Consider the following 57671-nt stretch of genomic DNA (forward strand, 5'->3'; position numbering starts at 1 on the left):
CTTATTCATCATTTTGGCGAACAAATTATTGATTTCGTCGCGGGTGATGCCACGACAGAAGTTAAAGCACTGGCGTTGACTTATCTGGAGCTGACGGTACTCAGTTATCCAGCAGCTGCCATCACTCTTATTGGTAGCGGGGCACTTCGTGGTGCAGGGAATACGAAAATACCGCTATTGATTAACGGTAGCCTGAATATTCTTAATATTATTATTAGCGGCATATTGATTTACGGCCTTTTCTCCTGGCCGGGACTGGGATTTGTCGGGGCAGGGCTGGGTTTAACCATTTCTCGTTATATTGGCGCAGTTGCAATTTTGTGGGTGCTGGCGATTGGTTTTAATCCTGCGCTAAGGATTTCGTTAAAGAGCTATTTTAAACCGCTGAATTTTAGCATTATCTGGGAAGTCATGGGGATTGGTATTCCCGCGAGTGTCGAATCAGTGTTATTTACCAGTGGTCGGTTATTAACCCAAATGTTCGTTGCCGGGATGGGGACCAGTGTTATTGCCGGAAATTTTATCGCGTTTTCAATTGCGGCTCTTATCAACTTACCCGGAAGTGCGCTCGGCTCTGCTTCTACGATCATTACAGGCCGAAGGTTGGGGGTAGGGCAGATAGCGCAAGCAGAGATTCAGTTGCGGCATGTGTTCTGGCTTTCCACTCTTGGATTAACGGCCATCGCCTGGCTAACGGCTCCCTTTGCCGGGGTTATGGCATCGTTTTACACCCAGGATCCACAGGTTAAACATGTCGTTGTGATTCTGATTTGGCTAAATGCTTTATTTATGCCTATTTGGTCCGCCTCATGGGTGCTACCCGCTGGATTTAAAGGTGCTCGTGATGCCCGTTACGCCATGTGGGTTTCGATGTTGAGCATGTGGGGTTGTCGGGTTGTAGTCGGTTATGTGCTGTGAATCATGCTTGGCTGGGGTGTGGTTGGTGTCTGGATGGGAATGTTTGCCGACTGGGCTGTGCGGGCCGTGCTGTTTTACTGGCGAATGGTTACTGGACGTTGGCTATGGAAATACCCTCGACCCGAGCCGCAAAAGTGTGAAAAAAAGCCAGTTGTGTCGGAATAAACGACAAAATGCAGATTATTTCAGCAAACGATTTCAAATTTAAAAAACAGGCTTTGACATTGTGGGTGGGCATCGCTAATATTCGCCTCGTTCTCACGATTCCTCTGTAGTTCAGTCGGTAGAACGGCGGACTGTTAATCCGTATGTCACTGGTTCGAGTCCAGTCAGAGGAGCCAATTTAAGGGAAGCAGACGTTCACTGACGTCTGCTTTCTGCATTTCTATCAATTGGTTATCCCCTCTCAGTCGTTCACCCTCGTTCATTAAAAACCACTCGAAGCCATATCATTTTGATGGTAAAAATGCTGGTAATGCTGGTTCGATTTCCCTTTTACCAACAAACGAGGGGGCGTTTTCATGTCACTGACTGATATTAAAGCAAAAAATGCAAAACCCCTTGAGAAGGAATATAAGCTGACTGATGGCTTTGGTATGTTCCTTCGTGTTACCCCTAAAGGTTCGAAATACTGGCAAATGGCCTACCGTTTCGAAGGAAAGCAAAAACTTTTCTCTATCGGTGTTTACCCTGCTGTTTCTCTTTCTGACGCAAGACAACGCCGTGACGAGGCCAGAAGGCTTCTGGCTCAGGGTATTGACCCTAATGCAAAGAAACAGGCAGAGGCTAAAGAGCTTAAAGCCAAACGTGATAATACACGCTCCTTCAGAACAGTAGCCAAAGCGTGGTTCGCCACGAAAACAAAATGGTCTGATGATTATGGTGATGCCGTATGGAAGCGCCTTGAAACTTATGTCTTCCCGGTAATCGGTGACAAAGATGTTGCCGAACTGGATACGGGTGATCTGCTGGTTCCGGTGAAAAAAGTTGAGGCTCTTGGTTATCTTGAAGTTGCCATGCGCATTCAACAATACATTACGGCAATCCTGCGTCATGCCGTCCAGCAAAAGCTGATACGCCATAACCCAGCCTATGATATGGAAGATGCAGTTCAGAAACCACAAACTGAACACCGCCCTGCACTTGAGCTGGAAGAAATACCCCAGCTACTGAACAAAATTGCCGAATACAAAGGCCGCAGGTTAACCATACTGGCAATACAGCTCAATCTGATGATTTTCATTCGTTCCAGTGAGCTTCGTTTCGCTCGCTGGTCTGAAATTGATTTCAAAAGTAAGTTATGGGTGATACCCGAACAGCGTGAAGCAATTGAAAACGTCAAACATTCGACTCGTGGTGCCAAAATGAAGCGTAAGCACTTCGTTCCCCTTTGTAAGCAAGCTATGAGGATACTAAAAGAGATCCGACAACTGACTTATGAAGAAGGCCATGATGATGGATTAATCTTCACTGGCTGTTATGACTCGTTTAAGCCCATGAGTGAAAACACCATCAACAAAGCTCTTCGCAATATGGGATATAACACGAAGCAGGACATCTGTGGACACGGTTTCCGCACTCTGGCCTGTAGTGCCTTAATTGAGTCCGGGCTATGGTCAGAAGACGCTGTAGAGCTTCAGATGAGCCATAAGGAAAGCAATAGTGTCCGGGCAGCTTATACCCACAAGGCTAAACACCTTGATCAACGCCGTCTGATGCTTCAGTGGTGGGCCGATTTCCTTGATGCTAACAGCAATCATATGGTCAGGCCGTTTGAGTTTGCTTCAAATAAATAAAGGGAAAGGCCGTTCACGGCCTTTCAACTTCATGCTTAATTACACTCTATGCTGAATATGATACTGAATCTTTCTCTATCACTAAACCAGCGATTTTGTCCAGCATTATTTCCCAGAGTGCGTATTTTCTTTTGTGCTCAATAAACAGGGATTTTAAATACTCTTCTGTAGAAGGGATTTTTTCAGTCCATGTAATATCTTTACTGTAATCAATGCTTTTTTTCATATCAGATGCTGCATAGGTGTAGTATTTACTCTGAGAACGACTGATACTGTCCTCTGCCAGCACTCTACGGAGCAGAGTTGCAGAACATGCATAACCATGCCTGTAAAGTTCACTCGATAAGGTACGAACAAAAGAACCGCGTAATAAAGACATCATCTCTGCGATTTCATTTTCACTCGCATTAATGACTTCAGAATCAAGTTTTCCATAACTATCTGTCCCGGACAAGAAAAGAATAACAAACGGAAAGCCTTTTTTCTTTGCTATGCCAGAGAACAAATCCAGTGAGTCATTATTTTTCTCCACCCGATTATAGATATTATAAAAAATAACATCACACCTGTTCTTAAATCCGTCTATACAAATTGTTTTTGCCTGCTGAATCTCATCTTCTTCAATCAACGCCAGAGCCAACACCTCAGTCCATTTATCACGAAGCCCTGCCTGATCAACTGATTTATCTTCTTTGATTTTATTGAGAACCTGAATGGCTTCCTCAGTACACAGTTCATCAACCAGCAACTCAGCAAACTTAATGATGTATTCTGGCTGGTTCAGTTTTCTTTTCTCAAAGCATTGCCTGATGAAATCAACATCCCTGATATACAGACTTAACTCAACAGCATAATTAACATCACCTGTCTTAAGAAGACTTTCCCTTAAAGCACGAATAACATTGTATCCCAGCTCTTTTTTATACTTATCAAAAATATCAAAGTTAAAATATACATCACCTTTAAGCACGGAAAGTATTTTATCCGCTATAACATCAATGCTTTTGTCTTTTTGTAGGGACAGGGATTTTAACCATGTTTCGACAGCACCATTATAATAGTCCATCCATGATCCATCTGATGTATCAGCAATTTCGCTGATTTTATCAAATGAGAGCAGTAAATCATGGCAAAACGCCTCGGTTTTTTCAGGCAGCGTTGATACCGTCTTTTCAAGTGGAAATATGACATTCCTGTATAGCCCCTCAAAAAAAACCGCTGCTTCATAATAATCATAAAAGCGTTTTGTTTTAATTACCCTTTTGTATTCAGCCTCAGCCTTTTTCAGTGATTCTTCTGGAGTTAACAGATATTTATTAATAATAAAGGATTTTGCCTGACCATTACTCTCTGCAATATCACAAATTATTTGCATGAGTTGATCGGCAGGCATTTCCTTGAGTAAAGCAAGTTGTTTCTTGTTCAGTTTAGCCATCATCACATCCTGATAATGTTTGGTAGACGCATAAAAGCTAATTGTACTAACACAAGGACAGGACATTCAATAAATGCATTAACATAATGATTTAAAAAGAAATCTGTAGCACACTGTTCATTGATGAAATGCACTATTTACCGTAAAATATCCCCCATCACACAGTAACCTGATACAGATACGTGGAATGGTCAATGAACAAACTTTCGCCTGAAATGCCCGAACTGCAATCAATGAATATCACTGCCGATAACATCACCAAGCTTAAATCATTGTTTCCTGAAGCCTTTAATGAAAACGGCATTGATTTTGACGTTTTAAAACAGCTTTTGGGTGAAAATGTAGACGAAAAAGAAGAACGCTATGGCCTGAACTGGCATGGTAAGCGTCAGGCTCGTCAGCTTGCTCTTACCCCTTCCCGTGGCACCTTACGCCCATGTAAAGATGAAAGCGTTGATTGGGATAACACCAAGAACCTCATGATCGAGGGTGATAACCTTGAAGTGTTAAAGCTTCTTCAAAAAAGTTATGCCGGAAAAGTGAAGCTTATTTACATCGATCCGCCTTACAATACCGGTAAAGATTTTGTCTATCCTGACAACTTCCAAGATAATATGAAAAATTATCTTGAAATTACTGGACAGACAGAAGACGGAGCACGTTTAAGCACAAATACAGAAACCAGTGGGCGGGTAATGACTCTAACTTATTGATAGTGTTTTATGTTCAGATAATGCCCGATGACTTTGTCATGCAGCTCCACCGATTTTGAGAACGACAGCGACTTCCGTCCCAGCCGTGCCAGGTGCTGCCTCAGATTCAGGTTATGCCGCTCAATTCGCTGCGTATATCGCTTGCTGATTACGTGCAGCTTTCCCTTCAGGCGGGATTCATACAGCGGCCAGCCATCCGTCATCCATATCACCACGTCAAAGGGTGACAGCAGGCTCATAAGACGCCCCAGCGTCGCCATAGTGCGTTCACCGAATACGTGCGCAACAACCGTCTTCCGGAGCCTGTCATACGCGTAAAACAGCCAGCGCTGGCGCGATTTAGCCCCGACATAGCCCCACTGTTCGTCCATTTCCGCGCAGACGATGACGTCACTGCCCGGCTGTATGCGCGAGGTTACCGACTGCGGCCTGAGTTTTTTAAGTGACGTAAAATCGTGTTGAGGCCAACGCCCATAATGCGGGCTGTTGCCCGGCATCCAACGCCATTCATGGCCATATCAATGATTTTCTGGTGCGTACCGGGTTGAGAAGCGGTGTAAGTGAACTGCAGTTGCCATGTTTTACGGCAGTGAGAGCAGAGATAGCGCTGATGTCCGGCGGTGCTTTTGCCGTTACGCACCACCCCGTCAGTAGCTGAACAGGAGGGACAGCTGATAGAAACAGAAGCCACTGGAGCACCTCAAAAACACCATCATACACTAAATCAGTAAGTTGGCAGCATCACCGACTGGTTAAATATGATTTACCCACGATTAAAGCTTGCTAGAAACTTGTTGAAAGAAGATGGGGTTATTTTCATATCAATAGATGATAGTGAACAAGCAAATTTGAAAAAAATATGCGATGAGATATTTGGCGAGGAAAACTTCCTTGCATGTATCGCATGGGAAAAAAGATATACTCGTAGTAATAATGCCAAAAGATTTTATTCATTAAAAGATTCAATCTTATGCTATAGGAAATCTGATGCATTAGAGTATGTTAAAGAAGCAAGAAATGAAAAATCAGACTCTAATTATAGCAATCCAGACAATGACATCAGAGGGGACTGGACAACATCTTCATACATAAACCCCGCAACCAAGGAACAGCGTCCAAATTTAGCCTATGAAATAACCAGACCATTAAATGGCGAACAAGTCACGCATCCAACTCATGCTTGGAAGTATAGTATAAATGAACATTTGAAACATGTTGATGAGAAAAGGTTGTGGTGGGGTAAAGATGGTACTGCACAGTACCCAAGATTGAAATTATTTTTATCTGAACAGACAGATGGTTTAGTGCCGATTGATTTATGGAGTTATAAAGATGCCGGAACTACTGATGAGGGAGGCAGTGAAATAAAAGCACTTTTTGATAAGGTTGTTTTTGACACACCAAAACCTAAAAAATTAATTAATAAAATGCTATCAATAGCAACCAACAATGAATCCAATGATATAGTTCTAGATTTTTTTTCAGGTTCAGGAACTACTGGACACGCGGTAATTGAGAAAAACACGGAAGATAATGGAAATCGTAAATTTATTTTAGTACAACTTCCTGAGATTTTATCTGAAGAAAATAGAGATCAGAAAGTAGCTGCTGATTTTTGCGATTCGATACTAAAACCTAAAACAATAGCCGAACTGACCAAAGAGCGCCTGCGTCGTGCAGGTAAAAAAGTTCGTGAAGACAATCCTGACTGGAATGGTGATGTCGGTTTTCGTGTGTTTAAACTCGATACATCTAATATCCGTCCGTGGGAAGCCACAGCAGAAACCCTTTCAGAACAGATTGATGCCTATGTAAGCCCAATCCTTGAAGGCCGTAGTGAAGAAGATTTGCTCACAGAGTTAATGCTAAAGCGTGGCATTGACTTGAGTGTTAACATTGAAACCCGTCAGTTTGATGGATTAACCGTTTCTTGTGTTGACGGTGGAAAATTGTTTACCTGCTTTACCCGTCAAATCCCTGCCTCTTCTGTTGAGGAACTGACCAAGGGGATCATCGACTGGCATAAGAGTTTGAAGGCTGGCAAAGATACTGTCTGCTATTTTCTTGATGACGCATTTGAAAATAACGTTGCTAAAACAAATCTTTGCGCCATTCTGGAACAACATGGCCTGACTAACCTGCACAGCCTGTAAGGGAATGAGATGAAACTACATTTTGAATCTGACCTTACCTATCAGCAAAACGCCATAACTTCGGTCTGTGATTTGTTTGAAGGGCAAGAGAAATGGGAAAGCGAAATGACTGTGCTGGCCCCAGCTCAGGGTGCACTCTCATTTGAAGGCGCAACAGGTTCAATGCCTGTTAACCCACAAATACCCGAAGATGATGTACTGCTTAAAAATCTGAACAATGTTCAGTTAAAAAACCAGCTTCCACCTTCACCTGTGCTCGACAGCCATGATTTTACTGTCGAAATGGAAACAGGGACAGGTAAAACGTATGTTTATCTTCGCACCATGCTGGAGCTGAATAAACGCTATGGCATGAGTAAATTTATTATTGTGGTTCCTTCAGTTGCTATCAAGGAAGGCGTTTATAAAACACTACAAATAACTGAAGAACATTTTAAAAGCCTGTATGCGGGTATCCCATACGAATACTATCTTTACGATTCGGCAAAACCTGCTGATGTTCGAAATTTTGCAACCAGTTCTGTTATGCAGATCATGGTAATGACTGTGGGCGCGATTAACAAAAAAGATGTTAACAAGCTCTATCAGTCCAGTGAAAAAACAACTGTGGACGATCTGGATAAGCCCATTGATTTAATCCGTGCTACACGTCCAATTATTATTGTCGATGAACCGCAAAGTGTTGATGGTGGCTTGAACGGTGCGGGTAAAACCGCACTTGATGCTATGCACCCTATGTTCACCTTACGCTATTCAGCAACGCATGTGCATAAACATCATATGGTGTACCGCCTTGATGCCATTGATGCTTACAACCAAAAACTGGTCAAACAGATCGAGGTTGCCGGGCTTGAAGTCCAGAATGCAAGCAACAGCCCTTATGTGAAACTGGTCAGTATTAATAGTAAGAAAAATGTTATCAGCGGTACTGTTCTTGTTGATATAGCCGATAAAAAAGGGAACGTAAATCGTTCAGAGATTACCGTATATGACGGTATGACACTTGATGACGGAACAGGACGTGATATTTATCAGGGTTACCGGATAAGCGAGATCCGCACGGGCAAAGAAGGCTATCTTACACTGGAAACGCCTTCTAATACATATTATATGAAAGTAGGTGATGTCGTAGGTGATATTGACCCTATGCTCATCCAGCGTCATATGATCAGACGTACAATCCGTGAACATCTGGATAAAGAACTTCGCCTGAATTCCCAGCAAATCAAGGTTCTTACCCTATTTTTCATTGATAAGGTTGATTTCTATCGCCAGTTCAATGAAGAAGGACTTCGTGAACCGGGTGAATATGCTCGTATCTTTGAAGAAGAATATCTAAAAGCGATCAAAAGCCCCGCATATAAAGATTTGCTCCCTTCTCATCCAGAACATGCTAAAGACGTTCATGATGGTTATTTCTCCATTGATAAAAAAGGTGGATGGGCTGAAACAACCGAAAGCAATAATGCAGGCCGCGAAAATGCGGAACGCGGTTATAACCTCATCATGAAAAATAAAGAGAAGCTTTTGAGTTTCTCGAATCCAGTGAGGTTTATTTTTTCACACTCTGCTTTGAAAGAAGGCTGGGATAACCCCAATGTATTCCAGATCTGTAGCCTTCGAGAGATGGGAAGTGAACGAGAACGTCGTCAAACATTAGGGCGTGGTCTTCGCCTGTGTGTTAACCAAGAGGGTGAACGTGTTCGTGATGACAGCATTAACATTCTGACTGTAATTGCCAGTGAAAATTATGAAGCCTATGCTGAACGACTACAGAGTGAAATTGAGAACGAAACAGGCATCCGTTTTGGTATCATCGAAAAAGATGCGTTTGCACATCTGATCGCCTCTGATTACCCGCAAGGTGTAGGTATCGCAGGTTCACATGAGATTTGGGCTGAACTCCAGACTGAAGGTTATCTGGAAAAATCGGGAAAAATAACTAAAGCACTGAAAGAAGCCCTTTTCAAAAACACTTTTGCTGTTGGCGAGAAGTACGCCTTACTACAGGAACAAATTGAAACTATCCTACGTAAATCAGCAGGGCGACTCAATATAAACAATGCTGATGAGCGTAAAACAATCAAATACCGGAAAGAAGTCTTAAACAGCCCGGAATTCGAAGCGTTATGGCAGCGCATTTGTCAAAAAACGCTGTACCGTCTGGCATTTGATGAAGATGAATTGATTAAATCCTGTACGAAATCACTTTCTGAAATGCAGCCTGTAGCGAAAGCAATGGTCAGTTTCAGCAAAGCAACAATCAAACAAAGTCAGTCAGGTCTTGATGTTAAGGCGAAGACTAATGGTACGACAAGCTCTGTTATTGATGTTGCAGAGCAGCCACTACCAGATATTCTTGGTGTTCTACAGGAAAAAACCGGACTGACAAGACGCAGTTTATGCACCATCCTTAAAGAGAGTGAAAAACTTGCTGATTTTGCTAAAAATCCACAGCAGTTCATCAGTGAAGCTATAGGCCGAATCAACTACTGTAAACGCCTGTCAATTGTTGATGGTATTAAATATTATCCACTAAAAGGAGAGGTGTATGCGCAAAGTCTCTTTATGGATAAGGAGCTAACAGGATATGCCCGCAATCTTTTCGAAACCTCGTCTAAGTCAGTTTACGAATATGTTCCTAAAGATTCTGAAGTCGAAAGTCGTTTCGCTCAAGAACTCGAAGAACAGGATGAAGTTAAGCTTTATGTGAAGCTTCCCGGCTGGTTTAAAATCCCGACACCATTAGGGACTTACAATCCTGACTGGGCCTTAGTTATTGAGGATAATGGTGAAGAACATATCTATTTTGTTGTCGAGACTAAAAGTAAACACATTGGTCTTGGTCATGAAGAAGATGCGAAGATAGCCTGTGGAACTGCGCATTTTAGTGCTTTAAAAGCAGAAAAAATCAATGCAGCAAAATATGTTCGAGCCACAGCCCTTACAGAAATAATGAGCAGCCTTTAAATTATATAACTGGCCTTTTAGGAGGCCAGTTTATAACTCACAAAATTAAAATATAAAAAAACACATTTCAGTTTTATTTTGCCTTGTGTGGTTAGGGGGGGTTATGACAATCCTGTTTAGATGATAATTTTGATTTTTCTTACTGAGTATTAATACCCTATAGCTAAGTAAGTCCCTGTCATAGTCGTTTTAATTGCTGAACTAAAAGCATAAGAAAAACTACCAGAATATGGTGTTCCCCACATTCTTTCCATTGCAGCACCACCAACGTCTACTGGAGAGAATTGAACGCTGAATATATTGGAAAACTTATATGTTTTACCATTCGCAATAAATGTTGGCTCATACGTTTTAAATTTGGACTCAAAATAACTTAATCCATCAAGCGAGCCATAATCAGTTAAGTTCTCACTTAATGTCCCCCACATCATTTTCATACCACCGGGCAAAAACATTCCACCATTTTTAGTTTTACTTGATACAATATTTGTCCAATACCCATCAATACAATACATTGGTGTTCCATTACCTGTTCTTCCCATAAGTCCATTAGTTGAGCAAGAATCCCCCTCGCTTACTGTTCCATTAACCTGAACAAATTCACCCACCGTAGCGCGTCCTGTGGATTCTAATGTAGCGCCTTTGACATTTTTGGCGGCCTCTATGTTTCCAGAGGCATAAATATTACCAGAACTATTCATATAAGCATTTACAGTTCCTCCAGAACCTGTTCCTACTGTTCCAGCGGCATATACATCAAGTGTTCTTAAACCACCACCCCAGCCAGATGGCAACTCATTTGGATCATACCCCATTAAACCAAGCCTTTGATCTATTTTGGCATTTCTATCAACTTTTAATACTGTAGTATAATCAGCAGCATTAGGAGAATATATACTTAAATACCTAGTTCCATTATCTAACCTTATTTCATAGTCTCCACCACCAGCATCACCACCAAAACCTATAGCGTCCCCATATCCATTCTTAGCCCACACCCAATTACCGGCTGAAATATTACCGTCCGCATCAATTTTTCCAGTAGCTTTAATGTTTCTTGCTTGTAGGTCGCCTGTCGTCGTAATGTTGCCAGTGGCATTGAGCGCGGCGACATTGTTAATATTATGCCCATCTAAGTTTAAATCGCCAGTCATTGGCAATGTTCCATCACGTCTTAAATATACAGAATATAACGCACTATTAAAACCAACTCTAAATGCTAACTGTCCAGTGGATGTGATATTATTAAAATTAGCAGACGTTTCTGTCCATTGACCACTATGCCCAGAAGCAATAGATGTTGTTTTAGTCATACCGCTATCTATACCAGCGGTTTGCATGGCATTCCCTAATAAATCATAACGTGTTTTACCGCCTTCAATCCATGCCGTCGATGTCGTTATAAGACCATTAATAACATAGTTAGGTGTAGTTCCATCACGTTTTAATATGATTTTATACGAGGATTTATTAGCATTAGTGCCTGTATAGGTTGAAGGTAGTAAACCTTCATTAATCAATGTCTGGTAAGTAATTTCACATACTGAACCTGAACAGGTTCTTGGACCCGGATCGGTTCCTGTTCCGGCAGCATTGGATAAGGTTGATAATTTATCATAACGGATATTTATATAGCCATTAACTGCTTCACCGATCTGTTTCATTTGTTGCCCGACAGCAGAAGCCAATATACTCTCCTGTTCATTTTTCATATCCTGAAACTTCATAAAAGCCACTATCGTCCCAACACCTAAAACAAGAGTTAATTCTAGTAAAGAGAATCCTTTTTTAATTTTCATTTTCATCGTCCTATTTTATATTCACGTATTAATTAATTATCAAATAACAAACAAAAATCAAGATACAGATAAAAACAAATCCCCAGCCATATTAAAATTAAGCTAGAGATTTGTCAGGACGTGAAATATAAACCTAAAAATTATATTTTATTATTTTATAGATGAAAAAATCTGATTATATAAGATTATGAATCATTATACTGATAGATATATCATCATAAATAGAATGTCAAATCTTTTAATGAAAGTTAACGATAATTATCTATTGGAATTTTTTCTCAAATAAGTGTCAAATAGTTTATATGCATTATCAAGTTTTTCTTCCTTTCATGCTCGCCAGAAATAACATTCCGCTTCTTTTAAATCTTTCTTTATCATCTGGATGTAGGTGGGGTATCTCTAGTAGCATACCTAAAACAAGATCCTTATCCACCGTAAAAACATCACAATCAAGAGCCTTGGCAACTTCAGCCCCTAAAATTATTTTCTGACGTGTCTCTATCTGTTTAGCTTCTTTCTTAGACTTATATTGCAAACGATTTAAACGCATCTGAGCAGATGCTAATTGCTGCTCCAGTGTCTTTTTTATTCGTGGTTTCTTTCTGGTTTGCTCTTTATCTGAAATATCACTCATTTTCTATCCTCTTATAGTTCCATGATACATATATATTTCTTATATATATGTTAGTCAATGAGGATATTTGAAAAATTGGATTATTATTTCTTTTTATACGATGGGAGCTTTTCTTTTAACATATTAAAGCAGTTGATAACATTCTCATGCTCTACTGAAAAATGATCTATACTCCTTTTCAGAAGATCATTGGCAACATCAACGATAAATTGACTTCTTTCACTATGATTATAGACAGTAAATACATCAGCTATCCAATGATAGCAGCAAAGCGTCAACAAAATACAATAGTCTTGATATTCTTTAATGCCTGATAAAAAAGTACATCCGTTATAATCCACTTGCCTTGTTCTTCTATAATATTGTTTGAGCGTGGGCTTTATTATTATTAAATTATTTTTAACTATATCATAGTGAATGTCATCCTGAACGTAGTCGTTTTTAAGAAAAAAACTATTGCTGTGAACATATAAAGCATAGGCAATTGTTTCAGTAGATATTCCATATTTTTCGCATAAAGCCGTTGAGACAACAGGATTGTTTTCTATATATTTTATAAACTCACTTTCTTTCAAGTTTTTTGTTTTAGTTTTATTCATATATCCCTCACTATTATTATATCCGATTAACGACGGAAGGTTTCTGGTCTTTTCCACTCAAACACTACTGCATGACGTTCTTTGTCTCTTTCTTTTTTTATTTCTTCTGCTCTACGCTGAGAACGGATCTGTTCACGCGCTATACATAATACTTTCCTACGTTCCTCTGATGTTAATTTTTTTCCTTTAACTTTAGTAGCGGCATGAACAGCATCATCAAGAAATCTCTTTTCCGTTAATGACACTCTCTGTAATCTTCCAGCACGGTGTTTTCTTTCGTTTTTTAATTTACATGAAGTATTATCGATAAAATCTTCTGCTACTTGTTTTTTATTGTCCACTATATCCTCCTTGTTTTTTATAATATATTATATCAATACAATTAAAACAAAAAAAACTCAAATTATTTCATGCACTTTATCTAATTTATAGTTTTACTTACCTTTCGTTAGTGCCTTGATGAAATGGCACCTACCTACTAATATTTTTTCACTACTTTTTTAAATTATTTTTTTGTACTAGTAGTACTAGAATTTTATTAGATTAGGTTCTGGGGTTTTAGATGGCGACTTTCAGTCGTAGTAGTTTTCCGAAGGAAAACTTAGTTTTTCTAGAGCTTCGCCTCTCCTAATCCGGGCATGAAAATTTCAAAATAGTTTTAATATTTTTTATTTTTATACCCGTAATAGAACAAGGCGCTTCTCATGCTATGGCTTAGAGTTGCAATACGTTTCCATATTGCGACACCCTTCTGCACTCCCATAGTCAACATCATAACTTTAAAAACATTTCTCGTTTTACTAAAGAAATTACACTGCTGTTTTTATAAGCTTTAGATGTGCGCTTCGAGTTGATGTTACGCAGACTCCCCGCTTTGGCATCGACAATAACCTTGAGAATGAATCAAACACTTTCGCTCCTACCTTCTCAGACCTGTACAATCAGGTTTAACGTTATTGCTTTCGAGAACTAAAATGTTTTTGGAAATGGTATTTGAAAAGCTTGTAAAAAGTTGAGATTTAGATTTGACAAATATGAAAAGATTATTTAATACTTTATTATATTTGTAATCACGTTCCGTTTAACTGATTACAAGGCTTCAAAAGTCGGCAAAACTTTTTTAGTCCTTAAAAAGTCAACTTTGGAAGTTGGCTTTTTTTGTATCTTTATTTTATTTACAACACCGCATTTAGATTGTCAAATAAAACTCAAAAAAAATATTTTAATAGCACATGATCTATTATCACCTATAAGCAGCATTTGGTGATTGCCACAAACAATAACATCGCCGGAATAGGGCTTCGCACTGTTAATGATGGATTTATAAAAAATTTGTTTACAAGAGTCTACACAAAAATGCAACACCACCTGCACGTAAATACACAACACATATATATTCAAACACTAACCTTAAACGTCTAATCCTCATCGCGTTACTTATTTCCTCTCATTCATGATTTTAAAATCACTTCTTAATTTCTGACAAGAATTTCACACATTAATCTATTCTAAGTTATCTTTTATCATATTTTTATAAATTTCATCTTTCCCGCCTACGGCGGGAGACTAATTTAACTACTTTTGCCCTTACGGGCGCTCTCTAAAACCATAGTCATTAAGATTCGTGTAATACCTCAGCCGTTCATCCGATTCTAGCCCTGTAAATTTCACAGCCTATAAAACTAGAGTTATTATTTAAGTATAGAAAAACTTTAAACATTGTCGTTATTTTTAGCTCCGTTAGGAGATATAAAAATAAAGCAATGCCCACCTATACACTGCTACGCAGTGTGTGGGGTCTACCGACGGTTGCCTGCCGCAGGCTAACACCGTTTCCTTCGGAAACAAGGTCAACGTCAACACCAGAGTTTTTCTTGCGAAAAACTAAAACCAGCATAGTCGCATTGGAGAGTTATATTTTGGTTTGATATTTAAATTAATATTGAGGTTGTTTTTATTGTATGGCTATTTTTCATCTTGATTTTAAAATTGTGAAACGTTCAGAAGGCAGGTCTTCCGTTGCGAAGGCTGCCTATCATGCTCGTACACTTATAACAGATGAAAGAACAGGTGATACGTATGATTACAGTCGCCGTACTGATTTATATGGGCATTTCATATTAGCTCCAGCTAACGCACCAGAACACATCGTAAAAGACTCTACAGCATTGTGGAATGAAGTGGAAAGAGTTGAGCGCCAGAACAATGGTCAAACATCCCGTTATTTCGATGTTGCTATTCCTGCCGAGTTAAACAATGACAACAAGAAAAGACTTGTCCTTGAGTATTGTCAGAAAAATTTCGTTGATAAAGGCATGATTGCTGACATCGCTTTTCATGATCTCGATAGTGATAATCCTCATGCTCACGTTATGTTGACGTTAAAAACCATAGGCCCGGATGGTTTTGGCAAAAAGGAAAGAAGCTGGAACGACAGAAAAATGTCTATTTTTTGGCGTGAATCATGGGCATCTATGGCTAACAGCTACCTTGCTGCCGCTGGTTCATCAGAACGTATTGATCATCGTTCTCTTCAGGCCCGGCATGAGGAAGCGTTAGAAAATGCAGCAGTAGCTTTAGATAATGAAGAAAAAGCGTTATGGCTTGCCAAGGCCGCTGAAACAAATCGCCCTGCGATGAAACGTATCCACAGTGCCAAATGGCGTAGTAAGACTGCTCAGGAGCAAAGAGCCGCAGAACAGGCTGTTCGTGATGCTGCTAAACAAGAAGCTGTTGAAGTCTACAAAACATTCTGTGAACTTGACCTTGAAATTGTTGTTGATGTCAGAAGCTTCACCGTGTCTGTTCTTGCTGAACCAGAAGAAATTGTTTTACCAGAAACGCGATCCAGCTCTTCCACCAATGAAGAACAAAAACCTTTACTGGTAGCACCAACTCCTCATACTCGTATGCGTGGAGTCAAATCTTACCGTGATAAAACAAAAGTCAGTAAGGTTGTGGCTGGTATTCCGCCATCAATCAGTATTTCTGATTCTGGTACAAATACTATTCTGAAAACATCCACCTCTCAAAACCCAAACAGGGCATCCAGAAGCGCCCCTGACCGTGCAAGAAAGCATAAGACTACACCACGTCAGGATAATATTTTTAAACGTTTCACAACTCTTGTCATAGATTTTTTCAAGCAGAAGCTCGTATGGGCTAAAGTAAACAAAACCAAAGTTGATATTATCAATGAGGAACATGATAAACGTATTGCTGAAAACTATGTCTTTGATGAAGTATTAGGTCATTATGTTTCTCGTACTGAATATGAGAAAGTAGCTAAATTTAACCAAGATGATTATAAGCCTACACCTTCAGAGATAAAACGCTTCCCTAGTCGTCCTAAGCACGAACGAGTCAATGCAGATAATAACATGAGTTTTAAGCCGACTGTTTCAACAATAAATGATAAAAATCATACTCCTCGTTTAAGGCCACCTACACGCCGTGGCCTAGATAAACTATAGAATAACTTATATTGCTGTTATGCAATTAGTAACACAATTTTGTTTACTCATATTAATAAGATCGCATCTGCATAATCATTTAATAGCCTCTATATATTTTATAAAATCATTTTCCCATCCTTTTATTCTGATTGTTTTAGGGTGAGGCGCTCTAATCGTATGTTCTGGGAGGTCTGGATGGTATAATCTTACGAAATGTTTTTCTGGCAATCCATTTATGTTTTCAAACATTAAATCTTCATATAAAGACGTTAGTCGATGATCATATTTATGATTTGTGAAGAAAACACATATATCAGGAGTAAGAATATTAATTTCCTCCTTTAATATATAATCAAACGATGATATATCTCTAGCTAGCTCGGTATAATCTGGTGATCCGCAATCAACATCAAACCGATTCAGATTTGACCATGCAATTGCATATGGTTCAATACTAAGCGCTCGCTCTACTTTCCTTATGATATTCCAGAATGGACTGCTATAATATGATACGCCAAAATCGAACTCCTCATATGTTTCAAGCTGTTCATTAATATCGGGAGAGTTGCACCATCCATAGGTTTCCTGTCCTATAACCATCAATTTATTATGCTGATGAAAATAATTTTTTAGCTTTAAAAGGAGGGGGCCATGTAAGTTATTATCTGAATGTTTCTCACGGTAATTATTTAATGCGTTAATGTTGTTGACATATAGCATATTAAGTTTTTTATTCATATCCTTTCCATTTTTAACTAATATCATAATAACATAAATAGTTATCATGGTATTATTCGATTTGTAGAAAGTCAATCTCTGTTTATAATAGGGTTATTATTTTTTTATTTCATCATGGTTACAATAATCACATTTATTTATACTGCTAAAATAATATGAGCATGTATTTTTAAAACATTCTTCCTGAAAATTCCATCTACTACTTACACACGGCTATGCCCTAATACTGAATCAATTATTCCGTTTTAGCGTATAACTTAAATGGTAAATTTAAATTATCTAGTTTCGTTATAGATCATTTCCTTATGATAATTGATAATGATCACATCTTGAAATATAGCATGTTATTTACAACCTATGATATTTGATCTTAAACGTATAATAAAACTATATTTCCAGCAGCAGCGCTTAGTGATTATTCCAAACAATCACTAAGCTTAGATATAAATGCAAGAGAGGAAACTAATGCCATAAAAAGTAAAACTGCCTCCTAAAGCATCTATGATTAGTTGTTCTCATCTTCACTAACTGAATAATGAAGAAAAAAATGCTCTCAGGCCAGTTATAGCTAAAAAAAGTACCGACTTCCGGGAGTTAAAGTCCCGAATCCCGGTACTTAAGTTGATAGCTATTTTTCAAATAAACATGTAAAAACATTCTTATATAATTCAGCATTGAAAGCTTCAAAATACCATTGAACGTTATTTTGAAAGAACATTTAAATTTGACACTTTGAACCAATCCCTTAAAATAAAATATATACACAATTCACTCAAAAATAAGAGGAGTCAACATGACAGACCATATAAAAAAAGAACCAGAAGATGAAACAATTATTGATAGTGCTAAAATTTACGATGCGCTTAGAAAAAATTATTTTGATAGATGCTTCCTTTCTTCTTACTTAGATGAAAAAATAGATGATAACTTACATCCTTTCAGTGACGAAGCATATAATAAAATGAAGTTCTTGCATGATGAAAAAGATAATCTTAATTTTAAAAACAAAATGAAAGAGATTAAAAGGAATTTATCTACATCACAAAAAAAAGAAGTCGAAAAAATAATGAAAAACAAAATAAAATAATTTTTTAAATATCCAGCCATGAAAAACACTTTCTCCGATGAGATAAAGATCATGACTACTTTCTTTATCTGAATATATAGAAGCCTACATTGACTTCTATATCCCATTAAACCTATTAAATATTTTTAACTTCCAATATTCAGAACCTTCCTCTTTCTCTCGAAGATTGGCCTCAAGATTCTTCATGATTAGCGCTTTTACTCCTTGGTTATGTGCTGCCATTACTTTGTTAAAGAGTTCTTTTTCATCTATATCTTCCCGTTTTTCTTTTCCTGTTCCATTCACTTTTTTGTAGTAATCGAAATCATCGAATAGATTATTTATTTGTATTTTAAGTGCCTGTCCCGCACACTTTTCATTTTCAATGATCATTACCGCTTCATTATGAAATCCATATGCTATTTCGTATATGAAATCGCAATATAATAATAAGACCGTGCAAATGGCAAAAAACATTGATTCATTTTTTTCGTATAATACCACATCATTCATATCATATTCCTCTTGTAATCGATGTACAGCCCCATTACGGGGCCACATAATCTAAATCAGTGAGTAGATAACAACTCTGCCCATGATTTCTTAATCTATTTTTATTTTGATATTATTTACAAAACTCCCATGAATGGTGGACCAGACGTTCCGCTACCTCTTCAAAGTTTACTTCTTCAAGCTTTCCTTCCAGACATTCACATTGGATAATGATGTAAAAATTTTTACTGATATGCTCAATAACATTGCCGATGAAAACACACATAAAATCCGCATCATATACCAAGTATGAGACATTATCAGAGGCCATATCCTGCATAACCTTCCAACTAGCCTCAAACGAACGCTCTGCAATATTATAAAACGTTTCTGTAGATACACTTTTAATTTCAAAAATTTTACTCATGGTTACGCCTCACTATTAAATGATATTTGTTTGCTTTTTTATTTTTTCGCCCCATGAATGAGGCTAAAAATGATTTATTAAATAACCTTTTTATCTTCGTTTGTGATTAACACGTAATGTTATCAACACCACCTCCTTATCAACCATTTTTACTGAATGCCCTTGTTCAAAGCACTCCCATCTGACTACCTTTTTAAAAGATGCGCTTGCATTTTTGATACAATCCTTATAAATACTATCCATGAATGCATCATCCTCCATTAACATCTCTGCTTCATCGGGTCGGACTTCCTTAAGCGTATTTATTTTCATTTCATAAAACAAACCTGCCATATGCATAAATACTTTTTGAGATTCTTTTATCAGTTTTTCACTCATGTCTCTACCTCTTGATTTATATTACAGACTGTTTATTTGCGCTGATTTCTATTCTTTTGTAATAAAGAACATAATCATCACCATTAAAGCATTTAATCAAAAACTCATGATAACTACTTAGTATAGTTTTAACCTCCGGGACTGATATGTGTTTAATCTTTATCTCTTCAGGACTTTCAAACCATTCCTGTAACGTGAGATTAATAATATCCATTATGAATATCTCCCTGTAAAATCCATCCTTCATTTTTTTCAGAAAAGCATCATCACTTAGATTAAAGTATAAGTAATGTATTAACTCGTTATAGGTATTTACAACATCAGTAGCAAAGTTTGCTGTCTCAGCATTACTTGCGGATATTTTAACGGGTATTTCATTCCAGCCTACACATTTTTCGTTCATATTGCCCTCTCTCATTAATAGTTAGTACGATACGCAGAGTAAATAACTCTCAGATTCTTTCTCACCTCATCCAAGAACAGATGATATTCTTTCCCTTTATTATCTTTCATTGATTCAGCAAACTCTCGTTTTGTTCGCTCGATCACTTTTCCAATCACTTCTTCAATATAAAGTCGGTCTTTAAAATGACGCTCATAATCATTTCCCATACAATCAACCATGACCTGAAGATGTTTTCTAAAGTTATTTATTGCCATTTCCATAAATACTTCTGTCTCATCATTCGTAACAGTCACCACACAAGGCAGTACGTTTTTATTTTTCATCTTAACCCCTCATTATTTAATAAACTTTTTTAGATATGATTGCGAGAATCAGAAATGATTTTGTAAATCCATTCATCAATCTCACTTTCAATAAATGCGATAGAGCGCAATCCGGTTTTTACTTGCTTAGGAAATTTACCCGCTCTTATTAAGGTATATATCCACGTTTTACCAAACCCTGTTCTTCTTTTTACTTCCGGTAAACGAATCAGTTTCGGATGTTTATCTGTTTTGTTTTGAACCATATTTATCTCCTGTTTTTTTACGTAATATCTTGGATATTTCGTTTTTTAGTATGTTGTTCGATGGAGATAATTCTAGGATTTTGGCTGGTTCTAAACTAGGGATGTTCACCAACCGTGAGTTTCGCGGAAATTTTTGGAGGGATACGCTTTTTAGGGATGTTCGCAGGTTGTGAACATCCCTTGTGTTTACTTTTTGTTTTTATCCGAGGATTTATCGTTAAGTGTTATCACATCAACGATATACCAATCCTTCAACATATTGTTTTTAATATAGAAATCATTTAAAACCTTGAAGTACTCATCGTTATCAAGATAACTTTTCGCGTAATCATAATCAGTATCTTTGATGTTCTCACTACTTCTGACCCCATTATTACCATGCAGGATGTCAGCTAAAATGGTGAAAGGTATGTTCTTACCTTCGTTGTAGAGCTGTTCCCATGAGATCAAATCCATCAAAGGGATGACTTTGTAATCAAGTATTCTTTCAAAGGTCTTATGACCAAACCTAAATTTTCGTTTCGGGGGTTTAGGCGTTTTCAGGTGCTTTTGCCATAGAGCAATCAGTACTTTCAGATGTTCTGCGAGATCGTCACTGCTGGCTTCTTCCAAGTCAATTTCAATCAGCATCTTGTTAGCAGGGTTCATGCCTCCTTGTTTCAGATACTCAGAGATGTAGTCGGAACTCACTGCAACAGGGTCTGTTTGCTCTGAAGTCTCCAGCCGATACATAGCCCGCCCATAGTTGAACAATTGAACTCTGGTCATTGGTCTTACAGCATAGCTATGCGACAGTCTGTGATTGTCTGAAATCCAGTCTGATTTAAGTATCACATCACCACATCGGATTGTGGCATCATGGTATATCGCTTGCATTTGATTATCTTTGCCTGCTGTTTCCCATTGTTGTCTTGTTTTGTAAGCCAACATCCGTCTTTCAAGCTCTGCATAGATTTGTTCTAAGGTGAGGTCTTTCAGGCCATCATATCGGCGTACATCAAACCAAGATAACGCTGCCCTGATTTCTTCCATTTCCTTTTGTGTAGTCATTGTTCTACCGATTGCTTTTGTGTTTCCTAAACGTTAGCCCATTCAACATGATAGAGAAAGTGGAAAAGAGGAGCGGCTTTTCAAAATGGTGTGAGCACAGCAAGTGACCTTGGAGGTCAGTGCTTTCACATTGACTAAACATGATTTATTTAATAAAAAATAACCAATTGTTTTTCATCATTTATTTTAACAAAAATAACGACAACATCATGTTGATAATGAAAGCAAATTTAGATACGTATAGTCAGATGATTATGACAACAACCAATTGTTTTTAATTGACATTTTTACAACAAGAAAACAATAATGATGGTAAATATGTTGGTAAAAATATGGCTATATTTAACAAAGTCAGTAATAACAGGAGATGTAGATGAAGTTCGAGTCCAGTCAGAGGAGCCAAATTTTAGTTTTGAGACATCTCTATGAGTCTCAAAACAGTTAAAAAATAAAAATTATTTTTACCCGGTTACCTTGTAAAAAAGTGACCGGGTTTTTTGATTTCTGTGTTTCGTGCGCTTAATCGAGTCTCACGCTTCAGTGAGCAAATTGTCCCTCCCCAACAGACATCACGATTCGCAAGGTCAAAAACTCTGTTCCATGAAGTACCGTACAAAGATAAAGAGAAAAATGCCTTATGCGGGATGTCGCTATCGCGTCTTTATCGGGAAACTATGCGTAATTGCCACTTTGCCTTCTGTAATCAGAAAAAGAAGAACTGGAATTTTAATAAATATTATTTCTCTGGGAACGGGGGGGTATAATCAATATGACGAGTTGAATATTATATTTTTTATAAGAATTATATGAGATTAAAGAAATCTGCCGTAAAGACAGATTTCTTTAAAAGATAATTAGAGATTTGCGACGTTATGATAAACTTTTTGTACATCGTCGTCATCTTCAAGGGCATCAACAAGCCCTTCAAAGATTTCTAAATCTTCTGGGGAAAGCTCAACTTCAGATTGAGCAATCATTTCTAATTCTGTTGTTGAGAACTCAGTGATTCCAGCTGCTTTTAGAGCCGCGATTCCTTTATGAAGGTCAGTAGGTTCAGTATAAATAACAATGTTACCTTCTTCTTCAGTCACATCACGAACATCAACTTCAGCTTCAAGTAAAATTTCAAAAATATGGTCAGGGTCTGATCCTTTAAATACAATCACACCCGTATTGTCAAACATATAGCTGACAGAACCTGCCGCTCCGATATTGCCGCCTTTTTTATTGAAAATTGTGCGAACGTTAGCAATCGTACGGTTAACATTTGAAGTCAATGTCTCGGCGATAATCATTGAGCCATTAGGACCAAAGCCTTCATAACGGCCCTGCACGAACGTTTCATCTCCGCCGCCTTTGGCTTTATCAATTGCTTTATCAATAACGTGCTTTGGAACTTGTGCCTGCTTTGCACGTTCAATAACGAATTTTAAAGATGTGTTTAATTCTGGATCGGGTTCACCTTGTTTAGCAGCAGCATAGATTTCTACACCGAATTTTGCATAAATTTTAGACGTTGCACCGTCTTTAGCCGTTTTTTTAGCAACAATATTGGCCCATTTACGTCCCACTGGAATGATCTCCTCGAAAATTTATTTACATTACTGGTAAATCGTTAACATGTGTTAAATCAGCATATTATATCATAACCGGAAAAATCTCGTCTATTAGAAATAAAAATATTCTAAAGCCATAATCTTATATTTTGTTTTATAAAAACTAATGTTGTTGGCGGGATTTTTTATAATTATATTTTGAAAGCATACATGCTTTTAATATGCGGAAATCATTAAGACGATAATGAAACTCGCATCTGCCCAAGGAAGCAAACAGCCCGCGTTGATTGCAGGCTATTTGCCAGATGTCTTACTTAATCCTTCACATCTATTTCTGATGAGAAGGTTCAGAACTTATTATCGGAACGGCGGCTCATTAAAGGTTCGTAATTTACGCGAATGCAGTCGGTCGCCTTCTGCGCGCAGCAAATCGATCGCCCGAATGCCAATTTGCAGATGTTCGGAAATAGCGCCTTCATAAAAACGGTTAGCCTGGCCGGGAAGTTTAATCTCGCCATGCAACGGTTTATCTGAAACACACAGTAGTGTCCCGTATGGCACGCGGAAACGATATCCTTGCGCGGCAATGGTTGCACTTTCCATATCAATTGCTACGGCCCGGCTTAAGTTAAAACGAAGTGCAGAAGCTGAGTAACGTAATTCCCAGTTCCTGTCATCTGTGGTTACCACAGTACCTGTACGTAGCCGCTGTTTGACTTCCTCACCGGGCCTGCCACTCACCAGCTTGGTGGCGTCATAAAGCGCACGTTGCACTTCAGCAATGCTCGGAATAGGAATATCGGGCGGCAGAACCGCATCAAGAACGTGGTCATCGCGTAAATAAGCGTGTGCAAGTACATAATCGCCAATGGCCTGACTTTCACGTAATCCGCCACAGTGACCAATCATCAACCAGACATCCGGGCGTAGCACTGCCAGATGATCGCAGATGGTTTTAGCATTGGACGGTCCCACGCCAATATTCACCAGAGTAATACCCTGACCATCGGCGGTAATTAAATGCCATGCTGGCATCTGGTGTTTTTTCCATGCAAGGTCGGAAATGGCTTCTTCTGGCGCTTCGGTTTCGGCGGTGATCCAGTTCCCGCCAGCACAAGAAAGGGCAATGTAGGGACTATCAGGATCGAGGATCTGGCTGCATCCCCAACGAACGAATTCATCCACATAACGTGTGTAGTTGGTAAACAAGACGAACGGCTGAAAATGTTCAACTGGCGTACCGGTATAATGGCGCAACCGTGCGAGGGAAAAATCGACGCGGCGCGCATCAAAATGCGATAGCGGGGAGAATTCAGTTGGATGATAAATGCCGTCTGCAGTTTCATCGCCAATTTGCGCCAGTTCTGTTGTCGGGAAGTAGCGAGTTAACCCAGCGCTCATTGAGCGATCAAGTGTCAATTCAGAGCCATCGATGACATAAGGATAGGGGATTTCATGCTGCGAGGGTTGCACAGAGATATGCGCACCATAATCCTGATACAGCAACGTAAGTTGTTCATTAAGATACGAACGAAAGAGAGTAGGGCGAGTAATCGTGGTGGTGTAGCTGCCTGCGTGGGTAAAGCGACCAAATGCGCGCGTTTTGGGGGGATTGGTTGTGCTACCGTCCCAGGTTACGGTCAGTGATGGATAGACAAAAAGACCTTGTTTGCGGGCGTTTTCATCAGGTAATTCGCCACTTGTAATATAGTTGCCAATGGCGTTGCGTAATGCGACTACAGATTGCTCATACAGCGCGTCGAGTTTATCCAGTGCCTGAGCTGGGGTCAGACCGGAGCCCTTATTATTCATGTGTGTCTCCTGTTCCATACAATTACCGCACATCCGATAGTATGTCACAGAAATGTGAAACAAAAGTGTAAGGCGAAGATCGGATGATCTTCGCCAGGCTATCAAGCGCGTTGACTGTCTTTCATCAACAAAGCGGTCATTGCGGAAATCAGGCATCCAGCCAGCAAATAAATGGCGACGCTATGCCAGTTCCCGGCAAAGTAAGTGATGAGTGCAGCGGCAATAAAAGGTGTAAATCCACCGCCAACCACACTGGCAACCTGATAACCGACTCCAGCGCCACTATAGCGATAACTGGCACCAAACATTTCGGTAAACATCGGTTGTTGCACACACACCACCATGTCATGCGCAATGTTTGCCAGCATTATGGAGAAGAAAACTATCCAGAAAATAGATTGTGCTTCAAGCGCCATAAAGAAAGGAAATGCGCTCAACGTTCCGATTAACGCGCCTGTGATATAAACCCTGCGGCGACCAAAACGATCGGCAAGCCAGGCAAAACAGGGAATTGTCAGGCAGCTTAATCCACCTACCAGCAAACCAATATTGAGGAAAAGTTCGCGCGGTAACCCCATATTCTGGGTTGAATAATTAAGTGCGAAGGCAGTAACGATGTACATCGTCAGCAATTCGCACAGTCGTAGCGCAATAATCTTCAGGAAAGCACCGGGATGTCGTAACAGCGCTTCGATAACCGGGATGCGTTTTTTCGCGGCAGCTTGATAATGTTGCTGTTGTTCAAATTCCGCGGACTCCTCCATGCCATTGCGCACCCACAATGCTCCCAGTACCAGTACGATGCTAAACAGGAAAGGAATGCGCCAGCCCCAGCTTAAAAACTGTTCGTCAGTCGTCATCATACTGATCAATGAAACCAGTCCGGTTGAAAGCAGTAAACCTACACCGTAGCCAACTTGTACACCGCTACTGTAAAAGGCTTTTTTATTTTTCGGTGCACTTTCAACGGAAAGCAACGCCGCGCCTCCCCATTCGCCGCCGACGGCAAATCCCTGAATGGCACGCAGCGTCACCAGTAAAATAGGTGCCCACCACCCAATGGTCGAGAAGGAAGGAAGAATACCAATCAAGGCTGTCGCGATGCCCATCATCCAGACGGTCAGCATTAACATGCGCTTACGTCCCAGTCGGTCGCCAAAGTGACCGAAAATGACACCGCCGAGCGGACGGAAAAGGAATCCGACGCCAAAGGTGGCAAATGCGGCGAGCGTTCCCATCGCCGGGCTTACTTGCGGGAAAAACTCGCGATTAAACACCAGTGCGGCGGTAATGCCATAGAGTAAAAAATCATACCAGTCGACGACGGCACCAGCGAAACTGCCTAACGCAGCTCGTCGGGCGCGACTTAACGAAAGCGTCCCTTCATCGGGACGAGTGGAGATGAGCGTGGAGTCCATAATGATCCTGTTTGTACTGTCTTTTTATAATTAGTATGGAAAAGGTAACTCACATTGCCGTCGATCTATAAACGAACCTTATGAGACTACCTCGACAGAGCGCATCTGCAAATGATTTTATGGCCGATTAACGGCAACATGAAAAATTCGCTGGAAGATGAAAGCGCAGGAGTTGCTGGTGTTGTTTAAGGATTAAGCAGAGGACCCACAGGTTCGAGATATGAAACATAAAAGTCCGCATATGCACAAAATTGCGCCATGATGAGTCTGATAGACTGCAATGCATTATAACCAGTAGGGAGGCGAGGTTAGGTATGTTTTTAGCATCATTGTTGAGACGTATTGCATTTAGTTACTACGATTATAAAGCTTATAATTTTAATATTGAAAAAACAGAGTTTGTTGTTATCCATATTCCCGACCAGATTGGCGATGCTATGGCCATCTTTCCTGTTATTCGGGCGCTTGAATTGCATAAAATTAAGCATCTTTTAATTGTTACGTCGACAATTAATTTAGAAGTGTTTAATGCACTTAAACTTGAAAAGACTAAATTAACATTAGTCACAATGACTATGCAGGATCACGCAACATTAAAAGAAATAAAAGATTTAGCAAAGAACATAACACAGCAATACGGTACGCCGGATCTTTGTATAGAGGCGATGCGTAAAAAGAACCTGAAAACGATGATATTTATCAGTCAGTTAAAAGCAAAAACGAATTTTCAGGTTGTTGGTTTAACCATGAAGTGCTACTCCCCTTTGTGCAAGAACGCGTCCCGGATGGATCAGAATCTCCGGGCTCCTGTACCCATGACATGGGCATTTATGATGCGTGAGGCGGGTTTTCCAGCAGTCAGGCCAATATATGAATTGCCACTAAGTGAGGATGTACTCGATGAGGTGCGCGAGGAAATGCGATCGTTAGGATCTTACATTGCGCTTAATTTAGAAGGTAGCTCGCAGGAACGTACATTTTCATTATCGATTGCAGAAAATCTAATAGCAAAAATTCAAAGTGAAACAGATATACCAATAGTGATCGTTCATGGACCAAAAGGGGAAGATAAAGCCAGGGTATTAGTGGATTGTTATAATAATGTCTACCGTTTATCCTTATCACCCTCGATTAAACGTTCAGCAGCAATCATAAAAGATGCTTATATCGCAATAACTCCTGACACCTCAATATTACATATGGCAAGTGCCTATAATACTCCCGTTGTTGCAATTTATGCTGATTACAAAACGCGATGGCCCGCAATGGCCGATGTTTCGGAGTCAGTCGTCGTTGGGCAAAAAATTGACAATATAAGTCTGGATGAATTCGCAAAGGCATTAAAAAGTGTTTTGGCGAGAATATGAGACAGTACTTATGCATAGTAATGCCGATCTGTTATGAACGGTGGTGTCATCAATACTCTGAGGCTGGTCAATCATCACAGAAAACCAGCCTTTGGATCAAAGCTGTACTCACCGGATACGATCATAGTCACATCGAACGCGATTCTTGCGGTGCAGCAGTTTTATTTATTCATTTTCTGTGAGAGAAGGGCAAGCTCTATAGAGGGAATGTAAAAAAGAGTGCTCCGAATGGAGCACTCTTTAAGAAATTATAACGGAAAATCACAGGTTTTTATAACATGTCGCATAAGCAAACCCAAGCTTTTCAAATACGCTTTGATCACCTGTTGCCAGGGAAACTACGTATTGTTCGCTTGAGTTTGCGGGACTAGATGACCAATACATATTTGATTGAAAACCAGCTTCAGTCGTGTAATGCCCCATATCTCCCCATTCACTGTACAGTGACCCGATGCCTCGGGAACGACTATGGTTTAAATGGTCTGCACGGGGAAGTGTGTAGCCATTGCTACTGCAAAAATTTTCAGCAAGGCTGTATATCATGAAAGCATCGCCGGAGTTCACCCACCAACTCTTCACACGGATTTCGTATACATAGCTAGGGCCTCCTGATTTTGGCGTCGCCGTAATCCTTTCCCAATTGCTGCCGACATTTTTAAATGTCACTTTACCGGTAGCATCAACATCGACCCAGGAGGCAGAGCTTGAAAACTCATAATCAGCCGCCGTTTTTCCTGGGGCAAAGTTGTCATTATTCAACTGATAATACGCCCCGGTGAACCCCTGCGAAGGGAATGTAGTTGTCGGTAGGTCAGTACCATTGACTGATACTGTACCGCTCATTATTTTGTCTTCTGCGCGAGTGAATTGTATTGTGGTACTCAGACCAGCTTGATGAACACCATTCAATACAGGGATCAGCGTTGCGATACCCTCTCCGCCGCCTGTAATGGTGGCTTTGTAATCACCGTTGATATTTTGACTGTAATCAATTGCGCTAATTTTCATATAGGGCACGTTAGTGCCTGATTGCACAAATTCCAGCCCTTCAGAAACTTTGATCGGATTGCCTGATATATCGTGCAGAACAAGATGTAGCTCAGCACTATCGGTAAAGTCTCCTTTCAATGATGACCGATTGTTCTTAAGGACTGACTTTGAGGCGTCTGCCGGGCCTGCCACCAGCGTTATATCTACTGTTTGCATTCCACCAGCGGTCGTGACTGCGCTTACCGTGACGCTCCCCGTTATCGCTCCTCTCACGCTTGTTGTCGCGATTCCGTTTTGATCTGTCACCGCTGTTAATGACGTTAATGTGGCAGAGCCGCTTTTTAAGGCGAAGTACACAGTGAGACCTTCGATCAGGTTACCACTGCCATCCTCAACCGTTGCCTTTAAGGTACTTAAATCACTGTTGGTGGCGGCGATAGTCGATGGATCAGCGATAAAGCTAGCAACATGGGCGGTGCTTGAGTTGCCAGTGACTTTCACGGTTGTCTGTGTCTGTATTGTTACGCCGTTATGGAACGATGCAGTCACCGTATATGTACCGACTTTATTGCTGGTCAGAACGACTGGAGCCTGACCTGAAGAGTTGGTTCCCACTTTTCCGCCACTTAACGTCGCACCTTCTGGCGTTACGCTAAAGTTGATGACCTGACCCTCCACTGGAGTGCCATTTGCAGAAGTTAGCGTTGCCGTCAGAGTTGCACCTGTTGGGGAATTGACACCGATAAGCGGGCTGGACGCCGAGAGTGTCAGTTTTTAATCGATTACCACCAGATCCTTCTCATAAGAGGATCCATTCGCCAGGGATGCTTTCACCATATACGAACCGTTTCTTTCGGGCGTCATAGTGACCTCGGCTATACCATGCGTATCAGTAGAGACAATATTTTGGCTGATGGTCATGTGCTCTGGTGGCTCTGCACTGAATGTTACAGATTCATTAAGAATCGGATTGCCAAACTGGTCGTTGACGTGAGCTTTAACTGCTACGTCTTGTGCGACCATGACCTGACCTTCAGGTATCTCCAGACTGGTAATCGTTGCAGAATTAATATCTGCTTTTGCATTCAGTAATCGCGAGATGACTTCAGTAGGTTTATCTGCCAGAGAGGCTGAAACTGTTTTCAGTCCGACCTCGGTGCTTGTCACAAGAATTTCAGCGAAACCCCGATCATCCGTTTCAACGCTGGTGCTGCTTAGCGTGACGGAGGTTCCGCGGAAATTAACTTTTATGCCTTCTACCGGGTTGCCGTTAGCGTCAGTGACGCTTGCAGTCATGGTCGCGCCCTCGGTCGTGCTGACGACGAAAGAGTATACAGAGGTTAATGAGGCTAGTTTTGCGGTACCAGCATCGGCAATCAAAGTCACCTGTTTCGTATCACTGACACCATAATTGTTCACGCTAACTGTCACGGGGTAGGTGCCGGATTTTGTACCGCTCAGTGTAACTTCAGCCTTGCCGTTGATATCAGTAATGGCGGAACCGCCTTGTCCGAGAGTAAAGCTTGCGCTCACATCTGCCGGTAGCGTGAATGTCACCGCCTCATTGGCTAACGGGTTGCCGTTTCCATCAGTCACTGTTGCCTGCAGCCTGGTCATCCCGACGTTATTAGCGATAAAATTGTCCTCGGTAACGTTAAGATTAACCTGCGCAGTGAGTGTATCCGCAATAAAGTTCACCACCAACTGCTCACTCTTACCGCCAGCCATCGATGCTGTAACAGTATGAGCGCCTGCTTTTGTACCTTTCAGCGTGACTTTCGCTTTGCCATCGGCATCAGTAACCGCTTTACCGCCATCGCTCAGCGTGAAGTTCGCCCTCACATCTTCCGGCAGAGTAAATGTTACCTCAGTGTTGGCTATCGCATTGCCCTCTGTATCAGCGACTGTTGCTGTTAGTGTCGTGATATCGTTATTGTCGGCAATCACCGGATCCTTCGAGGCTGCCAGCGTGATTTCAGCATTCGCTACGTTCGGCACATAGGTCACTGTTTGTTGCATCGAATCGCCATTGTCGAGGGTTGCCGTCACTTGATAAACCCCGGCTTTTGTAGCGGTCATGCTTGCGTATAAATAGCCGTCGTGGTTGGTAGTATTTATACCGTTGTTACTGAGGGTCACGCCTTCACTCGGCGAAACGCTGAGGGTTACCTGATGCAGGGGTACACCATTGCCGTAATTATCATTCACCGTAATGTACAGAGTGGTATCGTCGCCTGCCAATTGTGTGTCATAAAGTGTATATAGCGAGGTGAGATGTGCCGTAGACGCATCAACGTCGACTTGTATGGACGTGCTAAGCGTGGAGCTACCATTTTCCAGGCTAGCTTCAATGGTATCCGGTCTCGCTCCTGTTTCTCTCGAGGAGCGGGTATTGGTATAAGTGACGGTAGCTTTACCCTGTTCGTTCGTCACGGCTTGGCCGCCGTTCGTCATTTCGGCAGATTTTGTTCTGCTGGTAAAGCTCACAGTCACACCTTTTACCGGAAAGCCATTATTATCAACGATTGTGGCGGTGATGACGCTGCCGGAGCTGTTCTGCGGGGTACCGGCGATTATGAGGTCTGGCACAGCCGTCAACTCGATAATTTTTGCCGCCGCTGTGTCGCCAATAAAATGCACAGTTTTTTGGTCGCTGGCACCATTATTAGCCAGTGATGCAGTGACCGTCTGCTCACCAAAGGCAACGCCTGCGAGAGTGGTCTGCGCGATGCCAGACTCATTGGTATTACTTACTCCCGGGGTCAGGGTGAGTCCTGAAGAGGCTGAGCTGAATGTTACCGGAAGATTATTCACCTCATTGTCGAACTGATCTTTAACCGTTGCAGTTAGCGTTGCGTTATCGACGCCATTACCTGTGATCTCATCTTTTGACATCTGCAGGACAACCTGAGCCGAGGTTTTGTCCGCCACAAATGTTACCGGCTGCGAATCACTGGTATTGTTATTACCCAGCGTTGCGGTAACCGTATGCGTGCCCGCTTTTTTAACTTTCAGCGTGACATGCGCTTCCCCATTGGCCTGAGTGATGGCAATACCGTTATTTTCAAGGGTAAAGTTTGCCGCAACGTCCTGTGGCATGGTGAAGTTTACCGTTATCCCCGCCACCGGATGATTCGACGGATCTTTCACTGTTGCTGTCAGAGTTGTCTCATCCACGCCATTCCCAATGATTTCCGCTTTCGATGTTTGCAAAACGACAACCGCTCTGTCTTTATCCGCCACAAACGTCATTGGCTGTGCATCGCTGACATTGCTGTTAGCCAGACGAGCCATGATCATATGCGTGCCCGCTAACGTGCCGGTCAGGGAGGCGATTGCAACCCCGTTACTATCCGTCATGCCTTTTCCTCCGTTGCTAATCGAGAACTTACTTGCGACGTCGTTTGGCACAGAGAAGGTGATTTCTTTATCTTTTAGTGGGTTGCCATTTTTATCCTGCAAGGTTGCAGTCATATATTGCGGAGCTGTGTTGGTGACGGTGATATCACCTGAAGGCACACTGAGGGTCAGGGCTGCAGTACTTTGATCACCGATAAAATTCACCTGTTGATTAGCCTGGGAACCAGAGCTCACAGAGTCCGTAACCCTATAATCACCATTTTTCAAACTGGTCAGCGTAGCTGTGGCGATCCCGTCGTGGCTATTCACTTCGGTTTGGCTCAGTTTCGCCTCTGCTGAATTAACATTGAAAGTGACCTTGACGTCATTGAGCAGGTTGCCTTTTGCATCCCGGACTGTCGCGGTCATTGTGGCGCTATCATTGCCGTCAGCGACCACTTCATTTTTCGACTTCTGCAGATCAACCTGCGCGGTACTCGAGTCGCCGACAAAACTGACAATTAACGTTTGTTTCACGCCATTTTCAAGGGTGACTTCAACCGTGTTGTCTTCCTGCTTACTACTTTTCAGATCAAAAGTCGCCAGACCATTAACATCCGTTTTTGCGGTGTTTTGATTGTTAAAGCAAGTTGCCGACCCGCTTAATACCGCAAACGTGACGGTATGATCATTGATTGGGTTGCTTCCTTCATCAGCGACATTGACCGAGACGGTGTTTGCTGCATTCTCATTGGCGAGCACACCATTATTGCTGGCAGATAATGTCGCAATTTTTGCTGACTGCGGGTTGGCGTCGATGATAAATCCAGCGGTATGCAAATCTTCATTCCAGTTTTGCATTAACAGCTTCGCAGTAAGCCCACTGCCTCTGGTATAGGCGGTATAGGTTGCCTTATAGACGCCATCAGCGGTTTCTTTCCAGTCTGTAGTGACACCAGGTTTCACGTTGTCGATGCTGACTGCGGTATTCAGTTGCTGTTTTTGCTCCTTAACAGGTTTGTCATTTTCATCTCTCAGTTCTACCGTCACCTCGATAGGATTGCCGGAGAGATAACTGTCCTTATCAATCTTAATTGACGAGTGAGTTCGGGATGACGAAACAGAAATGATATTAACCACGGCGGGGGCTTTAGCCGCATCCACACCATTCAGCTGTGGCATCAGCGTCAGCGTGCCAGACATCGCTCCTGTGGTCAGGACTTGGGTATAGCTTCCGTCACCATTATCTTTCCAGTCAGAAAGGGTGATGTCCTGAACACCTTCGTGACGCGTCGAGAGCACCAGCCCGAGAACAGGATTACCTGCTGCATCATGAGCAATAAAAGTCAGTGTGGCGGTTGAATGGGAATCCGCGCTCAACGTCTGGGTACTTAACGATACCGAGGAATCTTTCTGGCTTAGCGTAGGTGCCTGAACGACTACCATGCTCTGTTCACGATTCGAAAAATTGCCTTTGACATCTTCAGCGGTGACTTCAATCGGCCAGGTGTTATCGGTTTCTGGCGTACTGGTGAACCGGTACGGCGGCAGGGTAACCAGAATATCTTTACCCGTTGTGACCACTTTACCACCGGCAGCTTCCAGAGCGGTGGCTTCGACGTTATAGCCTTTCAGGGCATATTTGGTTTGTAGCGACGAAACCAGTGATTTCACTTCTCCTGACTTCCCTGTCACGGGGTCTGTCAGGGTCAGGCGAACCAGTTCTTTTTTGCGATATTCCAAAACGATATTGTTGTTGCGATCCACCAGATCATAACGGCTGCCTGCAAGGCTACGCCGTGCAGCGACTTCATTCGGGTCAAGCTGTTTCTGCATTGCGCTGCCAGGTTGCCAGGTAAAATCGACGGCAAAACGGGTGTCATTTTCGCCCTGTTTACCCTGGCGTTGCTCCGCGCTGAAGGTCATCAGCGGGAAGGGGGTATAGTTAAGTCCAGCGGTTATGGCATGAGGATTACTTTGCCGATCGTCTTTATCGAACAGGGCTACTTCATCGCCATAATACTGTTCATAGACCAGTTTACCGCCAAGGTGCAGCCAGGCGGGTAGCCAGCCTTCTGCGCGTACATCCCAGCCATTGGCCGGGCGTGCTTCATAATCGTTGTCCAGTTCAGGTGCGCTGCGCCAGTTGGTCAGTCGCAAATAGCCGTTACTGCTTAATTTTAGATAGTCGCGCCAGTACTCCGCGCCAATGCCGGCGCGGGAGTGGTAACGGCTAAGATCGTGGTCGAAAAAGAAGTTGATGCCCGACATCCATGTGGGAGTGAAATGACGCCAACCCAAGCCGTTGTTAATCTGCGTACGCTCGTCAGTACGATGGAGAGTATGCTGACTGAAAAAGAGATTATCAGGCGTTTCATACCACGGATGGAGAAAATCGAACTGGGAGTTCTTCAGGCTAAAATCTTCATCCACGCCCAGCGTGATTCTTGCGGTACCGAAGCGGCTTAACCAGTCTGTCATTGCGCCTGAAGCCTGAGAAGAGGCCCATCCACGCGCCATATTTGCCGCTTGCTCGCTGTTCATATCCTCGGCGAGCAGAGACCCGATTTGCTGTGAAGTACTGGCTATCTGTTGCTCGAGGTTGTCACTGCTATTACCCGGCGGCGGGGTTAATTTTTTTTCACTAACTTGTGCCGGGACATCCAGTTCATCACCCTGGCGGACATTATCAAAACCTCGAGCAAACGTACGAAATTGGTTGAGTTTGCGTAACTCAGCCACCGAAATACCGAAACGTTCGGCAACGCTTTGGGCCGATTCCAGCGCTCCTAGGGTGTAGGGCACCGTATTGGTATTTGCAATGGCGATTTGTGCAGGAACTGGTTGTTGGATTGCGGCGTTTACCACACCTTGTGCTGCCGCAGCCATAGGGAACACAAGTTGAGTTACCAGGCAGATACCCGCAGTTAAGCGGCGTAGTTTGATACCCATCCCGCATAAGATTTGTCGGTCATTTATTTCTTCTCCACTTCTCTTCTTCGTAGCCATGCTTACCTTCCCTGAACGAGCTAACATAAATGCGCCCTTTCTAGCACAGCGAAAAAATGTAAATCCTGATAGCAATATGATTGAAAATTAATAACTTTTCGTTAGGCAGTTTTGGGTGTGAGTTGCAAGAGGGGAGACTACTGAATTACTCAAGTTTTATAATCGAGGGGAAAATGGTGATGGCGCCATAGCAAAACGCCCTCAACCATAAAGGTCGAGGGCGCTTAAGATGTTAAAAACCCGCTATCCGTTAAAAAACAATGTTCAACTAAGGTCAGTGACATTGCGCTAAAAAAGCGAATTTTTAGAATTTGGCTCCTCTGACTGGGATCGCCGTAGCCAATAAATAGCTGATTGGTAAGCTAAAAAAAATCGAGTTTGTCAAGACCACCAGGCTGACCACCTTTTGTTCGAGCGACACGGAGACTTCAGTTGAGTACAGAATAGTTCCTTGCCACCGGGTTCGATCTGGCTGAGCTATTGGGACTGACTCAGCACTTCACGGCCTGACACAGTTGACCGCAAGTCCCTGCGCACCGGAAAAAGTCAGCGCAATCTACACCTGGTCGTCTCCCCCGGAGTCTTACGTTGTACCGATATTAGGCACTATTTAGCTTGCCGCCTTCCCGCAACTCGAACTATTTAATCAATTAACGGACATTTGCTCTTATCTTGATTCATTATATGACTAAATGATTTTTTATTTATTCTATAAAAATCATTTTTATATCTAACTATACCAGATCGATTTACATAATAAATATCATTATTAAAAGTAATACTACCTCTGACATCTCTATCGTCATATTCTCGACTATATGAATCATTAATATGAAATAATAACCCCATAAAAACATTTCTACCAATACATCGCTTCATTCCATAATTATTTATCTGACTTTCAGGAATCCCTGTTATTGACTCAATATCAAACCCTCGCCAATAAACCACCCCTATATAATCTTCATTTTTACCAATTGCATTTTGAATATTTAAAATAAAAAACAATAGTGTCACAAAATTTATTTTCGACATTTTTCCCACTCCACTCGTGGTACTACATATGCAGTCCGTGGGTTTTCACCTAAACCAGCGCGGATAGGATTTTCATTTAAGTTTACGTTATTCATTCTATCCCCACCATCATCATGGACTCCATGAGCATGACCTAATTCATGTCCTAATTCAACTGCCAGTGATGTAACCTCCAGGCCTTGTGCCGTAGGTAATTTTACACACTCATTGGGCTCAATAAACACCGCTTTTTCTTTTCCTTGACAGGAGACATCTGTTGTTCCGGCAGGGCAATAAAAAGCATCGCGATGTATTGTGTATATATTATATACATCTTTCGAATCTTCTAACGGTTTTGTTATTTCTTGTCCTCTCTTTGTTGTATTTAATTGTGCATATGCCTCCTGTAATAATTTTGCCTCATTAGGATCACTAGCTACAACGATCACTTTTAATCCTAAAGGATCTATTTCATTTATTGGATTTAATGGATACGAATATGTATTCAGCCCACCACTCAGCCCAATCGGATCCTGGGTGATATACCGTCCCTGCAACGGATCATAGTACCGGTGACGGTTATAGCACAGCCCCGATTCATCATCGTACTGCTGCCCCGGCAGGCGGTACGGCTGGAACAGATGATGCGGGTTCTCCTCATTCATCTGGTTCCCCCACTCATCATACTCCCCGCGCCACTCCGTTGCACCTTCAGTACTGATAAGCGCCAGCGGCAGTCCCCGGTGGTCGCAGTGATAAAGATGTATTTTTCGCTCAGGCAAATAAACCGGCTCTATCTGTGCCGCCAGCCGCTCCACCGTCAGCCCGCACTGCGCAAGCCACGCCCGGCTTTCGTCACTCACGCGGTCTGCCCGGATTTCTTCCTCCAGTCTGTCCAGCAGCCGCACCAGTTCAGCCGGAAATACCACGCCGTGCCCGTCCTCGCTCCCTTCCTGCTGCAGCTTCTCCGCCAGGCTGCGGCGCTGCGCTTTCTGCAGCTCACCATTCTCTGTTTCGATACGGATGAGCGGCGTGAAGCTCCCCGGCTGGTATACCGTCTGGATACGCTTGGTATCGGTCTGTACCGTCGTCAGCCGGTCGCCGTCCCAGCCGTACCACGTCACCTCCGGTTTACGCGACAGCGACATCCATCCCGTCAGGTCACGCTCGCGACGCCACACCCGTTTCCCCGTCCGGCGGCCCAGCGGGTCGTAGAGATAGCGGCTCTCGACCAGTGGCTCCTCATGCTGTATCCGCGTGTAAAACACCAGCCGGTGCTGGCTGTCGTAGTGGTAGTGGTGGGTCCGCTCGTCGTCCGTCCGTATCACACCCCTCGGGATGCGGTCCGTCTTCTCCGTCAGCCTGCCGTATTCATCGTAACGGTACAGGTAATGCGCGTCTTCGGTGATTCGGTTATCCGGCCACGCCGTGAGTGTACTGTCCGGGTGCAGCTCCGGGTCCGGCAGGCGGTTTCCCGCCGGGTCGGAGGCATACGGGATGCGGATATCCAGGTCCGGTGCGAGGGTGCGCACACTCTCCAGCCTGCCCGTGGCACTGTAGCCGTATTCCCGCGTCTGCCGCGGGCCGCTGATGCGCACCAGGTCGCCATTGTCATTCCAGCCATAGTCACGGTCATACACCAGGCTGTTCAGGTGCTGATTCTGTAACCGGCCTGCGTGAGTGTATGTGCTGGTCAGTTCATATGCATTATTGCCGAAGCTGCGCACCGTTTCCCGGTGCAGTCTGTCCCGTGTGTACTCCACCAGCGGCGTGTCGCCCAGTTTCATTCCCGCTAGGTAACCGCTGCCATACGTTAGCCACTCCACCGGTGGCAGGCTGTCTGCCTGAAAGCGGTTTGCCAGCCCCTGCTCGTTGTAAGTGTGTTTCGTCTCATGCTGCCAGAGCAGTTCCCCCGTCTCCGGGTGATGTACCGTCTGGCGCTCGCCTGTGAGACGTCCCTTACGGTTATAACCGTAATGCACCGCCACCCGGTGGCCTTCGCTGAGATGGCTGATTTCTGTCAGCCAGCCGTGGTCGTTATACCGCCACTGCTCTGCCGGTTCGCCGTTCACCGTGCGGTGTGTGATACGGTCCGATGCATCGTAGTGCCAGAGGGTGATAAGCCCCTCATCCTCGCTCTGCGTGAGTTTCCCGGTCAGGTCATAACGGTAACGCTGCGTCCGCCCGTCAAAGCCGCGCTGCTGTATCAGGCGGTCAAGCACATCCCAGCTAAATTCTGTATGGCTACCGTTCTCGTTGGTCAGGCTGATGACACGTCCCGCTGCATCGTATTCCATGCTGCGCGTCAGCCCACCCTGTGCGGTGCTGACGGCCTTTCCCCACGCATCGTACTGTGTCTCACTCCGGTTGCCGTCCGGGGCAATGATGGCGGTCGGGTCGCCTGCGGCGTTGTACTCATACTGCGTTTCACGGCCCTGCGTATCTTTCACCGAGATTAACTGGCCACGGTTGTCGTAACTGCGGTAAAGGCTGATGCTTTCCTCACGGTGAACCGCCGTCATTTGCCCGAAGCGGTCATATTCATAACGGGTTTCATAGCCTGAGCAGTCGGTGAAGGTCTGTAACTGCCCGTAGCGGCTCCACGTCATCTGCTTGCGGCTACCCGTCGCATCTTCTGTTACAGAGGGTAATTCACTGTGTGGATTATCATAACTGTAGCGGGTGACATCGCCGTTGCGTGCTGTTTCCTGCGTCAGACGCCCGTACTCATCATATTTCCGGCGCATTTCCAGTCCGTCAGGCCCGGTGGCTGAGGTTAACTGGTTTTGATTGTTATAGTAAAATTCCGATTTCCTGCCGTCCGGCGTGGTGATGCACGTGACGAGTCCCGTCACCACATTCGGACTGTATTCTGTTGTCCGGCCTGCTGCATCCGTCTGTGACTGGAGTCGCCCCATATAGTCAAATTTACTTCGGGTGATGCTGCCATCCGCGAATTCCTTTTTCACCACACGTTTCAGCCCGGCTTCACCTTCCGTGTGCAGCACCTCCCGCCGGTTCAGGCTGTCGGTGATGGTGATACGGTTTTTCTCATACTGATAGGCGTAGCTTAAGCCTGCCGGATTAAACTGCTCCGTCACGCGACCTATGTCGTCGTAGCGGTAACGCATCTCCGGCCTGCCTGCGTAACGGTGCGCCACCATCCGGCCCCGGTATTTATCATCGTAAGTAAAGTGGCGCATCTGAGTACCGCTGCGGTCATACACCGCCGCCAGCTCACCGCGTGCCGTCCAGTCGTAGCGTACCAGGGGGGCGGCGGGCAGATTCTCCGGGTATTCCGGGTCGTGCGTCAGCCACACCCCTGACAGGCGGATACCGTTATCCCGGCCATACTCCGTATAGTCCGGCAGTGAATCCGGGATATCCGATCCTTTCGTTCCTGCGGCGATGGCCTGCTGCCGGGCGTTTTCTGCCCGTTGCGCCTGCGTGGTCAGCACCAGGCGGAACTGACGGCCTGCACCATCGGTCACGCCGGTGATTTCTCCGGTAAATTCGCCTGCGGCCTCACGGTGGAAGGTTTGCGTGCGCCCGAAGCGGTCCACCAGGCCGGTCAGCACCCGGTACGGCGGCAATGGGGCAGGCAGCACCTCATTCCCCCCCGGCACCCGCTCACTCCAGCCGAGTACCCACCACGGCCCCTGCGGACTGTTCGTCGCCAGATAAATATGCGGACTCAGGCGGAGTTCTTCCGGCAGAGCCTGCCAGAGTGGGGCAAGACGGTGACTTTCATTCAGTTTCGCCACGCCGCCGCGTACCAGCCAGAATAATTCGCTGCGGCTGAAACCATCCTCACCGGGAAACAGGTGCTCAAAATGAATGCTTCTGCCACCGTTATCATTGAGTATCAGTTCGTTATCGCGTATCTGTAAGCGGATATCAAAGGGTGCTTTCCAGCCAGGACCGAAGATACCGACGGGCGCAGGGGTTTTCGTCCGGTAGCTGCTGTAGGTGCGGGAGAGCACGAACGGTAACGGGCCGGGCAGCGCGAAATCGGTTTCGCCGGGCTGTACTTTTGCACCGAGCAGCGGATTCACCGGGTTGCCGGAAGTGAATCCGCCGGGGCACACTGAGCAGGCCACGCCGGTTGGCGCACCAATTCTCACGCCTGCCGACCCCTGGACTATCGGGCCGCCGTACTGGGTCATGTCTCCCTGACGTGCCGCTGGTTTTCCGCTCATCGCTGATATCCTTTTTATGGTTCATCTGGCCTGATGCTGGCGGCACCGGACAAAATGATAAATAACGTTACTGTATGAAACGAAATACGCTTTTTTACATTTATTTTTTTGACTGATATCAACGGGAAGAATTAATTGACAGGATTTTTATTGAAAAACGTTTGTATATTATTCAATGTATATTTCATATAAATATATTTAGTCTTAATATTTATGGTGTGATTGAGTTTACCTGCTTTCTCCAAACCTCTTGCCGCAAATTACCGATCATTGTATTGTTGCGCCGCGTCTGCAAAATCAGGCGTCGGGATTGGCATCCTGTAATACTTCACTGACAACACAATATTTTGTGTTGCGTATGGTCACATCTCAATGGTGGGATCGGGCGGGGGCGTCGTAAGACGCGCCGGTGTCAGTGAGGCCGGTAATGCCAACTCCGTCCGGTTTCACCACCCGTGAAATTGGCATTTCCGGTGGTGGAGATCATCATCACTCACTGGAGGCTGCCCCTATGGCAACTACCCTCACTTCTGAATGCAATTTACTCGTCATTCCCTTCAGCGCCGCTACCAACTTCACCACTCTGGCGGATTACTGCGAGCATTTCGCTGAAACGATCATCGAGTGCCACGATCTGGCGCTGAAAATGGCGCCCTGCGGCAGGCTTAGTACCTGTCTTGCACTGCTGCGGCCCACGCTGGGCGAACCGATCCCGCCGCACCTGATCGACCGCTTTACTGTGGATGTTCTTCCTGATGTTTTACCGGAATTTACCCCTGATGCAGACCTGCTCTGTGATTACTGCCTGGCGCTGGCGCAGGTACTGCTGGGACGGTCACTGTTGCCGGAAACCGAAACGACGCTGACCGGGTTACTGTGCGATCTGGTCTGGTATTTTGCCGATGGTCTGAAAGCTCCGCGCTGGATTCGTACCACTGACGGCGTGCAGCCCTGTCAGTAGAGGCAGGGATGATGCAACCATACCGGAGGACCGATGTGAAAGTGTTAGTCCTGATAACTGAACCGGCAGGAACACTGTTACAGTAAAACCAGACTCTCCCGGCGCTCTGCCTGTTTTTGCTGGCAGCGCGCCGGGAGAAGACAAGCGAAGCGCGGCAGTTTTTCCGTCACCAGGTAAGCAAACATACTTTCAAACCCGGAAAGAGTTTTTCCTTCCTGCACCAGAAATAATGGCGCAGTCTCCCGCCTGCAACAAACTGCCTCCGGGCAGTCCCTTTGTCGCTTCGCGTCTGAAAGAAGCGCCTGGCATTGCCAGCATGACATCCTTTACCGGCGTTGATCTCTGAAAACGCCGGGGATGCAAAAATACCGGCATCTGAGACTGACGTACATATACACCATCACTGCACCAGATACCCGGCTTTACGGGCTGGCACTCTGGCTTTGCCGGGTTTTATCTTCTGCTGACAACCAGCGCCTTACATTGACGGGCTGCGGCCTGCAAAGACAGCAGGCTTTGCTGCCGCGTGACCGTCACCCTGCACCAGAAACGCAACGTTTACCCTCTGCACCAGACGAGGCGTCACTCTGGTCGCGCCAGCGACAGGGCAAAGTGACGCCGCACAACTCACCGCCGCAAGCCGCGCCAGTCCCGGCCTGCGCCATATTTCCGCCGTCTGACATGCCCTTTGGGGCCGCTGTCAGCTCAGAGTAAAGGAGAAAAAGATCGATACCGAGGGGGGGCACGATGCTCCGGAGACACCCCTGCTTCGTCAGGCAGTCTGTACCGCGTACAGCCTGAAACTCCCTAAACCTCAACAACCAGCCACTCCGGCGTGAAGGTATCGTTCTGGCGCAGCCAAAAAGCACACGCCGGAGACTGTTTGTTTATGTTGCAGGGGGATTCATGAGTAAATTAAGCAGTGAAATGAAGGCGCTGGCGAAGAAAGCGGGCGACAGCTTCAAAACGGTGAATGACCGTATCCATATTACAAAACGGTTCAGTGAACATTTACGGGCGCTGAATATCCAGATCCAGAGGGTGGAGCAGATCAGGGTTCGCCATATCGAATGCTACATTGAGGAACGGCTGGAGCAGGATATTGGTTTACGAACGCTGCAAAACGATATGGCGGCACTGCGGGCCGTGCTGAGACAGGCTGGACGCAGGCAGGTGGTGGAGCATCCGCGTCTGACCAATAAGGCATTAGGGGTGTCAGGCGCTTCGCGCAACGGCACGCGCCGCGCCATCACGCCGGAACATTACCAGCAGGTGATGGAGAAAGCCCGTACTCAGGACGCAGGGCTGGCAGCAGCGCTGGAGATTGCGCGGCTGATGGGGCTGCGTTCGCAGGAGGCGGTACAGAGTTCACAGTCGCTGAAAACGTGGCTGAAAGCCATTTCCCGCGGTGAAACCCGGCTGAAAGTGGTGTTTGGCACCAAAGGTGGGCGTCCCCGCCATACGACAGTTCTGGATACTGGCGCAGTCAGGAAGGCTCTGGAAAAGGCCTTACTGGTCGCGGATCGACACAATGGCAGGCTGATCGACAAGCCTGATCTCAAAATGGCGCTGGAGAGCTGGCACAAACAGGTCATTAAGGTGGGGCTGAAGGGGGAATTTTCCCCTCACTCCCTGCGCTATGCCTGGGCGCAGGACGCGATCCGCCATTATCTGGCGCAGGGATTCAGCGAAAAGGAATCCCTGGCGCTGACGGCGACGGATCTGGGTCATGGCGACGGTCGCGGTCGCTGGGTGAAACAGGTGTATGGATACCGCTGGAGGGAGGAATAACTGAATTCATGAATGTCGCAAAATAGTACGTTACTGCGTAACGACAGCGATTTATCGTACCCTATGTTCCGGATCTGGCGCAGGGGGCGAACGGGTTTATATTGTGAAAATATCGTTACAGCATGACGAATAAATATCAACAGATCAGATTCTCCTGCTTAACCAATATAGTTTGTCGGAATATTATAGTGATTACCCCTGTAATCACACGAAATGCTCTCTGTTAATAACAGGTGTTTCAATCATTTTTACCAATACTACAGGGCTGGGAAAATTTTAAAATGTAAATTCACCGGGGCATCACATTAATTCTGGCACAGGGTTATATCTGAATAATTCTCTCTGTGTTTTTCCGTATCCTGTGACATATATTATATGGTCTCAGGATGCCTCATGATTTTATAAAAATGCTGCGACGGTTTTTGGCATAATAACCTGCTTCATATGAATTAAGAATCTTCGGTGCTTCATGTTATTTTTTGCACTTTGTGATCGTTATCCTGTGGTGAAAATACAGTCTGGTGCAGACTGTCATGGAGCATTTCCAAATAAACTGGTTGCGCCAGAAAGGGAAAGGGCCATAAAGGTTAAGGGGCAATAAGGGGAACAGCGCCTGATCGGAAAGGGCCGAACATCAAAGGGCCAGAAGCTGGCGCAGTCCTGAACAGGTAGAGCGGCGGGACGCTGGCGAAGATAGCAGATTACCCGGGACGGGGGCAGATTATTTTGTCTCTGTATAGCTGGTGCAGTGATAATCTGTATCAGGAAAGATTGTCCGGTATTTTATGGCGCATTTTTGGGGATGTATTAAGTGGTAATTCCGTGGAAATATCGATTATTGATAGCTTTTCACCTTCCGTGATTAACATGTGAATCACGGAAGGTGGCTGCCTGTTGAAAACAGATGCATTGATAGGTTTTTCCTGAAATTATTGGAAGCCAAATAATTTCAGGCTTATATCTGTCTGGTCACTGAATATCTGATGCAGTTCTTACAGGTTTCAGAGTATAGGGTCAGGAGATATTCTGGTGCAGATATTCTGGAGTATTAATTGGTATTTTCGTGAAAATATCCCGTATTGATAGGTTTTCATCTTCTGTGATTTGCAGGCAAATCACAGAAGGTAGTTATCTATCAATAATGCATTTATTAATAGGCAATCGACTGCAAATATTCTACTGGAATAATTTTCGGTGCTTCCCAATTAATAATAACAAAAACAGCGACAATACCTCTCAATACAAAAAAACAGATCCCGGTCAATCAGGATCTGCTTTTCCGGTTTTAATGATTTACGCTATTTCTGATTCAGGCTGCCTTATGCTGCCGGGCATAAATGTACGGCGCAACATACCCCTCGCGGCACACATCCAGATAATCCGACCACCACTGCATCATGGCCTTTCTGGCCTCCAGATGCTCTGCTTTATGCACATATGCCGCCCGCACGCTGTTGCGCTCCTGGTGGCTCATTTGCCGCTCCACCGTATCGCGTGACCACAGGTCCGACTCCACCAGGGCGCTACAGGCCATTGCCCTGAGTCCATGCCCGCAGATTTCAGTTTTCGTGTCATACCCCATCAGGCGCAGCGCCCGGTTGGTTGTGTTTTCGCTCATTGGCTTGTACGGATTATGATCGCCGGGAAACACCAGATCCAGATGGCCGGAAAGCTCCTGTATCTGTTTCAGAAGGGCAATCGCCTGGCGGGAGAGCGGTACGATATGCGGAGTACGCATTTTTGCGCCACGCCCCGAAAACCGAACTTTGTCGATGGCCTCGCGGGTGGCGGGGATGGTCCAGATTTTGTGCCTGAAATCGATCTCGCTCCAGCGGGCGAAACGCAGTTCGCTGGAACGGATGAACAGGTGCAGTGTCAGCACCTCCGCCAGCCGGGTTAACTCCCGGCCCTGCTGATAGTCACCGATGCGGCCAAGCAGTTCGGACAACCGCTCCAGCGGTAACGCGGGGTAGTGATTCTTTACGGGGGAGGAGACAACGCCATCCAGATGCTGCGCCGGATTGCTTTCGGTAAGCCCCTGCTATACGGCATAGCGCATGATGTTGCTGAGTTGCTGCCGCGTGCGGGACGCGACTTCCAGAAAGCCCTTATCCTCAATAACCCTCAGCAGGGCAGTGAAATCCTGCGTTTTAAGTTTGGCAACGGGCAAATGACCAACCGCCGGGAAGATATGGTTTTCCATACTGGCGAGAATACGGGCGGCATAATCAGCCGACCATTTTTTGTTGGTTTTGTGCCAGGCCAGCGCCACCGCTTTAAAGCACTTTTCAGGGGAGCAGGCGGCTTTCTCTGCCATGCGCTGCTGCGCCGGGTTGATATTCTGCGCCAGTAGCTTACGGATACCGTCGCGCTGCTGCCTGGCTTCTGCCAGTGAGACCAGCGGATATGCGCCAAGACTGACTCTGGATTCTTTTCCGTTGAAACGATATTTGAGATACCAGATGCGTGAACCACCCGGATTGACGAGCAGATACAGACCGTGAGAGTCGGAGAGTTTTACCGGACGGGAATAGGGTTTTAACTTGCGGATTTTAGAATCGTTTAAAGACATTTGGGGGTCACTCCAGAATCGAACCAAACTGACCTCAGATCTGACCACCAAATTATCCCGATACGGAGATAAAACCAGATACGCACCGGCAAGGATTTTCACGCTAACTTACTGAATCCTAAACAAACAGAGACGTACAGATAAGCATGAAAACTTGAATTTGGCTCCTCTGACTGGACTCGAACCAGTGACATACGGATTAACAGTCCGCCGTTCTACCGACTGAACTACAGAGGAATCGTGTGAACGGGGCGCATATTACTTAGCGGTACCTTGTCTGTCAACACTAAATTTCATAAGTCATTTCAATTGGTTAATTAATCTGCAAAGTTGTTAATTAATGAACATTCGTCGCCGAAAACGAATCTGTATCATTAGCGCGATGCAGTCTCTGCAAAGGATCTTGTTGATAAAATTGGCAGAAACGTTGCCACAATGAAGGGAAACGAGGAGCAAAAAGTTCTGGGGCGCTAAAGAAATATTCAGAAAGTACGGCAAAACATTCAGCAGGATCACTGGCAGCATAAGCATCAATGCTCGCCGCATTCTCGCCAACCAATTCGATTTCTTCCTGAATGTTGTTCATTGCAGCATGAAGATCGTGTTCCCAGCCAGCAACCTCACGCAACGGAATAAAGGGAACTCCGCTGGCGCGATCGCCGTTACGGGTGTCCAGCTTATGAGCGACTTCATGAATAATCAGGTTAAAACCAGAAGCATCAAAAGAATCTTGTATATCCAACCAGTTCAAAACGATAGGCCCTTGCTGCCAGCTCTGACCTGACTGAACAATACGTTGGTTATGCACCAGACCGATATCGTCTTCCCATTCATCATCGACCACAAATGGCGCAGGATAAATTAAGACTTCATGAAAACCATCCAGCCATTCCAGTCCTAACTCCAGAACGGGTAGGCAAAATAGAAGTGCTATCCGGCAGCTTCTTAATGAATCCAGTTCAAAGCCCTGTAAAGGAACAAGCCGCTTTTGCTGTAAAAAACGTTCGGCAAGAGTGACTAATTTGCTTTGTTCCTGTTCCGTCAGACCCGTTAAAAGGGGGATCGATAGTGCTTCCTGCCAGGGAAGGGCAGTTTGATGTGCTGATTCTTGTACTTTCCAGGGCCACTTAATCATCTTTTTGCTCGCAAACTCGTCACTTGAACAAAATTGCACGGACAGGGACTGTTAAAATGCCAAATTTCCTGGCATCATGGCAACCATCTGAACGGAGAGATGCCGGAGCGGCTGAACGGACCGGTCTCGAAAACCGGAGTAGGGGCAACTCTACCGGGGGTTCAAATCCCCCTCTCTCCGCCACTTTATCAATGACTTATCTCCCGACTTCCCGCCTTGCTTTTCCTAAACAGAACAATCGTAGAATATTCTTGAAGGGTTAGATCGTCACTGTTTTCTGTTCGATACTGTGACATTCAGCACTTGATTCGCTATGGATCTGACAGGAAGCTTTCGAGCGAAAATGTGCAGTTATTCAGTCGTTTTCTTATCGCTCACCATTATTCTTTTAGACATTCATCCTATGAAACTGCCGCAAAGTTGGTGGTGGGAACTGAAGTTGCGTAGAGAAGGGGTCAATAATTGAGTCAAAAAAGGAACGCGGCCGTCAGATTAAAGCCGCGGGACAAAGTCCATAATTTCCAAGAGTTGTTGAATTTCCCAGCTTTTTTGAAAGCCTTTGTATCATACTAACAAGTAAAAAAGGTTTAAATACCAAAATTAACCTGTATTTTTGATAATTCTTACCATTGTACGATTTACACAGTTTCTGCTCCTCCTTGTTGATAGTGGAAAGGGTGCATTGTGCACTTGCGTAAACATTTATGACGCGTTGATGTCCATGGTTCACATTTCCTTGTCAGGGGATCGACTTATTTGCGGCGAGGCATCATTCGTAACAGAGTATTATCTTTCTGAATGTAGTGATGAAAGAGTGCTGCGCCAGCGTGAGCTGCGATTAAAAAGTAGCCTATATTTGCCCAGGTTTCGTGAATATTTTTTATCAGTGCTTTAATTTCGCTGTTTGGGGTAACAAAGGGAGACACATTGAAACCAAGGAAACTCCACGATTTTCCACTGTAAGCCATCAAAGCAATCCCCAGCAGAGGAAGTGCAAGGAAGGTTATATAAAGCATGATGTGCATTAGCGAAGCCGCTTTCATTTGCCAGGCAGGTGGCGGTGGCACAATAGAAGGATCACTATAACGGTGTTTTATAATCAGGCGTGAAAACATTAACACCCAAACGAATATACCCGCATTGTAATGTATTTCTCGCATCAGCAGATAAGTACTACTACCTTTAGGAAACCAGCCACGGAGTTCCATCGCGGCATAGGTTATTGCAATGAAAAGCAGCGTTATCCAATGTAAATAAATTTGAGTTTTTGAGAATCGGTTCATTTTTGTAGCTCCTGTAATTTTCACAGTCAAGCTATCCCATGAACCTTAAAAATTCCTTATACAGATGTGGTTTTAAGAATTTGTTATTTAAAAAATTGATAGTGCACATTGTAACCAGCCAATATAAGCAATGGCGTGAGCACAGGTATCTTTCTCTGTTGGCCGTATTGTGTATGGAATCCGTTATTGGTTAACTCAATGCGGGTTAGCTTATTTAATATACAGACACGTCATAGTGATGAGCGTGTCTGTAGCTAGCTTGCGTTCAGTGGCGTTTGTGGATGGACCAGTGGTAGTTATGATGACTTACTAAAGCGGCATCGAGGCGTTATCATGAGAATACTCAATGAGACATCATTTCCTCGACCACTTCTTCGCTACTCAACTGATATGGATAATACGTTGGCCAGTTTTCCATTTCATTTAATAAAGATTGCTGTGAATCATTACCCATAAAAATGTGAAAATGAGATGATTTTCGTGGTGCAATTATATGATCGCTAAATTGTATATATTTAGGGGCTTTGCTTTTAGGATCTTTACATTCGAATAAGTAACGAACGCCTTTCTTACCTGATTTGTAAGTGAGTATTTTGTATCCATCGTAATCATATTTACAGGATGTTGTTTCATTATTTCTATGGAATTCAACAATGCCGTCCTCAATGCCAATCATCTCGATATCTGTCGCATAACCTTTGTGATAATAATCTTTAATTTCAGCAAATGTTTTAGTTTTATCTGCATCCGCTTTCTTCTGAAAGACGGGGTCAAGTTTGCCACTTTGCAGTAAAGGATAAACGGATTGCCAGACTCCATCCCAGTCACTGAGCGTTCGGTTTTGTACATTGGCATCATCAAAAACACCATTAGCAGCTTTTTGTTCGACCTCTGTTAAGGGTTTGCCGTGTGAGTGATGACCATGCGAAAAGGCAGGAGCGCTAACAATAAAGACACCTAAAGCAACAGCCAATTTGTGAAGACGAATCGCCAAAACAGTTTCCTCCAGAGTCATTGTATATGATGTGTAATGTTATATTGTAACATATGACAAAATGCAACAACTCTTAGGAGATGAGAGCATAGTTTTCTCAGGTGTATTTATCTATCTTATTGAAATAAAATGAATTATGTTGATAATTTGAGGTTGATGACAAACGAAACATAACCTGATGTGATCTGCGCAGGCCGGACAGGGCGCTCGCGCCGCATCCGGCAGGGATAACGCGTACTTTGTCGGCAATATGAAGTTATACAGATAATTTGTTGTGAACCTGCTTGCGTAACCGGTTAAAAAGGGAACGCAACTTCTTATACCGTAAGGCTAAAAGCAGTACAGCCAGCCCAGCGTAGATGAGCGGCTGCGGTGAAATAATCTTCACTGACCACAGATAATGTATTGGGGCCAGGATCGCGACAAGATAGACGAAATTATGCAACTGTTGCCAGTGCTTGCCGAGTTTTCGCTGCATCGCCTGGGTTGAAGTAAACGCTAAAGCAAGCAAAATAACCCAGCTGATAATTCCTAACGTTAAATAAGGCCGGGTAATTAACTCCTTGCCTAATAACGCCAGATTATTCACGCCCAGCTCCAGCAATGCGTAACTGGTTAAATGCAGTGTCGCCCAGGCAAAGCACCATAAGCCTAACAGGCGGCGAGTGCGTATCAATAACGGCTGTTTTGCGTAGCGTGCCAGAGGTGTGATTAACAAGGTCGCCAGCAAAAATTTCAGTGCAGTGCGACCGGTAAAATGCTGAATATCTTTCACCGGATCGGCACCCAGTCCACCGTGATTGATCGCCCAGACCAGCCAGAGAAACGGCAACAATCCGGCAAGATGCAGGCTAACTTTCAGCCATGTCACCTGTTTTGCTGTCAGACGCATTCAGAAATTCTCCCGCAAATCCAGGCCACGATACAGCGATGCCACCTGGTCGGCGTAACCATTAAACAGTAGCGTTGGCTGGCGCTGTACATCGAGGATGCCGCCTGAACCAATAAATCGTTCGGTAGCCTGTGACCAGCGCGGGTGATCAACATGCGGATTAACGTTGGCGTAAAAACCGTATTCGTCAGGCGCTGCCAGATTCCAGGTGGTTGGCGGACGCTCGCGGGTCAGCTTAATACTGACGATCGATTTAATCCCTTTAAAGCCATATTTCCACGGCACAATCAGTCGCACCGGCGCGCCATTTTGTGGCGGTAACGCCTTGCCATAAACACCCACGGTCATCAGTGTGAGCGGATGCATTGCTTCGTCGAGACGCAATCCTTCGACATAAGGATATTTCAGCCCGCCGCCGATAAAGCGGTCCTGCTGGCCTGGCATTTGTTCCGGTGCATAAATTGTTTCGAAAGCGACATACTTCGCATTGCTGGTGGGTTCGGCAAGCGCCAGCAATTTGTGCAGCGGAAAACCAATCCACGGCACCACCATCGACCACGCCTCCACGCAGCGCATACGATAAATACGCTCTTCCAGCGGAAAGCGACGGGTTAAATCATCGTGATCGAGGGTCAATGGTTTTGCCACTTCGCCGCTGATTTTCAGTGTCCATGGATCGGTTTTCAGGCTACCAGCATTAGCGGCGGGATCGGCTTTATCCAGCCCGAATTCATAGAAGTTGTTATAGCCGGAAACTTTATCTGCTGGCGTCAGTGGCAGGTTATTTTGCCAGGCGGCAGGCTTGCTGAACTCCAGCGGTTTTCCGGCGGGGGCGGGTGGGCGATCGTTCCCTTTAAACCAGCTAAGCAGATCGGCATGCGCAGCGTGAGGCAAAGAAAGTGCAGCTGCGCTGATGCCCAGTGCTTTTAACACCTGCCGACGCTTCATAAAGAATACCGACTCGGCCGTAACATCTGATTCTTTTAAAAATTGATTCTTTTTCATAAGCCATCACACTTTTTTGTCGTTAGCCAGCAAGAGCCGTTTACTGTTAATCTGTCAGGGAGTGTCCTCCCTAACAGTAGCAGAGATCTGCTTTTACATATTTATGCTTTAACTGCCACGATAGGTTGAATACCCATATTGGCTAAGTAATAAAGGCACATGATAATGCTCGTTCACTTTATTAATATGAAATTCAACGGGGATCTCAGGGAAGAAACTTTCAAGATTTTGTTTCTTGAAATAGTCCCCGGTTTTAAATACGACACGGTAATCGCCAGTAGTCGCAGTTTGCTCGGGCCACAGTGCCTTAATTCGTCCATCCTTATCTGTTTTGGCGGTATTAAGTTGTAACCAGCCGTTATCCGCCTTCTTTTCAAGAGTGACTGTCACGTCAGCAGCGGGTTTTCCGGTTTGCTGGTTCAAAATGTGCACGCTAAGAATGTTTTGTTGTGCGGCATAAACCAAAGAAGGTAATGAAAATGCTGCCGTTGCTACCGAGAGTACTAAATAACGCTTTAACATGTTTATATCCTTGTCATGTGAATGAGTTTTGAGGATAGCGAAAAAGCGGCCAGGGTAACCTTACAGCAGCATTACAATTTTGTAATGAACCAGGCTGTTTCTATAACATATGATTTATGGCATATTATTTTCATGAAGATTTTACTTATTGAAGATAATCAAAGGACCCAGGAGTGGGTAACGCAGGGGCTTTCCGAAGCGGGTTATGTCATTGATGCCGTTTCTGATGGCAGAGATGGGCTTTATCTTGCGCTGAAGGATGATTATGCATTGATCATTCTGGATATTATGCTTCCGGGTATGGATGGCTGGCAGATCTTACAAACGTTAAGAACAGCAAAGCAAACCCCTGTTATTTGCCTTACTGCAAGGGATTCTGTCGATGACAGAGTCAGAGGGCTGGACAGTGGAGCAAATGATTATCTGGTAAAACCTTTTTCATTTTCTGAGTTGCTGGCAAGGGTTCGGGCACAATTAAGGCAACATCACGCTTTGAATTCAACATTAGAAATCAGCGGCTTAAGAATGGACTCTGTTAGTCAAAGTGTGAGCAGGGACAATATCAGTATTACACTGACGCGCAAGGAGTTTCAGTTACTTTGGCTACTGGCCTCCAGAGCTGGCGAAATTATACCCAGAACGGTTATTGCGAGTGAAATTTGGGGAATCAACTTTGATAGTGATACCAATACGGTGGACGTCGCCATTCGCAGGCTCCGCGCAAAAGTTGATGATCCTTTTCCTGAAAAGCTAATTGCCACAATCCGTGGGATGGGATATTCATTCGTAGCGGTAAAAAAATAATGAAAAGATTGTCTATAACCGTCCGTTTAACCTTGCTTTTTATATTGCTGCTGTCTGTTGCTGGCGCTGGAATTGTCTGGACTCTCTATAATGGCCTGGCAAGTGAGTTGAAATGGCGCGATGATACAACACTCATTAACCGGACAGCACAGATCAAGCAGTTGTTAATTGATGGGGTAAATCCAGATACGTTACCTGTATACTTTAACCGGATGATGGATGTTAGTCAGGATATCTTGATCATTCATGGTGATAGCATCAACAAAATTGTTAACCGGACAAATGTCAGTGATGGCATGTTAAATAACATACCTGCTAGTGAGACAATCAGCGCAGCTGGCATTTACAGAAGCATTATTAATGACACTGAGATTGATGCTTTACGAATTAATATTGATGAAGTTTCGCCATCATTGACGGTTACTGTGGCTAAATTGGCTTCAGCCAGACATAACATGCTTGAACAGTATAAAATTAATAGCATTATAATTTGCATTGTCGCTATTATACTGTGCTCAGTATTAAGTCCGCTGTTAATCAGAACGGGGTTACGAGAGATCAAAAAGTTGAGTGGTGTAACGGAAGCGCTGAATTATAACGATAGCCGGGAACCTGTTGAGGTTAGCGCATTACCGAGAGAACTAAAACCTCTTGGGCAGGCGTTGAATAAAATGCATCATGCTTTAGTCAAAGATTTTGAACGCCTAAGTCAATTTGCTGACGATCTCGCTCATGAACTTAGAACGCCAATTAATGCATTACTGGGTCAGAATCAGGTTACGCTCAGTCAAACCAGAAGTATCGCTGAATATCAAAAAACAATTGCCGGTAACATTGAAGAGCTGGAAAATATTTCGCGGTTAACAGAGAACATACTGTTTCTTGCCAGGGCAGATAAAAACAATGTTTTGGTGAAACTGGACTCGCTTTCTCTCAATAAGGAAGTCGAAAATTTGTTGGACTATCTTGAATATCTTTCAGACGAGAAAGAGATTTGCTTTAAGGTCGAGTGCAATCAGCAAATCTTTGCGGATAAAATTTTACTGCAACGAATGTTATCGAATCTTATTGTTAATGCCATTAGATATTCACCAGAAAAATCGCGTATTCATATAACCAGTTTTCTTGATACCAACGGATCTCTTAATATTGATATCGCCAGCCCTGGAACGAAAATTAATGAGCCTGAAAAACTCTTCCGTAGATTTTGGCGGGGAGATAATTCGCGTCATTCCGTAGGTCAGGGACTTGGCCTTTCTTTAGTCAAAGCGATTGCCGAATTACATGGGGGAAGTGCTACGTATCACTATCTCAATAAGCATAATGTGTTCCGGATTACGTTGCCGCAAAGAAATTAACATAGGGCTTCAGTACGCCATAAATTAACCGTGAAAAAACGCAGCCACGTCGTGAGTATTAACGTGGCTGCGATTGATTATGCGCTTACATTCATACGTAACAGGGATTAACCCGCATAAGCTGCCAGCATTTCCTGCGCCGCCAGTTTACCCAACGCATTCGCTGCGAAAGGACTGTCGCCGGTGAGAAGTTTACGGTCCTTATGTACTCGCCCGGTGATGTCGTCATTAATGATTTTCATGCCCATTTTCTTCAGCTCTTCGCCGAAGTACCAGGTGAGATGACCCGGCATATAGCCTATCTCTGGCGTTTGTTTGTCTGCGGCGTCTGGGAATGCGCAAATGGAATAACCATTCAGTGGGTTATCGCCGTGGCGAAGCGCCAGAAAAGCCGCCGGGCCGTGGCAAAGGGAGATAACAAAACGGTCATTTTTGATTGCCCACTGCAAAGCAGCAGCTACGTCCTGGCTTTCTGGTAAACCAATAAGTGCGCCATGACCACCAGGAACAAAGATTGCTGCATATTCGCTGTCAGCGTTGAGGCTGGCGACAACATCCGCGAGTTTCTTCGGATTGCGGAACAACGATTTATGCTGCTCAAAGAATGGCATTACTTTTTCATCTTTGTGCGGCATAGCCCAGTATTCAAACTTGGTCATCAGACCGGAAATGGTCGCCACTTCGAATTCGAAACCTGCAGCATGGAGATGATACAACGGCAGCAACGTTTCAATCGGATGGTTACCGGTCGAGAACAGTTTTCCGTTATCGGTTGGCAAATAACGTTCGTCCGCGGCGATCACCAGAATTTTATGTTTACCGCGATACGGTTTTGGATAGTCCACGCCATCAAGATCAGAGACAGGACTGGTATATTGGCTAAGCGAATATTCTGAAGGGAAGAATGCATTATCTTCAGCAATATCGACCTGCGGATTTTTACTTGTTTGAACAGTCATAGTGTATTCCTTATTGTTGCTTAGTTAGGGTAGTCACTATATTTGCGACTGAGCTGGTCGCTATTTTTAACCAGGCTGGAAAATTGAGTCAATATATCGAAAGCGGTAGTCGGCGGGTGTAAGTATGTAATGATGATGCTGCACTGGTGTTGAATATTATTCACGCCAAATTTTCCTTATTGAGCAACGTCGTCGCAAGTGGCCTCAATGATTTTAGACCATTATCAGAGGTACGGGGCGACGGGGAGAGATTTAGTGCTGTGGAATATTGTGGTGCTGATGAATATTTATATCCCGGATTGGTAGAGAAAAAGCTTATTTCATGCACTATTTTTGCAAATATTTCTATATGGGAGGCGGTTTTGTTGCAGATTAATTCATAAAGAAATGCATTTGGGTCTTGGCTGGAAGAGTCGCTGGTAGATGTTATTGTGCCAGCAGGGGCAGGGTAAGGTGCTGTATCGATATGCTTTGGCAATTGCGCGTGCCGCAGAGGGAGATAAAATGCCAATAAAAAAGCCTGAGTTCGATGAGGGACGAACTCAGGCTAGTGTTAAGTTTTACAGTAACACGCCGCGGCGCGTTGGCTGATTAGAACTGGTAGACGATACCAAATGCGAGTTGGTCGTCGGTGTTCAGTCCATGAGCGAGAACATAATCACTCTTATCAAGCAGGTTGATCTGATAAGCGGTATATACGTTCATGTTCTTATTGAAGTAATACCAGGTACCGATTTCAATGTAGTTCAGACGATCAGAATCTTTGTAACCTGCTACGTCCAGTGCTTTAGAATAGGAGTAACCGATGGATGGACGCAGACCGAAGTCGAACTGATATTGCAGAACAGCTTCGAAGTTTTGTGTTTTGTTCACAACATCACCGTCGTCGGAATTCATGTTGTGAGATTCACCGTACATCACAGCAGCATAGACGTTGTTGGCATCATATTTTGTTGACAGTGCCCAAACTTCTGCTTTTTCACCTTTACTATCACTAGACTGGAAATCAGTACGATCAGAGTTTGCGTAAGCACCAGCAAATGAGAAACCGTCAATAGTGTAAGTTACAGATAAACCATGGCCATCGCCATTTGCTTTGTAGTTGCCTGTACCTTCATTTTTACCCTGATATTGCAGAGCAAAATTTAGACCTTCAACCATGCCAAAGAAATCTGTGTTACGATAGGTTGCAACACCGTTGGTACGGTTGGTCATGAACAGGTCAGTACCAGCCCATGAATCACCGCCCCACTCAACAAACATATCAGTAAATGCTTCTGCATCATACGCGACACCGACATTACGACCATAGTCGAATGAACCAAAATCTTTGTAACTCAAACCAGCATAAGCCAAACGAGTTTGGTCAGGGTTGTGTCTGTTTGATGCTTCCAGGTCTAGTTCAAACTGACCGTAACCAGTCAATTCAGGGTTGATCTGAGTTTCACCTTTCACGCCTACACGGGCATAAGAGGTATCTTGAGAATTATCGCCTTTTTCACCATTTTCACGGTCGGTCAGAATGCGCTCACCAACCATCTTGCCGTACAAATCCAGTTTATTGCCATCTTTATTATAAATTTCAGCCGCATTTGCTGCGCCAGCAACTAATAACGCCGGGACCAGCATTGCCAGAACTTTTCTTTTCATTATGTATTCCCTTGTGATTATAATCTTCATGAATATATCAATAAGTGCCGTTATCCAAAAAAAAGCACATTTGGATACTATTCTATGAAGTTCATTTTATTTTAAAGATTACATGTAACAAATGTATTTAAAAGATTTCAAAATGTTTCTAATCTATTTAATATAATTCAGAATTATGAATTCTAAATATAAATATTCATGAAAATTATAAATGTATATCAATGTGTTATGAGTTGAGCGGAAACATAGGGGGTATCAATGATTGTTGCGCCAAACGGCTGGTGTGATCAGGCGCACATTAATGAAGGCATAAAAAAAAGCCGGCATCATGCCGGCCCAAAAAATATAAACAAGACGATAAAAGGCTAATAACGGAAGCATCATGACACAGAATAATAAAAAGGTATAATTGTAATCAGTGCTAATATATTGATTAAATGAATTAATAAAGCCAATATCAAAGATAAATAAAATCGCTCAAAACGATTTTTCCTGTATTCACTGCCGTTGCGCAAAAATTATCTATTTGTTCAAAAAATGAGTGAGTCTTGACTGGCTCATCCAATGTGGAAAAATGTGACTTTTATCACATAATAGTACTAAGTCTGAATTTTCCGGGTTATCTCAAAATGGAATACGGTTCGACAAAGATGGAAGAGAGACTCTCTCGCAGCCCTGGTGGCAAACTGGCTTTGTGGGCTTTTTATACATGGTGTGGCTATTTCGTCTGGGCAATGGCGCGTTACATCTGGGTGATGAGCCGGATCCCCGATGCCCCCGTGTCGGGATTTGAAAGCGATTTAGGCTCTACCGCGGGAAAGTGGTTAGGGGCACTGGTCGGATTTTTATTTATGGCTCTGGTCGGGGCATTGTTAGGCAGCATTGCCTGGTACACCCGACCTCGTCCCGCACGTAGCAGACGCTATGAATAAAAACTGCTAAGGTGGCTACTCTTTGGCAACGGAGCGCGTATGGACTTACAACACTGGCAGGCACAGTTCGAAAACTGGTTGAAAAACCATCATCAGCACCAGGACGCGGCCCATGACGTGTGTCATTTTCGCCGCGTCTGGGCTACGGCACAGAAGCTGGCGGCAGATGACGACGTCGATATGCTGGTGATTTTAACCGCCTGTTATTTTCACGATATTGTGAGCCTGGCGAAAAATCATCCGCAAAGGCAGCGTTCTTCAATCCTGGCAGCAGAAGAGACGCGTCGCCTGCTCCGTGAAGAGTTCGTGCAATTTCCGGCGGAGAAAATTGAGGCCGTTTGTCATGCCATTGCCGCTCACAGTTTCAGCGCGCAAATCGCCCCCTTAACCACGGAAGCTAAAATCGTCCAGGATGCAGATCGGCTGGAAGCCCTGGGAGCGATTGGCCTGGCGCGCGTGTTTGCCGTTTCAGGGGCATTGGGCGTGGCGCTGTTTGATGGTGAAGATCCGCT

The 57671-nt window shown here is 44.0% G+C and carries 41 protein-coding genes, 3 tRNA genes and 6 pseudogenes (2 of these 50 only partly in view); 16 read left to right on the plus strand and 34 right to left on the minus strand.

Going from position 1 to position 57671, the window contains the following annotated elements; translation table 11 throughout:
• From yeeO to ACU8XX_RS09165, 3 genes and pseudogenes are all read left to right on the plus strand, one after another.
• A pseudogene (yeeO, locus tag ACU8XX_RS09155) lies at positions 1-1083 on the plus strand (toxic metabolite efflux MATE transporter YeeO); it begins 405 nt to the left of the window's first position.
• Positions 1084-1183: 100 nt separating this feature from the next.
• A tRNA-Asn gene (locus tag ACU8XX_RS09160) sits at positions 1184-1259 on the plus strand.
• Between the two features lie 180 nt (positions 1260-1439).
• On the plus strand, positions 1440-2714 hold the full coding sequence (locus ACU8XX_RS09165) for a tyrosine-type recombinase/integrase (protein WP_112034162.1): 1275 nt from the start codon (positions 1440-1442) through the stop codon (positions 2712-2714).
• Between the two features lie 46 nt (positions 2715-2760).
• Here ACU8XX_RS09165 and ACU8XX_RS09170 read toward each other — a convergent pair whose 3' ends face one another.
• Entirely contained in the window at positions 2761-4149 is a 1389-nt protein-coding gene (locus ACU8XX_RS09170) for a SpnT protein (protein WP_240765455.1), read from the minus strand.
• 194 nt (positions 4150-4343) lie between these two features.
• Here ACU8XX_RS09170 and ACU8XX_RS09175 point away from each other — a divergent pair.
• Positions 4344-4850: pseudogene (locus ACU8XX_RS09175) on the plus strand (site-specific DNA-methyltransferase); the annotation flags it as partial.
• Between the two features lie 5 nt (positions 4851-4855).
• Here the strand turns inward: ACU8XX_RS09175 and ACU8XX_RS09180 are convergent.
• Positions 4856-5553 (minus strand): IS1-like element IS1A family transposase gene (locus ACU8XX_RS09180; protein ID WP_103215986.1). Its coding sequence is split into 2 segments (ribosomal slippage): positions 4856-5304 and positions 5304-5553, totalling 699 coding nucleotides; the frame shifts between segments, so codons are not numbered across the junction.
• A gap of 52 nt (positions 5554-5605) precedes the next feature.
• On the opposite strand from ACU8XX_RS09180, the pseudogene ACU8XX_RS09185 reads away from it, so the two are divergent.
• Both ACU8XX_RS09185 and ACU8XX_RS09190 read left to right on the plus strand, forming a co-directional pair.
• Positions 5606-7015, plus strand: a pseudogene (locus ACU8XX_RS09185) (site-specific DNA-methyltransferase); the annotation flags it as partial.
• 9 nt (positions 7016-7024) lie between these two features.
• A complete protein-coding gene (locus ACU8XX_RS09190; protein WP_240765457.1) occupies positions 7025-9985 on the plus strand; it encodes a type III restriction-modification system endonuclease in 2961 nt (986 codons plus the stop codon).
• Between the two features lie 149 nt (positions 9986-10134).
• On the opposite strand, the gene ACU8XX_RS09195 is transcribed toward ACU8XX_RS09190, so the two are convergent.
• The 4 genes from ACU8XX_RS09195 to ACU8XX_RS09210 all read right to left on the minus strand — a co-directional run bounded on the left by ACU8XX_RS09195 (position 10135) and on the right by ACU8XX_RS09210 (position 13358).
• Positions 10135-11790, minus strand: coding sequence for a shufflon system plasmid conjugative transfer pilus tip adhesin PilV (locus tag ACU8XX_RS09195; protein ID WP_117093280.1), 1656 nt, complete (start codon positions 11788-11790; stop codon positions 10135-10137).
• A 304-nt stretch (positions 11791-12094) separates the two neighbouring features.
• Positions 12095-12418 carry a conjugal transfer protein TraD gene (locus ACU8XX_RS09200; protein WP_001280266.1) on the minus strand — a complete coding sequence of 108 codons (324 nt, stop codon included), beginning with the start codon at positions 12416-12418 and terminating at the stop codon, positions 12095-12097.
• 83 nt (positions 12419-12501) lie between these two features.
• Complete coding sequence (locus tag ACU8XX_RS09205; RefSeq protein WP_112034168.1) at positions 12502-13017, minus strand: hypothetical protein; 516 nt, start codon at positions 13015-13017, stop codon at positions 12502-12504.
• 26 nt (positions 13018-13043) lie between these two features.
• Complete coding sequence (locus ACU8XX_RS09210; protein WP_000368989.1) at positions 13044-13358, minus strand: hypothetical protein; 315 nt, start codon at positions 13356-13358, stop codon at positions 13044-13046.
• 1620 nt (positions 13359-14978) lie between these two features.
• Here ACU8XX_RS09210 and mobQ point away from each other — a divergent pair.
• The gene (gene mobQ, locus ACU8XX_RS09215; RefSeq protein WP_240765459.1) at positions 14979-16490 is read left to right on the plus strand and encodes a MobQ family relaxase; all 1512 of its coding nucleotides are present in this window, start codon (positions 14979-14981) and stop codon (positions 16488-16490) included.
• 75 nt (positions 16491-16565) lie between these two features.
• Here the strand turns inward: mobQ and ACU8XX_RS09220 are convergent, their stop codons facing one another.
• Complete coding sequence (locus ACU8XX_RS09220) at positions 16566-17210, minus strand: hypothetical protein (RefSeq protein WP_023277226.1); 645 nt, start codon at positions 17208-17210, stop codon at positions 16566-16568.
• A gap of 793 nt (positions 17211-18003) precedes the next feature.
• Here ACU8XX_RS09220 and ACU8XX_RS09225 point away from each other — a divergent pair.
• Positions 18004-18297 carry a hypothetical protein gene (locus ACU8XX_RS09225; protein ID WP_064179591.1) on the plus strand — a complete coding sequence of 98 codons (294 nt, stop codon included), beginning with the start codon at positions 18004-18006 and terminating at the stop codon, positions 18295-18297.
• 96 nt (positions 18298-18393) lie between these two features.
• On the opposite strand, the gene ACU8XX_RS09230 is transcribed toward ACU8XX_RS09225, so the two are convergent.
• The 10 genes from ACU8XX_RS09230 to shiA form a co-directional block, all read right to left on the minus strand.
• On the minus strand, positions 18394-18789 hold the full coding sequence (locus ACU8XX_RS09230; protein WP_064179592.1) for a hypothetical protein: 396 nt from the start codon (positions 18787-18789) through the stop codon (positions 18394-18396).
• 112 nt (positions 18790-18901) lie between these two features.
• Positions 18902-19195, minus strand: a complete 294-nt coding sequence (locus ACU8XX_RS09235) for a hypothetical protein (RefSeq protein ID WP_045910840.1) — start codon at positions 19193-19195, stop codon at positions 18902-18904.
• 90 nt (positions 19196-19285) lie between these two features.
• Positions 19286-19573 (minus strand): hypothetical protein, encoded by a 288-nt coding sequence (locus tag ACU8XX_RS09240; protein WP_064179593.1) that lies wholly within the window; start codon positions 19571-19573, stop codon positions 19286-19288.
• 16 nt (positions 19574-19589) lie between these two features.
• Positions 19590-19976: a hypothetical protein gene (locus ACU8XX_RS09245; protein WP_064179594.1), complete on the minus strand. Its 387-nt coding sequence runs from the start codon at positions 19974-19976 to the stop codon at positions 19590-19592.
• Positions 19977-19990: 14 nt separating this feature from the next.
• Positions 19991-20302: a hypothetical protein gene (locus ACU8XX_RS09250; protein ID WP_069196826.1), complete on the minus strand. Its 312-nt coding sequence runs from the start codon at positions 20300-20302 to the stop codon at positions 19991-19993.
• 29 nt (positions 20303-20331) lie between these two features.
• Positions 20332-20547: a helix-turn-helix transcriptional regulator gene (locus tag ACU8XX_RS09255; protein ID WP_000250489.1), complete on the minus strand. Its 216-nt coding sequence runs from the start codon at positions 20545-20547 to the stop codon at positions 20332-20334.
• Between the two features lie 186 nt (positions 20548-20733).
• Complete coding sequence (locus ACU8XX_RS09260) at positions 20734-21597, minus strand: DUF6387 family protein (RefSeq protein ID WP_048287092.1); 864 nt, start codon at positions 21595-21597, stop codon at positions 20734-20736.
• 854 nt (positions 21598-22451) lie between these two features.
• The gene (locus ACU8XX_RS09265) at positions 22452-23168 is read right to left on the minus strand and encodes a YebC/PmpR family DNA-binding transcriptional regulator (RefSeq protein WP_000532912.1); all 717 of its coding nucleotides are present in this window, start codon (positions 23166-23168) and stop codon (positions 22452-22454) included.
• Positions 23169-23510: 342 nt separating this feature from the next.
• Positions 23511-24965, minus strand: coding sequence for an AMP nucleosidase (gene amn / locus ACU8XX_RS09270; RefSeq protein ID WP_001060244.1), 1455 nt, complete (start codon positions 24963-24965; stop codon positions 23511-23513).
• Between the two features lie 101 nt (positions 24966-25066).
• Complete coding sequence (shiA, locus tag ACU8XX_RS09275; protein WP_000378572.1) at positions 25067-26383, minus strand: shikimate transporter; 1317 nt, start codon at positions 26381-26383, stop codon at positions 25067-25069.
• Positions 26384-26697: 314 nt separating this feature from the next.
• Between shiA and ACU8XX_RS09280 the strand changes: the two genes are divergently transcribed.
• Entirely contained in the window at positions 26698-27750 is a 1053-nt protein-coding gene (locus ACU8XX_RS09280; RefSeq protein ID WP_000477906.1) for a glycosyltransferase family 9 protein, read from the plus strand.
• A 261-nt stretch (positions 27751-28011) separates the two neighbouring features.
• Here the strand turns inward: ACU8XX_RS09280 and ACU8XX_RS09285 are convergent, their stop codons facing one another.
• The 6 genes and pseudogenes from ACU8XX_RS09285 to ACU8XX_RS09310 all read right to left on the minus strand — a co-directional run bounded on the left by ACU8XX_RS09285 (position 28012) and on the right by ACU8XX_RS09310 (position 40301).
• Positions 28012-29511, minus strand: a complete 1500-nt coding sequence (locus ACU8XX_RS09285) for an Ig-like domain-containing protein (RefSeq protein WP_077252679.1) — start codon at positions 29509-29511, stop codon at positions 28012-28014.
• A gap of 3 nt (positions 29512-29514) precedes the next feature.
• Positions 29515-30747: an Ig-like domain-containing protein gene (locus ACU8XX_RS09290; RefSeq protein ID WP_438590947.1), complete on the minus strand. Its 1233-nt coding sequence runs from the start codon at positions 30745-30747 to the stop codon at positions 29515-29517.
• A pseudogene (locus tag ACU8XX_RS09295) lies at positions 30716-30793 on the minus strand (inverse autotransporter beta domain-containing protein); the annotation flags it as partial. The pseudogene ACU8XX_RS09295 and the gene ACU8XX_RS09290, both read right to left, overlap by 32 nt.
• A gap of 5 nt (positions 30794-30798) precedes the next feature.
• Positions 30799-35115 (minus strand): annotated as a pseudogene (locus ACU8XX_RS09300) (inverse autotransporter beta domain-containing protein); the annotation flags it as partial.
• A 615-nt stretch (positions 35116-35730) separates the two neighbouring features.
• Positions 35731-36123 carry a hypothetical protein gene (locus tag ACU8XX_RS09305; RefSeq protein WP_021547014.1) on the minus strand — a complete coding sequence of 131 codons (393 nt, stop codon included), beginning with the start codon at positions 36121-36123 and terminating at the stop codon, positions 35731-35733.
• The gene (locus ACU8XX_RS09310; RefSeq protein WP_089640412.1) at positions 36111-40301 is read right to left on the minus strand and encodes an RHS element core protein; all 4191 of its coding nucleotides are present in this window, start codon (positions 40299-40301) and stop codon (positions 36111-36113) included. The genes ACU8XX_RS09305 and ACU8XX_RS09310 overlap by 13 nt, the downstream gene beginning before the upstream one ends.
• Before the next feature lie 511 nt (positions 40302-40812).
• On the opposite strand from ACU8XX_RS09310, the gene ACU8XX_RS09315 reads away from it, so the two are divergent.
• A complete protein-coding gene (locus tag ACU8XX_RS09315) occupies positions 40813-41262 on the plus strand; it encodes a hypothetical protein (protein ID WP_024191963.1) in 450 nt (149 codons plus the stop codon).
• Positions 41263-41795: 533 nt separating this feature from the next.
• Here the strand turns inward: ACU8XX_RS09315 and ACU8XX_RS09320 are convergent.
• Positions 41796-41927, minus strand: a complete 132-nt coding sequence (locus ACU8XX_RS09320) for a hypothetical protein (protein ID WP_269074591.1) — start codon at positions 41925-41927, stop codon at positions 41796-41798.
• A gap of 241 nt (positions 41928-42168) precedes the next feature.
• Between ACU8XX_RS09320 and ACU8XX_RS09325 the strand changes: the two genes are divergently transcribed.
• Positions 42169-43053: an integrase domain-containing protein gene (locus tag ACU8XX_RS09325; RefSeq protein ID WP_000041048.1), complete on the plus strand. Its 885-nt coding sequence runs from the start codon at positions 42169-42171 to the stop codon at positions 43051-43053.
• A gap of 1309 nt (positions 43054-44362) precedes the next feature.
• Here the strand turns inward: ACU8XX_RS09325 and ACU8XX_RS09330 are convergent.
• The 3 genes and pseudogenes from ACU8XX_RS09330 to mtfA all read right to left on the minus strand — a co-directional run bounded on the left by ACU8XX_RS09330 (position 44363) and on the right by mtfA (position 46760).
• Positions 44363-45625: pseudogene (locus ACU8XX_RS09330) on the minus strand (tyrosine-type recombinase/integrase).
• Positions 45626-45786: 161 nt separating this feature from the next.
• Positions 45787-45862 (minus strand) — tRNA-Asn (locus ACU8XX_RS09335).
• Between the two features lie 100 nt (positions 45863-45962).
• Positions 45963-46760 (minus strand): DgsA anti-repressor MtfA, encoded by a 798-nt coding sequence (mtfA, locus tag ACU8XX_RS09340; RefSeq protein WP_004016369.1) that lies wholly within the window; start codon positions 46758-46760, stop codon positions 45963-45965.
• A 93-nt stretch (positions 46761-46853) separates the two neighbouring features.
• On the opposite strand from mtfA, the gene ACU8XX_RS09345 reads away from it, so the two are divergent.
• Positions 46854-46943, plus strand: a tRNA-Ser gene (locus ACU8XX_RS09345).
• A gap of 569 nt (positions 46944-47512) precedes the next feature.
• On the opposite strand, the gene ACU8XX_RS09350 is transcribed toward ACU8XX_RS09345, so the two are convergent.
• The 5 genes from ACU8XX_RS09350 to hiuH all read right to left on the minus strand — a co-directional run bounded on the left by ACU8XX_RS09350 (position 47513) and on the right by hiuH (position 51456).
• Positions 47513-48043, minus strand: coding sequence for a cytochrome b (locus ACU8XX_RS09350; protein WP_016242218.1), 531 nt, complete (start codon positions 48041-48043; stop codon positions 47513-47515).
• A gap of 343 nt (positions 48044-48386) precedes the next feature.
• Positions 48387-49037 (minus strand): metal-binding protein ZinT, encoded by a 651-nt coding sequence (gene zinT / locus ACU8XX_RS09355; RefSeq protein WP_001007760.1) that lies wholly within the window; start codon positions 49035-49037, stop codon positions 48387-48389.
• 256 nt (positions 49038-49293) lie between these two features.
• Positions 49294-49929: a protein-methionine-sulfoxide reductase heme-binding subunit MsrQ gene (gene msrQ, locus ACU8XX_RS09360; RefSeq protein ID WP_001240105.1), complete on the minus strand. Its 636-nt coding sequence runs from the start codon at positions 49927-49929 to the stop codon at positions 49294-49296.
• Positions 49930-50934: a protein-methionine-sulfoxide reductase catalytic subunit MsrP gene (gene msrP, locus ACU8XX_RS09365; protein WP_000740094.1), complete on the minus strand. Its 1005-nt coding sequence runs from the start codon at positions 50932-50934 to the stop codon at positions 49930-49932.
• 108 nt (positions 50935-51042) lie between these two features.
• Positions 51043-51456, minus strand: a complete 414-nt coding sequence (gene hiuH, locus ACU8XX_RS09370) for a hydroxyisourate hydrolase (RefSeq protein ID WP_000920127.1) — start codon at positions 51454-51456, stop codon at positions 51043-51045.
• Between the two features lie 132 nt (positions 51457-51588).
• Between hiuH and hprR the strand changes: the two genes are divergently transcribed.
• Both hprR and hprS read left to right on the plus strand, forming a co-directional pair.
• Positions 51589-52260, plus strand: coding sequence for a response regulator transcription factor HprR (gene hprR / locus ACU8XX_RS09375; RefSeq protein ID WP_001339045.1), 672 nt, complete (start codon positions 51589-51591; stop codon positions 52258-52260).
• The gene (gene hprS / locus ACU8XX_RS09380) at positions 52260-53618 is read left to right on the plus strand and encodes a two-component system sensor histidine kinase HprS (RefSeq protein WP_001543853.1); all 1359 of its coding nucleotides are present in this window, start codon (positions 52260-52262) and stop codon (positions 53616-53618) included. The genes hprR and hprS overlap by 1 nt, the downstream gene beginning before the upstream one ends.
• A gap of 107 nt (positions 53619-53725) precedes the next feature.
• Here the strand turns inward: hprS and hchA are convergent, their stop codons facing one another.
• Together hchA and ACU8XX_RS09390 are read right to left on the minus strand one after the other, a co-directional pair.
• Positions 53726-54577: a glyoxalase III HchA gene (gene hchA, locus ACU8XX_RS09385; protein WP_001543852.1), complete on the minus strand. Its 852-nt coding sequence runs from the start codon at positions 54575-54577 to the stop codon at positions 53726-53728.
• A 591-nt stretch (positions 54578-55168) separates the two neighbouring features.
• Positions 55169-56227 (minus strand): porin, encoded by a 1059-nt coding sequence (locus ACU8XX_RS09390; protein ID WP_016242217.1) that lies wholly within the window; start codon positions 56225-56227, stop codon positions 55169-55171.
• Positions 56228-56877: 650 nt separating this feature from the next.
• Here ACU8XX_RS09390 and drpB point away from each other — a divergent pair.
• Positions 56878-57159 carry a cell division protein DrpB gene (drpB, locus tag ACU8XX_RS09395; protein ID WP_001297704.1) on the plus strand — a complete coding sequence of 94 codons (282 nt, stop codon included), beginning with the start codon at positions 56878-56880 and terminating at the stop codon, positions 57157-57159.
• A 39-nt stretch (positions 57160-57198) separates the two neighbouring features.
• Positions 57199-57671, plus strand: the 5' portion of a protein-coding gene (locus tag ACU8XX_RS09400) for a phosphohydrolase (RefSeq protein WP_000365580.1). Its footprint extends 223 nt past the window's final position; 473 of the gene's 696 nt are visible here — the first part of the coding sequence; the start codon lies at positions 57199-57201; the stop codon falls past the right edge of the window.

This window comes from Escherichia sp. MAL-1 (assembly GCF_052948035.1).

Bases quoted from the DNA above. Each gene is read 5' to 3' on its own strand.
- ACU8XX_RS09315 (WP_024191963.1), top strand. From the start codon at position 40,813: ATGGCAACTACCCTCACTTCTGAATGCAATTTACTCGTCATTCCCTTC.
- ACU8XX_RS09320 (WP_269074591.1), bottom strand. From the start codon at position 41,927: ATGGCGCAGGCCGGGACTGGCGCGGCTTGCGGCGGTGAGTTGTGCGGC.
- hchA (WP_001543852.1), bottom strand. From the start codon at position 54,577: ATGACTGTTCAAACAAGTAAAAATCCGCAGGTCGATATTGCTGAAGAT.
- ACU8XX_RS09325 (WP_000041048.1), top strand. From the start codon at position 42,169: ATGAGTAAATTAAGCAGTGAAATGAAGGCGCTGGCGAAGAAAGCGGGC.
- drpB (WP_001297704.1), top strand. From the start codon at position 56,878: ATGGAAGAGAGACTCTCTCGCAGCCCTGGTGGCAAACTGGCTTTGTGG.
- ACU8XX_RS09240 (WP_064179593.1), bottom strand. From the start codon at position 19,573: ATGAGTGAAAAACTGATAAAAGAATCTCAAAAAGTATTTATGCATATG.
- ACU8XX_RS09165 (WP_112034162.1), top strand. From the start codon at position 1,440: ATGTCACTGACTGATATTAAAGCAAAAAATGCAAAACCCCTTGAGAAG.
- mobQ (WP_240765459.1), top strand. From the start codon at position 14,979: ATGGCTATTTTTCATCTTGATTTTAAAATTGTGAAACGTTCAGAAGGC.
- ACU8XX_RS09245 (WP_064179594.1), bottom strand. From the start codon at position 19,976: ATGAACGAAAAATGTGTAGGCTGGAATGAAATACCCGTTAAAATATCC.
- ACU8XX_RS09260 (WP_048287092.1), bottom strand. From the start codon at position 21,597: ATGACTACACAAAAGGAAATGGAAGAAATCAGGGCAGCGTTATCTTGG.
- hprR (WP_001339045.1), top strand. From the start codon at position 51,589: ATGAAGATTTTACTTATTGAAGATAATCAAAGGACCCAGGAGTGGGTA.
- ACU8XX_RS09390 (WP_016242217.1), bottom strand. From the start codon at position 56,227: ATGAAAAGAAAAGTTCTGGCAATGCTGGTCCCGGCGTTATTAGTTGCT.
- ACU8XX_RS09170 (WP_240765455.1), bottom strand. From the start codon at position 4,149: ATGGCTAAACTGAACAAGAAACAACTTGCTTTACTCAAGGAAATGCCT.
- ACU8XX_RS09195 (WP_117093280.1), bottom strand. From the start codon at position 11,790: ATGAAAATGAAAATTAAAAAAGGATTCTCTTTACTAGAATTAACTCTT.
- ACU8XX_RS09220 (WP_023277226.1), bottom strand. From the start codon at position 17,210: ATGAATAAAAAACTTAATATGCTATATGTCAACAACATTAACGCATTA.
- ACU8XX_RS09305 (WP_021547014.1), bottom strand. From the start codon at position 36,123: ATGTCGAAAATAAATTTTGTGACACTATTGTTTTTTATTTTAAATATT.
- ACU8XX_RS09250 (WP_069196826.1), bottom strand. From the start codon at position 20,302: ATGAAAAATAAAAACGTACTGCCTTGTGTGGTGACTGTTACGAATGAT.
- ACU8XX_RS09310 (WP_089640412.1), bottom strand. From the start codon at position 40,301: ATGAGCGGAAAACCAGCGGCACGTCAGGGAGACATGACCCAGTACGGC.
- mtfA (WP_004016369.1), bottom strand. From the start codon at position 46,760: ATGATTAAGTGGCCCTGGAAAGTACAAGAATCAGCACATCAAACTGCC.
- ACU8XX_RS09205 (WP_112034168.1), bottom strand. From the start codon at position 13,017: ATGAATAAAACTAAAACAAAAAACTTGAAAGAAAGTGAGTTTATAAAA.
- ACU8XX_RS09255 (WP_000250489.1), bottom strand. From the start codon at position 20,547: ATGGTTCAAAACAAAACAGATAAACATCCGAAACTGATTCGTTTACCG.
- ACU8XX_RS09230 (WP_064179592.1), bottom strand. From the start codon at position 18,789: ATGAATGATGTGGTATTATACGAAAAAAATGAATCAATGTTTTTTGCC.
- amn (WP_001060244.1), bottom strand. From the start codon at position 24,965: ATGAATAATAAGGGCTCCGGTCTGACCCCAGCTCAGGCACTGGATAAA.
- ACU8XX_RS09200 (WP_001280266.1), bottom strand. From the start codon at position 12,418: ATGAGTGATATTTCAGATAAAGAGCAAACCAGAAAGAAACCACGAATA.
- hprS (WP_001543853.1), top strand. From the start codon at position 52,260: ATGAAAAGATTGTCTATAACCGTCCGTTTAACCTTGCTTTTTATATTG.
- msrQ (WP_001240105.1), bottom strand. From the start codon at position 49,929: ATGCGTCTGACAGCAAAACAGGTGACATGGCTGAAAGTTAGCCTGCAT.
- ACU8XX_RS09280 (WP_000477906.1), top strand. From the start codon at position 26,698: ATGTTTTTAGCATCATTGTTGAGACGTATTGCATTTAGTTACTACGAT.
- shiA (WP_000378572.1), bottom strand. From the start codon at position 26,383: ATGGACTCCACGCTCATCTCCACTCGTCCCGATGAAGGGACGCTTTCG.
- msrP (WP_000740094.1), bottom strand. From the start codon at position 50,934: ATGAAAAAGAATCAATTTTTAAAAGAATCAGATGTTACGGCCGAGTCG.
- hiuH (WP_000920127.1), bottom strand. From the start codon at position 51,456: ATGTTAAAGCGTTATTTAGTACTCTCGGTAGCAACGGCAGCATTTTCA.
- ACU8XX_RS09350 (WP_016242218.1), bottom strand. From the start codon at position 48,043: ATGAACCGATTCTCAAAAACTCAAATTTATTTACATTGGATAACGCTG.
- ACU8XX_RS09225 (WP_064179591.1), top strand. From the start codon at position 18,004: ATGACAGACCATATAAAAAAAGAACCAGAAGATGAAACAATTATTGAT.
- ACU8XX_RS09235 (WP_045910840.1), bottom strand. From the start codon at position 19,195: ATGAGTAAAATTTTTGAAATTAAAAGTGTATCTACAGAAACGTTTTAT.
- ACU8XX_RS09190 (WP_240765457.1), top strand. From the start codon at position 7,025: ATGAAACTACATTTTGAATCTGACCTTACCTATCAGCAAAACGCCATA.